The organism is Labrys sp. (in: a-proteobacteria), from assembly GCF_047605565.1.
Lineage (GTDB): Bacteria > Pseudomonadota > Alphaproteobacteria > Rhizobiales > Labraceae > Labrys > Labrys neptuniae.
On sequence record NZ_JASGFM010000005.1, the window covers coordinates 113,592 to 170,579 of the forward strand.

52 protein-coding genes (2 of these 52 running past the window's edge) are annotated in these 56,988 nt (G+C 63.5%); 30 read left to right on the forward strand and 22 right to left on the reverse strand.

What is annotated here, in order from left to right:
- The 4 genes from serB to QM672_RS07180 all read left to right on the forward strand — a co-directional run.
- Window positions 1-416, forward strand: partial view of a phosphoserine phosphatase SerB gene (gene serB / locus QM672_RS07165; protein ID WP_415081554.1) — the 3' end only. Its footprint begins 475 nt before the window's first position; 416 of the gene's 891 nt are visible here — the last part of the coding sequence; its start codon lies beyond the left edge, outside the window; its stop codon occupies window positions 414-416.
- 54 nt (window positions 417-470) lie between these two features.
- The gene (locus QM672_RS07170) at window positions 471-1,016 is read left to right on the forward strand and encodes a DUF4256 domain-containing protein (protein ID WP_367623205.1); all 546 of its coding nucleotides are present in this window, start codon (window positions 471-473) and stop codon (window positions 1,014-1,016) included.
- A gap of 139 nt (window positions 1,017-1,155) precedes the next feature.
- Window positions 1,156-2,109, forward strand: coding sequence for a thymidylate synthase (locus QM672_RS07175; RefSeq protein ID WP_367623204.1), 954 nt, complete (start codon window positions 1,156-1,158; stop codon window positions 2,107-2,109).
- A gap of 10 nt (window positions 2,110-2,119) precedes the next feature.
- Complete coding sequence (locus tag QM672_RS07180) at window positions 2,120-2,629, forward strand: dihydrofolate reductase (protein ID WP_415081556.1); 510 nt, start codon at window positions 2,120-2,122, stop codon at window positions 2,627-2,629.
- Window positions 2,630-2,753: 124 nt separating this feature from the next.
- Here the strand turns inward: QM672_RS07180 and QM672_RS07185 are convergent, their stop codons facing one another.
- On the reverse strand, window positions 2,754-3,824 hold the full coding sequence (locus QM672_RS07185) for a DUF1963 domain-containing protein (RefSeq protein WP_415081558.1): 1,071 nt from the start codon (window positions 3,822-3,824) through the stop codon (window positions 2,754-2,756).
- Between the two features lie 326 nt (window positions 3,825-4,150).
- On the opposite strand from QM672_RS07185, the gene QM672_RS07190 reads away from it, so the two are divergent.
- The 6 genes from QM672_RS07190 to QM672_RS07215 all read left to right on the forward strand — a co-directional run bounded on the left by QM672_RS07190 (window position 4,151) and on the right by QM672_RS07215 (window position 11,080).
- Complete coding sequence (locus QM672_RS07190) at window positions 4,151-5,914, forward strand: acetolactate synthase 3 large subunit (RefSeq protein ID WP_311941560.1); 1,764 nt, start codon at window positions 4,151-4,153, stop codon at window positions 5,912-5,914.
- A 129-nt stretch (window positions 5,915-6,043) separates the two neighbouring features.
- Entirely contained in the window at window positions 6,044-6,580 is a 537-nt protein-coding gene (ilvN, locus tag QM672_RS07195) for an acetolactate synthase small subunit (protein ID WP_202908416.1), read from the forward strand.
- Between the two features lie 149 nt (window positions 6,581-6,729).
- Window positions 6,730-7,749 (forward strand): ketol-acid reductoisomerase, encoded by a 1,020-nt coding sequence (ilvC, locus tag QM672_RS07200; RefSeq protein WP_311941555.1) that lies wholly within the window; start codon window positions 6,730-6,732, stop codon window positions 7,747-7,749.
- Between the two features lie 140 nt (window positions 7,750-7,889).
- Window positions 7,890-9,185 (forward strand): MFS transporter, encoded by a 1,296-nt coding sequence (locus QM672_RS07205; protein ID WP_415081560.1) that lies wholly within the window; start codon window positions 7,890-7,892, stop codon window positions 9,183-9,185.
- Between the two features lie 260 nt (window positions 9,186-9,445).
- A complete protein-coding gene (locus tag QM672_RS07210; protein WP_311942019.1) occupies window positions 9,446-9,715 on the forward strand; it encodes an usg protein in 270 nt (89 codons plus the stop codon).
- A gap of 57 nt (window positions 9,716-9,772) precedes the next feature.
- The gene (locus QM672_RS07215; protein WP_311941549.1) at window positions 9,773-11,080 is read left to right on the forward strand and encodes a cyclopropane-fatty-acyl-phospholipid synthase family protein; all 1,308 of its coding nucleotides are present in this window, start codon (window positions 9,773-9,775) and stop codon (window positions 11,078-11,080) included.
- A 172-nt stretch (window positions 11,081-11,252) separates the two neighbouring features.
- Here QM672_RS07215 and QM672_RS07220 read toward each other — a convergent pair whose 3' ends face one another.
- A complete protein-coding gene (locus QM672_RS07220) occupies window positions 11,253-12,479 on the reverse strand; it encodes an FAD-dependent oxidoreductase (protein WP_415081562.1) in 1,227 nt (408 codons plus the stop codon).
- Between the two features lie 321 nt (window positions 12,480-12,800).
- Here QM672_RS07220 and QM672_RS07225 point away from each other — a divergent pair, with 321 nt between their 5' ends.
- The 4 genes from QM672_RS07225 (at window position 12,801) to QM672_RS07240 (ending at window position 17,306) form a co-directional block, all read left to right on the forward strand.
- On the forward strand, window positions 12,801-13,838 hold the full coding sequence (locus QM672_RS07225; protein WP_149251383.1) for a sugar ABC transporter substrate-binding protein: 1,038 nt from the start codon (window positions 12,801-12,803) through the stop codon (window positions 13,836-13,838).
- Between the two features lie 225 nt (window positions 13,839-14,063).
- Window positions 14,064-15,590 carry a sugar ABC transporter ATP-binding protein gene (locus tag QM672_RS07230; protein ID WP_415081564.1) on the forward strand — a complete coding sequence of 509 codons (1,527 nt, stop codon included), beginning with the start codon at window positions 14,064-14,066 and terminating at the stop codon, window positions 15,588-15,590.
- Between the two features lie 81 nt (window positions 15,591-15,671).
- Entirely contained in the window at window positions 15,672-16,715 is a 1,044-nt protein-coding gene (locus tag QM672_RS07235) for an ABC transporter permease (protein WP_394308094.1), read from the forward strand.
- Window positions 16,716-16,988: 273 nt separating this feature from the next.
- Window positions 16,989-17,306 (forward strand): DUF333 domain-containing protein, encoded by a 318-nt coding sequence (locus QM672_RS07240; RefSeq protein ID WP_415081567.1) that lies wholly within the window; start codon window positions 16,989-16,991, stop codon window positions 17,304-17,306.
- 78 nt (window positions 17,307-17,384) lie between these two features.
- On the opposite strand, the gene leuA is transcribed toward QM672_RS07240, so the two are convergent.
- Window positions 17,385-19,091 carry a 2-isopropylmalate synthase gene (gene leuA / locus QM672_RS07245; RefSeq protein WP_415081569.1) on the reverse strand — a complete coding sequence of 569 codons (1,707 nt, stop codon included), beginning with the start codon at window positions 19,089-19,091 and terminating at the stop codon, window positions 17,385-17,387.
- 382 nt (window positions 19,092-19,473) lie between these two features.
- On the opposite strand from leuA, the gene QM672_RS07250 reads away from it, so the two are divergent.
- Window positions 19,474-19,731, forward strand: coding sequence for a hypothetical protein (locus tag QM672_RS07250; protein WP_415081571.1), 258 nt, complete (start codon window positions 19,474-19,476; stop codon window positions 19,729-19,731).
- Window positions 19,732-19,740: 9 nt separating this feature from the next.
- On the opposite strand, the gene QM672_RS07255 is transcribed toward QM672_RS07250, so the two are convergent.
- The 3 genes from QM672_RS07255 to pdxY form a co-directional block, all read right to left on the reverse strand.
- The gene (locus QM672_RS07255) at window positions 19,741-20,445 is read right to left on the reverse strand and encodes an NUDIX hydrolase (protein ID WP_415081573.1); all 705 of its coding nucleotides are present in this window, start codon (window positions 20,443-20,445) and stop codon (window positions 19,741-19,743) included.
- Window positions 20,438-21,340 carry a PhzF family phenazine biosynthesis protein gene (locus QM672_RS07260; RefSeq protein WP_415081575.1) on the reverse strand — a complete coding sequence of 301 codons (903 nt, stop codon included), beginning with the start codon at window positions 21,338-21,340 and terminating at the stop codon, window positions 20,438-20,440. The genes QM672_RS07255 and QM672_RS07260 overlap by 8 nt, the downstream gene beginning before the upstream one ends.
- A gap of 175 nt (window positions 21,341-21,515) precedes the next feature.
- Complete coding sequence (gene pdxY, locus QM672_RS07265) at window positions 21,516-22,364, reverse strand: pyridoxal kinase PdxY (RefSeq protein ID WP_311945013.1); 849 nt, start codon at window positions 22,362-22,364, stop codon at window positions 21,516-21,518.
- Window positions 22,365-22,609: 245 nt separating this feature from the next.
- On the opposite strand from pdxY, the gene QM672_RS07270 reads away from it, so the two are divergent.
- A complete protein-coding gene (locus QM672_RS07270; RefSeq protein WP_394309425.1) occupies window positions 22,610-23,620 on the forward strand; it encodes a S1C family serine protease in 1,011 nt (336 codons plus the stop codon).
- A gap of 29 nt (window positions 23,621-23,649) precedes the next feature.
- Here QM672_RS07270 and QM672_RS07275 read toward each other — a convergent pair whose 3' ends face one another.
- The 7 genes from QM672_RS07275 to QM672_RS07305 all read right to left on the reverse strand — a co-directional run bounded on the left by QM672_RS07275 (window position 23,650) and on the right by QM672_RS07305 (window position 33,111).
- A complete protein-coding gene (locus tag QM672_RS07275) occupies window positions 23,650-24,546 on the reverse strand; it encodes a hypothetical protein (RefSeq protein WP_415081580.1) in 897 nt (298 codons plus the stop codon).
- Between the two features lie 393 nt (window positions 24,547-24,939).
- Window positions 24,940-25,851 carry a methyltransferase, TIGR04325 family gene (locus QM672_RS07280; protein WP_415081582.1) on the reverse strand — a complete coding sequence of 304 codons (912 nt, stop codon included), beginning with the start codon at window positions 25,849-25,851 and terminating at the stop codon, window positions 24,940-24,942.
- A gap of 246 nt (window positions 25,852-26,097) precedes the next feature.
- A complete protein-coding gene (locus QM672_RS07285; protein ID WP_415081584.1) occupies window positions 26,098-26,841 on the reverse strand; it encodes an outer membrane protein in 744 nt (247 codons plus the stop codon).
- 435 nt (window positions 26,842-27,276) lie between these two features.
- Window positions 27,277-28,071: a 5-deoxy-glucuronate isomerase gene (iolB, locus tag QM672_RS07290; RefSeq protein WP_311945137.1), complete on the reverse strand. Its 795-nt coding sequence runs from the start codon at window positions 28,069-28,071 to the stop codon at window positions 27,277-27,279.
- A gap of 129 nt (window positions 28,072-28,200) precedes the next feature.
- Window positions 28,201-29,091 (reverse strand): myo-inosose-2 dehydratase, encoded by an 891-nt coding sequence (gene iolE / locus QM672_RS07295; RefSeq protein WP_415081587.1) that lies wholly within the window; start codon window positions 29,089-29,091, stop codon window positions 28,201-28,203.
- 108 nt (window positions 29,092-29,199) lie between these two features.
- Complete coding sequence (gene iolD, locus QM672_RS07300; protein ID WP_415081781.1) at window positions 29,200-31,026, reverse strand: 3D-(3,5/4)-trihydroxycyclohexane-1,2-dione acylhydrolase (decyclizing); 1,827 nt, start codon at window positions 31,024-31,026, stop codon at window positions 29,200-29,202.
- A 165-nt stretch (window positions 31,027-31,191) separates the two neighbouring features.
- On the reverse strand, window positions 31,192-33,111 hold the full coding sequence (locus QM672_RS07305; RefSeq protein WP_311935516.1) for a bifunctional 5-dehydro-2-deoxygluconokinase/5-dehydro-2-deoxyphosphogluconate aldolase: 1,920 nt from the start codon (window positions 33,109-33,111) through the stop codon (window positions 31,192-31,194).
- A 375-nt stretch (window positions 33,112-33,486) separates the two neighbouring features.
- Between QM672_RS07305 and iolG the strand changes: the two genes are divergently transcribed.
- Window positions 33,487-34,473, forward strand: coding sequence for an inositol 2-dehydrogenase (iolG, locus tag QM672_RS07310; RefSeq protein WP_415081589.1), 987 nt, complete (start codon window positions 33,487-33,489; stop codon window positions 34,471-34,473).
- Window positions 34,474-34,605: 132 nt separating this feature from the next.
- Here the strand turns inward: iolG and QM672_RS07315 are convergent, their stop codons facing one another.
- Together QM672_RS07315 and QM672_RS07320 are read right to left on the reverse strand one after the other, a co-directional pair.
- Window positions 34,606-35,439, reverse strand: a complete 834-nt coding sequence (locus QM672_RS07315) for a MurR/RpiR family transcriptional regulator (RefSeq protein WP_311935512.1) — start codon at window positions 35,437-35,439, stop codon at window positions 34,606-34,608.
- A 173-nt stretch (window positions 35,440-35,612) separates the two neighbouring features.
- Window positions 35,613-35,810, reverse strand: a complete 198-nt coding sequence (locus QM672_RS07320; RefSeq protein WP_311935511.1) for a hypothetical protein — start codon at window positions 35,808-35,810, stop codon at window positions 35,613-35,615.
- A 172-nt stretch (window positions 35,811-35,982) separates the two neighbouring features.
- Between QM672_RS07320 and QM672_RS07325 the strand changes: the two genes are divergently transcribed.
- The gene (locus QM672_RS07325) at window positions 35,983-37,125 is read left to right on the forward strand and encodes a Gfo/Idh/MocA family oxidoreductase (RefSeq protein ID WP_311935509.1); all 1,143 of its coding nucleotides are present in this window, start codon (window positions 35,983-35,985) and stop codon (window positions 37,123-37,125) included.
- A gap of 72 nt (window positions 37,126-37,197) precedes the next feature.
- On the opposite strand, the gene QM672_RS07330 is transcribed toward QM672_RS07325, so the two are convergent.
- Entirely contained in the window at window positions 37,198-37,671 is a 474-nt protein-coding gene (locus QM672_RS07330) for a hypothetical protein (RefSeq protein WP_311935507.1), read from the reverse strand.
- A 286-nt stretch (window positions 37,672-37,957) separates the two neighbouring features.
- Window positions 37,958-38,518, reverse strand: a complete 561-nt coding sequence (locus QM672_RS07335) for a GNAT family N-acetyltransferase (RefSeq protein WP_311935505.1) — start codon at window positions 38,516-38,518, stop codon at window positions 37,958-37,960.
- Between the two features lie 839 nt (window positions 38,519-39,357).
- On the opposite strand from QM672_RS07335, the gene QM672_RS07340 reads away from it, so the two are divergent.
- Window positions 39,358-40,284 (forward strand): PfkB family carbohydrate kinase, encoded by a 927-nt coding sequence (locus QM672_RS07340; RefSeq protein ID WP_415081593.1) that lies wholly within the window; start codon window positions 39,358-39,360, stop codon window positions 40,282-40,284.
- 270 nt (window positions 40,285-40,554) lie between these two features.
- Here the strand turns inward: QM672_RS07340 and QM672_RS07345 are convergent, their stop codons facing one another.
- From QM672_RS07345 to QM672_RS07355, 3 genes are all read right to left on the reverse strand, one after another.
- Entirely contained in the window at window positions 40,555-40,893 is a 339-nt protein-coding gene (locus tag QM672_RS07345; protein WP_311935501.1) for a hypothetical protein, read from the reverse strand.
- 181 nt (window positions 40,894-41,074) lie between these two features.
- Window positions 41,075-41,824 carry an arginyltransferase gene (locus QM672_RS07350; RefSeq protein ID WP_367623185.1) on the reverse strand — a complete coding sequence of 250 codons (750 nt, stop codon included), beginning with the start codon at window positions 41,822-41,824 and terminating at the stop codon, window positions 41,075-41,077.
- A gap of 114 nt (window positions 41,825-41,938) precedes the next feature.
- Window positions 41,939-43,276 (reverse strand): branched-chain amino acid ABC transporter permease, encoded by a 1,338-nt coding sequence (locus QM672_RS07355; protein ID WP_367623184.1) that lies wholly within the window; start codon window positions 43,274-43,276, stop codon window positions 41,939-41,941.
- Between the two features lie 195 nt (window positions 43,277-43,471).
- Between QM672_RS07355 and QM672_RS07360 the strand changes: the two genes are divergently transcribed.
- Window positions 43,472-43,753 carry a SelT/SelW/SelH family protein gene (locus QM672_RS07360; RefSeq protein WP_068298899.1) on the forward strand — a complete coding sequence of 94 codons (282 nt, stop codon included), beginning with the start codon at window positions 43,472-43,474 and terminating at the stop codon, window positions 43,751-43,753.
- Between the two features lie 9 nt (window positions 43,754-43,762).
- Here QM672_RS07360 and hemB read toward each other — a convergent pair whose 3' ends face one another.
- The gene (gene hemB / locus QM672_RS07365; protein WP_415081597.1) at window positions 43,763-44,800 is read right to left on the reverse strand and encodes a porphobilinogen synthase; all 1,038 of its coding nucleotides are present in this window, start codon (window positions 44,798-44,800) and stop codon (window positions 43,763-43,765) included.
- Between the two features lie 247 nt (window positions 44,801-45,047).
- Here hemB and QM672_RS07370 point away from each other — a divergent pair, with 247 nt between their 5' ends.
- The 9 genes from QM672_RS07370 to thiL all read left to right on the forward strand — a co-directional run bounded on the left by QM672_RS07370 (window position 45,048) and on the right by thiL (window position 53,121).
- Complete coding sequence (locus tag QM672_RS07370; protein ID WP_068298904.1) at window positions 45,048-45,455, forward strand: DUF6163 family protein; 408 nt, start codon at window positions 45,048-45,050, stop codon at window positions 45,453-45,455.
- A gap of 291 nt (window positions 45,456-45,746) precedes the next feature.
- Window positions 45,747-46,991, forward strand: a complete 1,245-nt coding sequence (locus tag QM672_RS07375; protein WP_068298907.1) for a L,D-transpeptidase family protein — start codon at window positions 45,747-45,749, stop codon at window positions 46,989-46,991.
- A gap of 179 nt (window positions 46,992-47,170) precedes the next feature.
- Window positions 47,171-48,466, forward strand: coding sequence for a serine hydroxymethyltransferase (gene glyA / locus QM672_RS07380; protein WP_311935489.1), 1,296 nt, complete (start codon window positions 47,171-47,173; stop codon window positions 48,464-48,466).
- A gap of 142 nt (window positions 48,467-48,608) precedes the next feature.
- On the forward strand, window positions 48,609-49,085 hold the full coding sequence (nrdR, locus tag QM672_RS07385; RefSeq protein WP_311935487.1) for a transcriptional regulator NrdR: 477 nt from the start codon (window positions 48,609-48,611) through the stop codon (window positions 49,083-49,085).
- 118 nt (window positions 49,086-49,203) lie between these two features.
- Window positions 49,204-50,343, forward strand: coding sequence for a bifunctional diaminohydroxyphosphoribosylaminopyrimidine deaminase/5-amino-6-(5-phosphoribosylamino)uracil reductase RibD (gene ribD / locus QM672_RS07390; RefSeq protein ID WP_415081600.1), 1,140 nt, complete (start codon window positions 49,204-49,206; stop codon window positions 50,341-50,343).
- A 3-nt stretch (window positions 50,344-50,346) separates the two neighbouring features.
- Window positions 50,347-50,982 carry a riboflavin synthase gene (locus tag QM672_RS07395; RefSeq protein ID WP_415081602.1) on the forward strand — a complete coding sequence of 212 codons (636 nt, stop codon included), beginning with the start codon at window positions 50,347-50,349 and terminating at the stop codon, window positions 50,980-50,982.
- 152 nt (window positions 50,983-51,134) lie between these two features.
- Entirely contained in the window at window positions 51,135-51,662 is a 528-nt protein-coding gene (locus tag QM672_RS07400) for a 6,7-dimethyl-8-ribityllumazine synthase (RefSeq protein ID WP_082980224.1), read from the forward strand.
- Window positions 51,659-52,120, forward strand: a complete 462-nt coding sequence (gene nusB / locus QM672_RS07405) for a transcription antitermination factor NusB (protein ID WP_367623179.1) — start codon at window positions 51,659-51,661, stop codon at window positions 52,118-52,120. Before QM672_RS07400 ends, nusB begins: the two co-directional genes overlap by 4 nt.
- A 14-nt stretch (window positions 52,121-52,134) precedes the next feature.
- Complete coding sequence (gene thiL, locus QM672_RS07410; RefSeq protein WP_415081605.1) at window positions 52,135-53,121, forward strand: thiamine-phosphate kinase; 987 nt, start codon at window positions 52,135-52,137, stop codon at window positions 53,119-53,121.
- Window positions 53,122-53,289: 168 nt separating this feature from the next.
- Here thiL and QM672_RS07415 read toward each other — a convergent pair whose 3' ends face one another.
- Complete coding sequence (locus tag QM672_RS07415) at window positions 53,290-54,837, reverse strand: esterase-like activity of phytase family protein (RefSeq protein ID WP_415081607.1); 1,548 nt, start codon at window positions 54,835-54,837, stop codon at window positions 53,290-53,292.
- A 409-nt stretch (window positions 54,838-55,246) separates the two neighbouring features.
- On the opposite strand from QM672_RS07415, the gene QM672_RS07420 reads away from it, so the two are divergent.
- Window positions 55,247-56,988 carry the 5' portion of a sodium-translocating pyrophosphatase gene (locus QM672_RS07420; RefSeq protein WP_311935473.1) on the forward strand. 409 nt of this gene lie beyond the right edge of the window, so the window shows 1,742 of its 2,151 coding nt (coding positions 1-1,742); the start codon lies at window positions 55,247-55,249; its stop codon lies off the right edge, out of view.

Below are 56,988 nucleotides of genomic sequence, written 5' to 3' on the forward strand. Positions count from 1 at the left end.
CGGAACTGGTGCGCACCATGCGGGCGAACGGGGCTCATACGGCGCTCGTCTCGGGCGGCTTCACCTTGTTTACCGCCAAGATCGGCGCGATGGTCGGCTTCGATGAGCATCACTCCAATCTCCTGGTGGTCAGGGATGGTTACCTCACTGGCGAGGTCGCCGAGCCGATTCTCGGCAAGGAGGCCAAGCGCGCCAATCTCGAGCGCCTGAGGCAGGCGAGGGGCCTGGCAGCCTCCGATACGATGGCAGTGGGCGATGGCGCCAACGATCTCGCCATGCTGGGCGAAGCCGGCCTCGGCGTGGCCTATCGCGCCAAGCCCGCGGTCGCCGCGGCAGCCCGCATGCGGGTGGAACATGGCGACCTGACGGCGCTGCTTTATGCGCAGGGATATCACGGCGAGGATTTCGCACACTAGATATCGGGCACCAAGGACGAGACCACACCTATCGACGGGAAGCGGGAGCGCCAGATGAGCAAGAACGGTAGCCAGTACTTGTTGGATGTGCTGAAGGCTCGCTTCGATGCCAATATGAAGCGCCACAAGGGCTTCGAATGGGCCAAGGTGCAGGCGCGCCTGGAGGCCAATCCCGAGAAATTGCGCTCCCTCGGCGAAATGGAGCGGACGGGTGGCGAACCGGATGTGATCGGCGAGGATCCGGCAACCGGTGACTATGTCTTCTGCGATTGTGCGGCGGAAACACCCAAGGGCCGCAGGAGCCTCTGCTATGACCGCCAGGCGCTCGACGAGCGTAAGGAGCACAAGCCGGAGGGCAGTGCAGTCGACCTGGCCGCCGCCATCGGCGTCGATCTCCTCACGGAAGAACAATATCGCGCCTTGCAGGAGCTTGGGGAGTTCGACTTGAAAACCTCGAGCTGGGTGAAGACGCCGACCGAAATCAGGAAGAGAGGCGGAGCGCTGTTTTGCGATCGCCGCTACGACCATGTCTTCACCTACCACAACGGCGCATCCTCCTATTATGCCGTAAGGGGATTTCGAGGGCGCTTGAAGGTTTAACCCTGCGAGTGGCCGGATATCGTGGCCGGAGCGACAGCTCGGTCATGGTTTGGCAGGAAATCCGCGCTAGTCTTTCAAAGACTGGTGCACAATCTTTTTTGGGAGTCGCGGAATCGCATGCCGCGGCTAAGATCAGGCCATGCTCGACCGCACCCATAAGCCGCATCCCGAACAGGGTTACCTCGACCTCCTCGACCGCGTCTGGCGCGAGGGCACGCCGCGGGTCGACCGCACCGGCGTCGGCACGCGCGCTCTGTTCGGGCAGAGCCTGCGTATCGACCTGTCCGACGGCACGCTTCCCCTGCTCACCACCAAGCGGGTGTCCTGGAAGACGATCGTGCGCGAGTTGCTGTGGTTCCTCGACGGCGGCACCAATATCCGGCCGCTGCTGCAGAACAAGGTGACGATCTGGACCGATTGGCCGCTCGCCAAATATCGCAATGCAACCGGCGAGGCGATCAGCCAGGAGGATTTCGAGGCGCGGATCGTGGCCGACGAGGCCTTCGCCGAGCGCTGGGGCGACCTTGGCCCGGTCTATGGTGCGCAGTGGCGCCATTGGCCGCTCTTCGTGCCGACCGATGTCGAAGGCGAGGAGGGGCTCTATCGCCGGGACCCGAAAGGGATCGACCAGATCGCGCGGCTGGTGCACGACATCAAGCACAATCCGACCTCGCGACGGCTGATCTTCACCGGCTGGAACGTGGCCGAGCTCGACGGGATGGCGCTGCCACCCTGCCACACCACCTATCAATATTTCGTCGCCGACGGGAAGCTCTCCGGTCTGTTGCACCAGCGTTCCTGCGATGTCGGCCTCGGTGTGCCCTATAACCTCGTCACCGCTTCGCTGCTGATCCGCATGCTGGCCCAGCAATGCGACCTCGAGCCCGGCGAGTTCGTCTGGTTCGGCGGCGACGTGCATGTCTACCAGAACCATGGCGATCTCGTGCGTGAGCAGTTGAGCCGCACGCCCAAGCCCTGGCCCACGCTGCGCTTTGCCCGCAAGCCTGCCTCGATCCTCGACTACAGATTCGAGGATTTCATCGTGGAAGGCTACGAAGCCCATCCGGCGATCTCCGCGCCGATCGCGGTGTGAACGGCAAGCCATGAGCGTTCCCGTCATCATGGTCGCCGCGATGGCCCGCAACCGTGTCATCGGCGTCGACAACGGGCTGCCGTGGCATATGCGCTCGGATCTCAAGCAGTTCCGGGCCGCCACCATGGGCAAGCCCCTGATCATGGGTCGCAACACCTATCAGTCGATCGGACGCCCCTTGCCGGGGCGGCGTACCATCGTGGTGACGCGCGACCCCTCGTTTCAGCCCGAGGGAGTGGACGTGGTTGATAGTCTGGAGGCGGCTCTCAGGCGCGGACAGCAGGTCGCGACCGAGATGAAGGCCGACGAAGTCGTCATCGCGGGCGGAGCCGCCATCTACGCCCAGGCCCTGCCACGGGCCAGCCGCCTGCTGCTCACCGAACTCGACCTGGAGGCGCAGGGTGACGCCGTCTTCCCCGCACTGCCGGCCGGAGAATGGCGCGAGGTATCGCGCACGCCCCACCCGCGCGGCGAGGGCGACGATGCCGGTTTCGAGGTGGTGGCGTGGGAGCGCATCTGAGTCTGCGACGTCACCGCCAACTTGAGTTGGGGTCTATGGCCGGAAATAACTGACGCTCTACCCCTGTCATGCCCGGCGATGACAAAGGTCGAGCTAGCTCGTTTCGTTCATGGACGGGTGAATCCTAGGTCTGCTGGTAGACGGCGACCACCTCATCGAAACGGCGCTGTTCGAGATCTTTTCGGCGCATCAGGAAGTAGACGGTGCCTTCGCCCCAGGCGCCGGCGCTCCAATCGGCGAGGTCGAGCTGGAACAGCAGTACCCAATCATGGGCTGCCGCCATGACGGCGGAGCGTTCCTTCTTCCATTCGTCCGACGACAAATGCTGCTTGCCGAATTGCGAGACAATGACGGCATCGTAGCGGGGATCGTCCTGTTCCGGCTGCGGGCTGCCCAGGAGTTGCTGCCGGTGCCAGCGTCCTGCCGGCTTGAGCTTGCCGCCGGCGGTGAGCGCCTCGCCATAGGCCTCCTCGAAGCTCTGTCCGTTCTTGCCGCTTTGCGTTCCTTCGGCCGCCGAATAGGCGGCATTGAGTTTGGCCGATGCCTCCATCTCGATGGCACTGGGATCGGGCAGGCTCAGACTGGCACGCAGGGTCATGCCGCGTTCGGGGGCTTCATAGTTGCTGCCTTCCGCCTGCGATGGTTCAGGCAGTTTGTACTTGGCCCGGTTTTCAGCGGCGTCGCGGCGCGCCTTCTCAGCCGCCCGCGCCAGGTCTTCGGGCATGGCCAGCGTGGCGAGCTTGTTCCGCGGTGCCCGATCCCAGATCACCTTGGCCGGCCGCTTGCCGGTCTCCCATGGTCCGACGGCAAGATCGTAGAAGAACAGCAGGCGCCCGTCCGGGGGAAGGGGAGAGGCGGCATTGCCGAGGCTGGCGGCCTCCGCGAGATCGATCTGGGCGATGAAGGTGTAGGGCAGGCCTTGCGCCAGATGCCGCCGCATTTCTGCGCCAGCTTCCGCATTGCCTTGGCTGGCGATCGCCTCCGGATCAGCGGGTGCCGGCGGACGAGGCCAGGCCGAGCCTGCGGGCAGGTCCGGCCGGCCACCGAATTTGGTGTCGCCGACCACGATCCGTTTGCCGGGCGCCACCTCAAAGACCAGGGTCGGCACCAGCGCCTCGACCAGCATCTCAATGTGCGGCGTGTCGAAATAGGCCTGCAAGGCCAGCCTTGCATCCTCGGGGCTGTCGAACATCATGTTTCTCTCTTGATCGGGGCTTGCCGCTGCGGGCGAGGCGGAGGACGGCAATGAAAGACTAGCTTTGCCAGATGTTGCGCAACAATTGCCAATTTCTGCAAATCAGCGCTTGACCGCCCGAATGCCAACCCTTACAACCCCGTAACTTTCGAAAATTGGGAGCGCGATCTTGCGCAACATCCTTATCGTAGGTTTGGCGTTGTCGGTGGAGCGGGGTTAGCCCGAATCTCCTACGATGACGCACATGGGCCCCTCGAGGGCCTTTTTTATTGCCCGAAACACAAGCGAACGATATTCGAAGCTCGAAAAAGCCAAGGAAAAAGGCGATGTCGACGAAGCAAATGACCGGCGCGGAAATGGTGGTGCAAGCCATGATCGACCAGGGTGTGGACACCTTGTTCGGCTATCCCGGCGGTGCGGTCCTGCCGATTTATGACGCAATCTTCCAGCAGGAACAGCTTCGTCACATTCTCGTCCGGCACGAGCAGGCCGCCGTCCATGCCGCCGAGGGTTATGCGCGTTCCACCGGCAAGGTGGGCTGCGTGCTGGTGACCTCCGGCCCCGGCGCCACCAATGCCGTGACCGGCCTGACCGACGCCCTGATGGATTCGATCCCGCTGGTGTGCATCACCGGCCAGGTGCCGACCCATCTGATCGGCTCGGATGCCTTCCAGGAGGCCGACACCATCGGCATCACGCGCCATTGCACCAAGCATAATTACCTGGTGAAGCGCATCGAGGACCTGCCGCGCATCCTGCACGAGGCTTTCCTGATCGCCGCAAGCGGCCGTCCCGGCCCGGTGCTGATCGACATCCCCAAGGACGTGCAGTTCAAGGTGGGCGAGTATTTCAAGCCGACCGACAACATCCACAAGACCTATCGCCCGCGCCTGGAAGGCGACCAGGACAAGATCAAGGCAGCGGTGGCCTTGATCGCCGGCGCCAAGAAGCCGGTGTTCTATACCGGCGGCGGCGTGGTCAATGCCGGCCCGCGGGCCACGGCGCTGCTGCGCGAATTCGCCAAGCTCACCGGCTACCCGGTGACCTCGACCCTGATGGGCCTGGGCGCCTTCCCGGCGGCGGATCCGCAATGGCTCGGCATGCTGGGGATGCACGGCACCTACGAAGCCAATCTGGCCATGCATGATTGCGACGTGTTGATCAATATCGGTGCCCGCTTCGATGACCGTATCACCGGGCGCATCGATGCGTTCTCACCGCACAGCCGCAAGATCCACGTGGATATCGATCCCTCCTCGATCAACAAGAACGTCAAGGTCGATATCGGCATTGTCGGCGACAGCGCCCATGTGCTGGAGCAGATGCTGGCGGCCTGGCGCGAATTGAAGCCGACGGTCGACAAGGCGGCCTTGGCAAGCTGGTGGGATGAGATCGCCGCCTGGCGCGGCCGCAAGTCGCTGGCCTATCGCGGTTCGGACGAGACGATCAAGCCGCAATATGCCATCGAGCGCCTCTACCAGCTCACCAAGGATCGCGACGTCTACATCACCACCGAGGTCGGCCAACATCAGATGTGGGCGGCCCAGCATTTCCATTTCCAGGATCCCAACCGCTGGATGACCTCGGGGGGCCTCGGCACCATGGGCTACGGCTTCCCGGCCGCGATCGGCGTGCAGCTCGCCCATCCGGATGCACTGGTGATCGACATAGCCGGCGAGGCCTCGATCCAGATGATGCTGCAGGAGATGTCGACGGCGGTGCAGTATCGCCTGCCGGTGAAGATCTTCATCCTCAACAACGAATATATGGGCATGGTGCGCCAGTGGCAGGAACTCCTGCATGGCGGACGCTATTCGGAAAGCTATTCGGCGGCCTTGCCCGATTTCGTCAAGCTGGCGGAAGCCTATGGCGGGGTCGGCATCCGCTGCACCAAGCCGGGCGATCTCGACGCTGCGATCAAGGAAATGATCGACACGCCGCATCCGGTCATCTTCGACTGCCATGTCGACAAGTCGGAGAACTGCTTCCCGATGATTCCGTCGGGCAAGGCACATAACGAGATGATCCTGGGCGACGCGGCCATCGACATCGGCAGCGTGATCGACGCCAAGGGCAAGCAACTGGTGTGATGATTTTCCTCGGACCGCCGGCATCTTGCCGGCTCTTGGAACCATCGGGTTCGAAGAAAAAGAAAGAGCCGGCAAGATGCCGGCGGTCCCAGGAGCGCTCCACCGCCCCACATCCATCTGGAACCCCCAATGACCGGATCCGCCTATTTCATGGCCTCGACGGCCGAGACGATCGTGACCCACACCCTCGTGGTGGAGGTCGACAACGAGCCGGGTGTCCTAGCCCGCGTCGTCGGCCTGTTCTCGGGCCGTGGCTACAACATCGAAAGCCTGACGGTGTCGGAGACCCAGCATGCCGAGCACGTCTCGCGCATCACCGTGGTCACCACCGGCACCGCCAGCGTGATCGAGCAGATCAAGGCGCAGCTCGACCGCCTCGTTCCCGTCCATAAGGTCGTCGACCTCACCTTGACCGGCAAGGCCCTTGAACGGGAGCTCATGCTGATCAAGGTGCGCGGCAAGGGCGAGGCGCGTAGCGAGGCCCTGCGCATCGCCGACGCCTTCCGGGCCCGGGTGATCGATGCCACCGTCGAGAGCTTCGTGTTCGAATTGACCGGCAAGGGCGAGAAGCTCGACCAGTTCATCGAGCTGATGCGCCCGATCGGCCTCGTCGAGGTCTCGCGTACCGGCATTGCCGCGATCGCCCGCGGCCCGGAGCCGCTCTAGGCCCTTCTTTCCATGCGCCAACAGGGCGATGGGCGCAAGAAATGAAGCCCATCGCGCTTTTTCTCATCACAAACATTGCTTCAAACCCGATGTCGGGCTATTCGCCCGCATCATTTCCCCATCATGAACTGTCTGAAGGACAAGGGACCATGCGCGTTTACTATGATCGCGACGCCGATCTGAACCTGATCAAGACCAAGAAGGTGGTGATCGTCGGCTACGGCTCGCAGGGCCGTGCCCATGCGATGAACCTCAAGGATTCGGGCGTCAAGGAGATCGCGATCGCGTTGCGCCCGGGCTCGACCACCGCCAAGAAGGTGGAAGCCGACGGCCTCAAGGTCATGACCGTGCCGGACGCTGCCAAGTGGGGCGACCTCCTGATGATGGCCACCCCCGACGAACTGCAGGCCGACATCTATCGCGACGAAATTGCTCCCCATATCAAGGACGGCGCCGCGATCGCCTTCGCCCACGGCCTCAACGTGCATTTCGGCCTGATCGAGCCGAAGAAGACCGTCGACGTCATCATGATCGCGCCCAAGGGCCCGGGCCACACCGTGCGCGGCGAATATGAGAAGGGCGGCGGCGTGCCCTGCCTGATCGCCATCCATCACGATGCCTCTGGCAACGCCCATGACATCGCGCTCTCCTATGCCTGCGGCGTGGGCGGCGGCCGTTCGGGTGTGATCGAGACCAACTTCAAGGAAGAATGCGAAACCGACCTGTTCGGCGAGCAGGCCGTGCTCTGCGGCGGCCTGGTCGAGCTGATCCGTGCCGGCTTCGAGACGCTGGTAGAAGCCGGCTACGCGCCCGAAATGGCTTATTTCGAGTGCCTGCACGAAGTGAAGCTGATCGTCGACCTCATCTATGAGGGCGGCATCGCCAACATGAACTACTCGATCTCCAACACGGCCGAGTGGGGCGAATATGTCACCGGTCCGCGCATCATCACCGACGAGACCAAGGCCGAGATGAAGCGCGTCCTCAAGGACATCCAGACCGGCAAGTTCACCTCCGACTGGATGCAGGAATATCGCTCCGGCGCCTCGCGCTTCAAGGGTATCCGCCGCCTGAACGACGCTCACCAGATCGAAGTGGTCGGCGAGAAGCTGCGCGGCATGATGCCCTGGATCAGCAAGGGCAAGCTGGTCGACAAGGCCCGCAACTAAGCTTTCGAAAGTATTGTTTTCCGAATACTGAAGTGTAGCAATCCTGTCTCCCGGTTCATTTGAATCGGGAGACGGTCTGGACAGTGTCGTCATCACACTGTCAAATGTCATACCAAACCGCTTAAACGGAGATATTGGGTATGACGATCGAATCATCGGCCGGGATTCTCGTTTCTGATCGCAAGCGACTGCACGCCATTGTTGCGGCGACCATCGGCAACGGCCTGGAATGGTTCGACTTCACCGTCTACGGTTTCTTTGCAGCCCTGATCTCGCGGCAGTTCTTTCCCAAGGAAGATCCGCTGACCGCCATCCTTCTGACCGTCACGGTCTATGGCGTCGGTTTCTGCATGCGACCGGTCGGCGCCATCGTCCTCGGTGTCTATGCCGATCGTCATGGCCGCAAGGCCGCCCTCACCATCACCATCCTGACCATGGCGCTCGGCACGGCCTTGCTCGGCTTTGCGCCGACCTATGCGCAGGCCGGCGTGTTCGGAGCGGTGGTGCTGATGCTGGCCCGCCTGATCCAGGGTTTTTCGGCCGGCGGCGAAGTCGGCAGCGCCACTTCCTATCTGGTCGAATATGCCAGGCCTGCCGAGCGAGGCCTGGCGGCGAGCTGGCAGCAGACCAGCCAGGCGCTCGCGGTGGTGCTGGGCGGGTTGTGCGGCGTCGCCATCACCCAGTTCCTGCCGCAGGAAGCGGTGGAGAGCTGGGGCTGGCGCGTGCCGTTCTGGTTCGGCCTGCTGATCGGGCCGGTGGGGCTCTATATCCGGGCCCGCCTCGACGAGACGCCGGTCTTCTCGGCCGAGACCACGCGCAAGAGCGCGAGCCCCTTGTTCGAGACGCTGAGTGCCCATGGCCGCGGCGTCGCCTCCGGTTTCGGCGTCACCATCCTGTGGACTGTCTGCACCTATGTGCTGCTGTTCTACATGCCGCTCTATGTCGAGAAGTTCCTGAAGATCCCGGCCAAGGACGCTTTCATCTCCACCACGCTCGGCGGCATCGTGCTGATGCTGGGTTGCCCTATCGCCGGCCGGCTGTCGGACCGCATCGGCCGCAAGACCCTCCTGCTCATGGCGGCCATCGCCATCGGCATTCTGGTGATACCGTTGTTTGCCTGGCTCAACGCCAATCCGACGCTGCCGGTTCTCATCGCCGTGCAGGTCGTGCTCGGCCTCCTGCTCGCCGCCTTCACCGGCCCCGCACCGGCGCTGCTGGCCGAACAATTCCCGGCCGCCTTGCGCTCGACCGGCCTGTCGCTTGCCTATAATTTCGCCGTGGCGCTGTTCGGCGGCTTCGCCGCCTTGATCGTGACGCTGCTGATCGAGAGGACCGGGCTCACTATCGCGCCCTCCTTCTATGTGGCGGCGGCGGCGCTCGTCAGCGTCCTGACCCTGGCCACCATGCGCGATCGCACGGGGCAGGCGATCGACTGAGGCGAAAAGATCTCTTGCCCGTAGCCGCAGGAAGGGCTCCGATTTGTCCTTGCCGGGTCAAGCCCGGCGAGGACAAAGGTCGTGCAAACTCGAAGGCGCTTAGGCGAGCCGCATTGCCCCGGCTTTAATGCTTTAGCAGCACTCCCGTTCATTGAGTGATAAGATATTGATTCTTATGGATTAATTCCAAATTGATGTTGCCATTTCCTTAAGGTTGCGGTGCAATCATGCTGTCTCCAATCACCATGGAGGTGACGGAAATGGTGTCTGTTGCGTTTCGGCGTCAGTTGGAAGGGTACGGTCTCACCACGGCCAATATTCTCTATCGTCTGCCGGATCATCCGGCGTTGCTGCAGGCCTATGTCTGGCAGGAATATGATCTGGCTCCGGCCTTTCCGGAATTGCACAGGTTCCTGGCCTTCTGGCGCGACAAGCTCGAAGGTGCCCTGCATTCGGTGACCGTGTCGCACAGCGGACTGATAAAGCCTGCCGAGCTGCGTGCGGTCGGACAGGAGTTCCGCATCCACTGAGACGCTGGCGCCGCCTGCAAATCACGGTATAACGCCTCCCAATCGTGCGGAGGCCCCGTGGACAAATATCTCAATGCCGCCAAGCGGCTGATTTCGCATCTGGCCGATCAGCTGCAGGCCGACCTTGCTGTCGAATTGTGGAACGGCGAGGTCGTGCCGCTCGGCCCGAAGGCCCGCACGGATCTGCGCCTCAAGATCGCGGACGCCGATGCGATCACCCGGCTGGTGCGGCGGCCGCACGCGCTGTTCGACCAGCTCATCCAGCTCTTGGCGGATGGCAGCCTCACCATTGAGGGCGGCACGCTTCTGGATGTCGCTGAACGGCGCGGAAGCATGAACACCAAGGGCCTGTTCAAGCGCCTGAGCAAGTTGCAGCTCGCCCGTGGCCTGTGGCCCTTCGTCACCCGTTCCCTGCCCAAGCAGGGTGCCGGTGAAAAACATGATTTCGCCGGCAAGATCGAGGACAAGGTCGAGAAGGGCCGGGACGACAAGCCGCTCGTCCAGTTCCATTACGACCTGTCGAACGAGTTCTACGGCCTCTTTCTGGGACCGACCATGGCCTATACCTGCGCCTATTGGCCGAGGCCCGAAACCACGCTCGACGAAGCGCAGACGGCGAAGTTCGACATGATCTGCCGCAAGCTGCGGCTGCAGCCGGGCGACCGCTTCCTCGACATCGGCTCGGGTTGGGCTGGACTGATCTGCCATGCCGCCCAGCACTATGGCGTCACGGCGCACGGCGTGACCCTGGCCCAGGAGCAGTTCGATTTCGCCCAGGAGCGCATCGCCCGCCTCGGCCTCCAGGACCGCGTCACCGTCGAGCTCAAGGATTATCGCGACCTGACCGGCAGCTACGACAAGGTCGCCTCCATCGGCATGTTCGAACATGTCGGGCTCGACAATCACGAAGCCTATTTCCGGAAGATCCATAGCCTGCTGCGGCCGCGTGGGCTCTATTTGCACCATGCCATTGCCCGGCCGGCCAAGCGCGACATGAAGAAATTCCGCAAGAAGCGGCCGGAATTTGCGGCGCTGACCCGCTACATCTTCCCGGGTGGCGAGCTCGACACCGTCGGCATGTCGTCCAACGGCCTGGAGGGCAATGGCTTCGAGGTGCACGACGTCGAGGCCTGGCGTGAGCACTATGCACGCACCACCAAGGCCTGGGCCGAAAATCTCTATGCAAGGCGCGACCAGGCTGCGGCTGAGGTGGGCGAGGCCAAGACCCGGATCTGGCTGCTCTACCTCGCCGGCTGCTCGCTGGCCTTCGAGCGGTCCGCGGTCGGCATCTTCCAGACATTGGCCTCCCGCAAGGCGAAGGGCCCCTCCGGCCTGCCGCCGACGCGCGAGGATCTTTACCGCTGAGGGATCGTCCACAATAGACGAAGCGGATTGGCTCTACCTTTGTCATTGCCGGGCTTGACCCGGCGATCCAGCCTTCCTTGCGGGCATTGAAGTCGGGGCTGCTGGATGCCCGGGTCAAGCCCGGGCATGACAAAGACGGCGCTTCACGTGCTTGTCGACACCTCCGAGCCGGTCAGGACGGAGAAACCAAGCCGGCCAGCTCCGCCGGCGCGCGCCAGGAGAAGGGGCCGGTCTTCAGGCCCGCGAGGGTCTTGACCATTTCGGAGCGCAGCCAGGGTAGTCGGCCCATCGGGCCGAAGGCGAGGTTCCGCACCGGTCCTGTCAGCCGCGAATGCGACTGGAAGAACTGGGTCAGCACGGTGCTGGCCATCTGGTAGAAGCGGATGTGGCCCCGACGCTGCGCCACGAAAGCGGGCAGGGCGTCATCGATATCCCGGTGCAGGCTGAGAGCGTCCGCAAGGGCAGCCGCATCCAGCAGCGCCATGTTGGCGCCCTGGCCGAGCTGCGGGCTGGTCTGGTGCCAGGCATCGCCGATCAGGACGAGGCGCCCTTTAACCGGATCGGCAACGGTCAATTGGGCATAGCGCGCCGGCGTCAGCTGCTCGTGCCGGGTGAATTGCCGCGTCAGCGTCGCTGTTTCCGGCCAGATCGCGGTGACCTCGGCCCGCCAGGCGGCGAGATCGGTCTCGCTCCAGCGATCGAGATCCTCGACCGGCATGCTCCAGAAGAAGGCATTGAGCGGGGTGGGATCATGGGGCAGGCGTCCCACCGGCAGCACGCCGATCATGAAGCGCGCCGTTCGGTAACGCTGCTGCAGGGCGTCGCGGCCGAAGCCGGTATCCCCGGCCACGCCCCAGACCGCGCCATGCCGATAAGGCCGCCGCTGCGGTGCGCCGAGCCTGTCGCGCAGGCTTGAGCGGGCGCCGCCGGCATCGACCACCAGATCGAAGGGGCCATGTCGCCGTCCGGCCGAGTCCTCGAGCACGGGCCGGTTCTCGATGCTCTCGATGCCGGTGATGTCGGCTGATTGCTCCAGGGCAATGTCGCGCGCTTCGGCCGCCGCCATCAGCAAATGGAACAGGCTGGCCCTGTGAATGCCGATCCCGTGGAGCCCGGGGAGCAGCTCGTCATAACGCCGATCGAAGATCAGGGGCCCCGTCGGGCCGCAGCGTCCGTACAGGCGCTCGATTCGGCTGCCCAGGGCGGAGGCACCCTCGCGCAGGTCGAGGCGATCGAGCACGGCCAAGCCCGTCGGCTGCAGCAAAAGCCCGGCGCCCACCGGTTTGGCCTGCTCGAAGCGCTCGAACACCACCACGCGGTGGCCTGCATCGGCGAGACAGGAGGCTGACGCCAGACCGGCGACGCCCGCGCCGACGATGGCAATGGAAAGCTTGACCATGCCCATGACCGTACTGTGGCCGAATGGGTCTTGCCACCGGGCTGCGGTACCGGTCCACAGCGCTCGCCAGCTTGAAGAAACTATCCGGTCAAAAGAATAGCGGTTGTCAATTGTCGGAACAAACATAAGATGGTGTCAGCGCAGCGGATTCAACCGCCTGCGCCAGGCTCGCAAAGAGCCGCATCGGTGCTGTGCGCCGAAAGCAATATGCCGGAGCGCTTTGCGATTTGGTGGAATCGCCGGGAATCGCAAGGACGCGTCGAAACAAAGGGTGAGAGCAAACAAGCGTTCTGAACACGCTTTGCTCGAGGGAGGAAATGGATGCCTAAGGACAGGACGCCGCATACGCGGCGCGATTTTATTCGTTCTGCTTCGTTCTCCGCCGGCGCTGCCGCGGCCCTATTCGGGGGATTCGGCCTCGATCCGGCCTTTGCCGCCGAGGCCGCGAAGGTGGCCGGCCGCTCCGAAAAGCCGCTCAAGGCGGCCTTCTCCAACGCGGGCCTGCAGGCGACCTGGTGCGCCCAGGGCAAGGAAGCCGCCGAATATTGGGGCAAACTCTTCAATGTCGAGGTCACCTGGTTTGACGGCCAACTCGATGCGGTCAAGCAGCGCGCCGCCATCGACAACATGGCCTCCCAGAAATGGGACTTCGTCGCCATCCAGGCCTTCGGCATCGGCACGCTAACCCAGCCGGTGCAGAAGATGATCGATGCCGGCATTCCCGTGATCGACATGGACACGCTGATCGCACCGCTCGACAAGATCAACGTGCACAGCTTCCTCGCCCCGAACAACGAGTTCATGGGCGCGTCGGTCACGCAGGCCCTGTGCAACGCCATTGGCGGCAAGGGCAAGATCATCATGACCCAGGGCGCCCTCGGCCACACCGGTGCCCAGGGCCGCGCCAGGGGCTTCGAAAGCGTGGTGAAGCAGTTCCCCAACATCGAGGTGTTGGATACGCAGCCCGCCGACTGGGACGTCACCAAGGCAGCCCGCCTATGGGAGACCTACCTGACCAAATATCCGCAGATCGATGCGGCCTTCTTCCACAATGACGACATGGCGCTCGCCGCCTACAACATCATGAAGGCGCGCAACCGTACCGACATCAAGATCGGCGGCGTCGATGCCATGCCGCCAGCCATTTCGGCCGTTGCGGACGGACGCATGTTCGCCACCGTGCGCAACCCGTCCTGCCGCATCCATGGCGGGGCGATCGTCGCCGGCGTCGCGGCCGTGGTCGGTGGCGAGAAGACCGGCGAAGGCGGCATTCCCAAGAATGTCGTCACCGACGGTCCCGTCGTCACCAAGGACAACGCCGCCGGCATGCTCTGGATGGAAAAGCACTATCTGATCTGAGGTCGGCGTGCCGGTTTGAACGAACAAGCCGGAAGAATAGTAGGAACCTCCACTTTTTGTCATCACCGGGCTCGTCCCGGTGATCCAGGGCCACGGACCCATCGGGTTGCGGTATCTGGATGCCCGGGACGAGCCCGGGCATGACAAAAGTGGCGTTTCTCCCGAATTGGCCGCGACTTTTCGATTCCAGTCCGAAACCAAGCACACCACGGCTTTCCGAGAGGCATGATGGCGCCAGACGACAAGCAATCGACGGCCGATGCGCCTCCGCGCCTGAAGATGACCGACATCTCCAAGTCCTTTGGTGGCGTGGCGGCCCTCAAGGGCGTGGATTTCACGCTGCGGGCCGGTGAGATCCACGGCCTGGTCGGCGAGAACGGGGCGGGCAAGTCGACGATGATGAAGATCATCGCCGGGGTGCACACCGAATATCAGGGCAGCCTGGAGATCGATGGCAGGCAGGTGCATTTCCGCTCCGCCCATGACTCCCTTGCCGCCGGCATCTCCATGGTCCATCAGGAACTCTCGATCGTTCCCGATCTTACCGTCGCCGAGAATGTCTATCTCGGCAAGCAACCGCTCAATGCTTTCGGCCTGGTCGACTGGCCGGCCATGGTGAAGGGCGCGCGCGAGCAGTTGCGCAATCTCGGCATCGACGTCGATCCGCGCATGCGCATCGGGGCGTTGCCGATCGGCCTGCAGCAATTGATCGAACTCGCCCGCGTGCTGTTCTCAGGCGCGCGCATCATCATCCTCGACGAGCCGACATCGGCGCTTTCGCCGCCGGAGGTGCAGCGGCTGTTCGAGGTGCTGCGCAAGGTGCGGGCCGACGGCCGCAGCATTGTCTTCATCTCGCATTTCCTCGACGACATCCTGAGCATTTCCGATGCGGTGACGATCTTCCGCAACGGCCGCCACGTCATCTCCCATTCGACCGAGGGCATCGACAAGAACTGGCTGATCGAACACATGATCGGCCGAGGCCATGAGGGGCTGGAGGAAAGCTATTCGGGGTCGATCGCCTTGCCGGCAAGACCGGAAGGCGCGCCCGTGCTGGCGACGCAGGGCCTCAGCTATGGGCGGGCCTTTGCCGACGTGACGCTCGACGTTCGTGCGGGCGAAGTGCTCGGTGTCTATGGCTTCATGGGCTGCGGCCAGCTCGAATTCGCCCGCGCGCTGTTCGGCAAGCTCAAGCCGGCCCAGGGGCATATCGAGCTGGAGGGCAAGGCCAGGACCCTGCGCAATACGGCGCAGGCGCGCGAGGCGGGTATCGCCTTCGTGCCGGAGAGCCGACGCTCGATGCTGTTCCATCACCAGCCGCTCTATCGCAACATCTCGATCAGCATTCTCGAGAAGATCTCGCGGCTCTGGCTGAAGCCGGGCGTGGAGCGCAAGACCGCACAGAGACATATCGAGGCCCTGCATATCCGCCCGCCCATGGTGAACGCCCTGCTTGGCTCGCTCTCGGGCGGCAACCAGCAGAAGGTTGCCCTCGCCAAATGGCTGACCCACATGCCCAAGGTCCTGATTCTGTCGGAGCCGACCCGCGGCATGGATGTCGGCGCCAAGGACGATGTGGTGAAGATCGTGCGCGACCTGCGCGACAAGGGGCTCGCGGTGATCGTGGTTTCGGCGGAGCCTGAGACCGTGCTCTCGCTGGCCGATCGGGTCGTGGTGATGAAGAAGGGACGGATCGTGCGCGAGTTCGCAGCCGAGACGATCTCGAAGGACAAATTGCTGGAAGCGGCCTGACGGAGTGTCAGCCTCCGGCTGACATTTCTTTGGCTTGTCGGCCGGAGGCTGGCACTCCAGATCGGTTAGGAGTTTTGAGGAATGAGCACACCGGTTCAGGATGGCAGCCAGGCGCAGTTTGCACGCCAAGGCCTTGGCGCGATCTTGCGCAACCAGATGCGCAACATCGCGCCTTTCGCCACCTTGCTGGCGTTGGTGATTTTCTTTGCAGTGGCGAGCCCTTCCTTCCTCTCGCTCGACAATCTGGCCAATATCCTGGTGCAGATCTCGGTGACGGGCATCATCGCCGTCGGGCTGACTTTCGTGATCCTGTGCGGGGAGATCGATCTGTCGGTCGCCTCGGTCGCCAACGTCACAGGCGTGGCGGTGGCGTTCTTCACGGCGCAGGAATCCTATGTGAACATCGCCAACGCCAATTTCATCATGCCCGGCGGTGTGGCGATCGTGCTGGCCTTGGTGGCCTGCGCGGCGCTGGGGCTGGTGAACGCCTTCGGCTTGACGCGGATCGGCATTCCCTCCTTCATCATGACGCTGGCGATGATGCAGATCGCCGACGGTATCTGTGCGCTGCTGCTGCGGGGCCAGATCGCCTATGCGGTGCCGGACCTGGTCTCGACACTGGGCTCGGGCAGCGTCGGCGGTCTGCCCTGGATCGTCATCGTGCTGGCGGTCTTCCTCGGCGTTGGCCATATCGTGCTGACCTATACGCGCTTTGGCCGCTACATCTACATGGTGGGCGGCAACCGCGAGGCAGCGGAATTCTCGGGCATCAACGTCAAGATGATCCTGGCCAGCGTGATGGTAATCGCGGCTCTATGCTCGGGTGTGGCGGGCATGGTGGGCGTCGCCCATTTCGGCAGCGCACAGCAGAACGAGTTCACCGGCTATCTGCTCGATGCCATCGCGGCCGTCGTGGTCGGAGGTACCAGCCTGTTCGGCGGACGCGGCGGCATCGGCAACACCATCGTCGGTCTGTGCGTGCTCGGTGTGCTCAACAATGGCCTCGATCATGTCGAGATCGACAGCTTCCTCAAGATCCTGATCCGCGGCGTCATTCTGTTGATCGCACTGATCATCAATGTGTACGCACAGCGCCTGCGCGATGAGAGCGCCACGGCAGGATAGAGGATTTCCGAATAGCGCAGTAATTCCATCATGGCCCGCTATTTGCGGGCCATGTCCTATTATATTGTCTCTAGGGTAGATCTGTGGGCAATTCGGATATTCGGGGTTCAAGATCGAGAGAAATAGGATATAGGTAACGGTGGGGGCGCTTCAGAGACTGTCCCCTGACCGGAGCGTCCCAGGATGATGCGGACGCTGTTCGCATCGTGCGCTGCTCCTCATGCGGCACGGACACGCTCCTCAATCCATCCATCGAAAAGCACTGGAGGTACCATGCAGAAGATGTTCTATCCGCTGGTATTCGCCTGCCTCATCGTGACGGGGTGTGTCTCTAACCAACAAGATCCGATGGCGGATCCGCAGGCGGCCGGCATGGCAGCACCGCCGACGCCCGGCATGGCGACGCCACAGGCGCCCGGCATGGCGAATCCGGCCTCGACCTATTGTGCGCAGCAGGGCGGCAGGTCCATCCCCGTGCAGTCGGCGAGAGGCCAACGGGCCGATTGCCAGCTGCCGGATGGCCGGCGCGTCGACGAATGGAAGCTCTATCGCAGCGCCAACCGGCAGCCGCAGGCGACCCTACCTCAGTAAGGGCGGTTTTTCCTGACTTCAGCAAGAAAGAAGCCGGCCTCAGGGCCGGCTTCCTTTTTGTGGCAAGCAGGTTGCCGATCAGCGCTTGAGGATGCGGTTCACACCGGAAGTCACAGCCTTGAGGGCCGATTTGGTGGTGTCCTTGTCGATGCCGACGCCGAACAAGGTGGAGCCGTCGGCAATGCGTAATTCGACATAGGACACGGCCGCCGCATTCGCACCAGAGCCCATGGCGTGCTCGCGATAATTGGCGACATCGAAGTCGAGACCGCTCTCGGCCCGCATCGCAGCTACGAAGGCATCGATCGGGCCGTTGCCGACGCCGGTGATGGTCTTTTCGACACCTTCATCGCGAATGCGCGCGGTGATGGTTCGCTCCTCGCTCTCCGTGTCGCCGACGATCTGGTGAGAGAGGAAAGCGTAGCGCCCGTTGTCGATATATTCGCGGGTGAAGGCATTCCACAGCCGGTCGGCGCCGAGCTCGACGCCTTCGCCGTCTGCGATGCCCTGCACCACCTTCGAGAACTCGACCTGCAGCAGGCGCGGCAATTCGATGCCGTGTTCCTTTTCCAGGATATAGGCGATGCCGCCCTTGCCGGATTGCGAATTGATGCGGATCACCGCCTCATAGGAACGGCCGAGATCCTTCGGGTCGATCGGCAGATAGGGCACTTCCCACACCGGCGAGGTCGCCGTCTCGATTGCCTTGAAGCCCTTGTTGATCGCGTCCTGGTGCGAGCCGGAGAAGGCTGTGAACACCAACTCGCCGGCATAGGGATGGCGCGGGTGGATCGGCAGCTGGTTGCAATGCTCGGCCACGCGCACCAGGCCGTTGACGTCGGAGATGTCGACCTGGGGATCGACGCCCGACATGATCAGGTTGCCCGCCAGGATGACGAGGTCGACATTGCCGGTGCGCTCGCCATTGCCGAACAGCGTGCCCTCCACACGGTCCGCCCCGGCCATCAGGCCGAGCTCGGTCGCCGCCACGCCGGTGCCGCGGTCATTGTGCGGATGCAGCGAGATGATGACGCTGTCGCGATTCTTGATGTTGCGCGACATCCATTCGATCTGGTCGGCATAGACGTTGGGCGTCGACATTTCGACCGTGAGCGGCAGATTCAGGATCAGCTTGTTGTCGGGGGTGGGCTGGTAGACGTCCATCACCGCCTCGCAGATCTCCTTGGAGAAGTCGAGTTCGGTGCCCATGAAGCTCTCGGGCGAATATTGGTGGCGGATATTCGCCTCCATGCCCAGTTCCTTGGTGAGCTGCATGATCAGCTTGGCGCCGTTGACGGCGATGTCGCGGATGCCGGCGCGGTCCTGGCGGAAGACGATGCGGCGTTGCAGCTCGGAGGTCGAGTTGTAGAGATGCACGATGGCGCATTTGACGCCTTTCAGGCTCTCGAAGGTGCGGCGGATCAATTCCTCGCGCGCCTGCGTCAGCACCTGGATGGCAACACCGTCGGGAATGCGGCCCGTCTCGATCAGGAAGCGAACGAAATCGAAATCGGTCTGCGAGGCCGAGGGAAAGCCGACCTCGATCTCCTTGAAGCCCATGCCGACGAGCGTGTCCCACATGCGCAATTTGCGCTCGTGGCCCATCGGCTCGATCAGCGCCTGGTTGCCGTCGCGCAAATCGACGGCGCACCAGGTCGGCGCCTGCGTAATGGCACGGGAGGGCCATTGGCGGTCCGGCAGGTCGATCGGCGGCCACGGCTTGTATTTGGCGGCGACGTCAACCTTGGGAGCGGAAAACTGAGAAACCTTGCCTGCATATGTCATGTCGAAAACTCTTAGCCAAAGAAAGGGGCGGCGAGGCTAGTCGACCGCGATCGTATTCCCCTGAGCGCCCAGGCTGAAGCCCGGCCGGCCCTCAGGGGCGGCTAAGGAGGAGGCCGGAAAGGAGGGCGAGCGCGAGCGCCGGCGCCGGATGCGCAAGCGTCTCGAATTTGGCGGGCGATATCGCCACGGCTCGATCCCTTTCCTGTGATGGCCCGGAGCCATCAGGTGCAAGGGCTTGTACAGTGCTGTGATGGAGGGGGCAAGGGGAAATGCCGCGACGGGCACGACGCCAAAATGCCTTTGCGGTGGAGAGGTGGATGCAAGGACTTGAGAGCGACGCGCTTGCCTGCGATCACAGGACATCAACCAATGGACCTACCCGATGCGTTTCCTGATCTGTCTCGCCCTGCTGGCGATCTCGTCATCGTCGGCCTTGGCCGCTTCCTGCTCCGAGCGCATTGCCTTCGTGCAGCGCGTCATCGACGGCGACGTGAAGACCGGTTTTGCCGACAAGAAGGTACATGATGCGATGAGCAAGGATCTGGCCGACGCGGGCCAGGCCTGCCGCGCCGGCGATGACGCCAAGGCCCAGGCGCTGATTTCCTCGACGCAGCGCCGCCACGGCTATCCCGTTCGCTAAGGCGTGCCGTCAGGTATCGAGCCGATGCGCCAGATAGGCGCATTGGAAGGCCGGCATGCGATCGGCGCGGATGTCGGCCGATGACGCAACGACATGCATGCGCTCGAGTTCCGGCCTCTCGTCTTCGGCCAGGAAGCGCTCGATCCCGTCCTTGAGCTCGACCGAAGACAGGGGTGATCGCACCGATTTCATCAGGGCGATGCGCGGGCCGTGGAAAACAGCGGTCCAGCCGGAAGCGATTTCGACGTCGGCCGTGGTGACCCCGGTCTCCTCCTCCAGTTCGCGGGTCACGCTGCCGGCGAGATTGACGATATCGCCATCGAGGTCGGAGGGGTCCGGGGTGCCGGCCGCGAAATAGATCGCTCCGGCATTGGAGGTATGCTCGGCCATCTCGCCGAGCAGGAAGGCGCCGTCGGCGGCCTCGAGCGCGGCCATGGCGAAACAGTTCCACCGGGCCTCGCCCGGCATGCCGAAATCCCGCCAGGCCAGGAAGCTGGCATAATCGGTCATCAGATAGGCGCCGCTGAACCGGCGTCCCATGATCTGCCAGCGATGCAGCAGCAGGATCTTGCCATTGAAGCTCGCCGGCTTGGCCTCGATCACCTTCTGCCAATGCGCTCTTATCGCTTCGGCATTCTCCTCGGCGAACCGCCAGGGCCGTTGCTCCAGGCGGCAATCGATGGCGTCGAGCTCGACGATCTCCGGCTCAGACATGCAGGCTTCCCTCGCTGACGATCACGGCTGCGCCGCCGATCGAGGCTCCGGCCAGACGCGTGCCCTTGATGGTCATGGTGAGGTCGATCAGGGAAGGACGGCCCATTTCGAAGCCCTGCTCGATGCGGAAATGCCGAGTGCCGTCGGCGAGATCATCGAAACGGGCAATCACGCCGGTGAGCCCGGCCACGGCCGACCCGGTGGCGGGGTCCTCGGGGATGCCATCGCCGGGCGAGAACATGCGGGCGTGGAAGCTCGATCCGGCCTGGGCGGTCTGGCGCGTATAGGCATAGGCCGCGCCAAGGCCCTCCTGGCCGAAAGCCTCCGTCCACAGGCTGGTATTGATGCGGATGTGTCCCATGGCTTCCAGCGACCGGACAGGCACGAACGTATAGGGGAAACCCGTGCCGAACACGGTGGGATGGTGGTTCTCGAAACCGATCTGATGTTCGCTCAGGCCGAGCGCTTCGGCGATCAGGTTCGTGGCTGCCGGTGCGCCACGCTCGGTCGGCAGGGCCGGAATGTCGAACCGGGCATAGGCGCTGCCATCCTTGAGCGAGACCGCACAGGGCACGATTCCGATCTGCTCCTCCAGCCCGAACAGATAGTCACCCGGCTTGCGGTCATGGTCGAGCAGTGCCAGGAGCACGGCCGTGCCAACGGTAGGGTGCCCGGCGAAGGGCATTTCGAGGCCCGGCGTGAAGATGCGGATGCGGGCTCGATGACGGCCGTCGTCCGGTGGCAGGACGAAGACAGTCTCCGACAGGTTGAATTCGCGTGCGATCTGCTGCATCGCGGGGGCATCAAGTCCCTCGCTATCGAGCACCACCGCGAGTGGGTTGCCGGCCAGGGCACGGTCGGCGAAGACATCGAGCGTATAGAAACGACGGGGCATCAGAAGGTTCCTCGCAAGGCAAAGGGATGAAGGACCGTACCTGTAGGGCAGGGCTCTGCGCGCGGACGATCCGGCGGAAACGAAAACGTCTTCCAGAAAAGCTGATAGCCTTTTCGATCAAGAAAACGCGTCAAAACAGAGAGTTAGAGCAACGTGCGAGAAGTCGCATTTTGCCCTATACCGCGACGACCTCGAAGCGACGGCTCGGCGTCACGAATTCATCCTGGGCCGCCACGGTGAGGATTTCCCGCGAGCCGGCCTCGGCGGTGCGCTTGAGCAGGCCGTAGATCGAGGCGCTGGCAAGGTCCAGCGCTTCGGCTGCCGAGCCCGAGCGTTTCCAGTGCAGGTTGAACAGTGCGGCGATCGCGTCGCCCGCTCCATTGATGTCGAGCCCCAGCCGGGGCGTGCGCACCCTGTAGAAGCCGTTGCCGTCCGAGGCCAGCAGGTCGATGGCGTCGTCCGGCGTGTCGTCGGTGTCGAGGGAGGTCACCAGCACCACCTTGGGGCCGACGGCATGCAGGGCGGTCACCGCGGCCTTGGCATCGGCGAGCCTGCGTACCTCCCGCCCGGCCAGATATTCGAGCTCGAAGCGGTTGGGGGTGATGACATCAGCGGCCGGCACGGCCTGGTCGCGCATGAATTCAGGAATGCCCGGCCTTACGAAGACACCGCGGCCGATGTCGCCGATCACCGGATCGCAGCAATAGGTGGCGGCCGGATTGGCGCTGCGCACCTTGTCGACGGCGGCGAGAATGGCGTTGCCGATATCGGAAGAACCCATATAGCCGGAGATCACGCCATCGCAGAGGGGCAGGACACCGCGCTCGGCCAGGCCCTCGACCAGTTCATCCACCATGGTGCCGTCATAGACCCGGCCCTTCCAGGCACCGTAGCCGGTGTGATTGGAAAATTGCACGGTATGGATGGCCCAGACCTCGCAGCCCAGGCGCTGCATCGGGAAAACCGCCGAGGCATTGCCGACATGGCCATAGGTGACCCAGGACTGAATGGACAGGATGTTCATGGTGACTCGGACAAGCACACTGAGGGACCAGCACAACAGACGAAATTCGAGCCGAGCGCAACGGTCCGTCGATGCCGCCGGTCATGATCATTTTTGATCGTTTCGATCAAGCGCAGCTATGCAAAGCCAAGGGAACCCGCTTTTCCGCCATGCCGGGGGCGGGGGGAAGGGGACTTTCCGCAAGGCGGCGGCATTCCCATATCGGTGCTCAGTATTCAATTTCTTTGTCTTGGGTCGATACCATGTTGCTCGACGATACACCCTCCGTGATTTTGGACGAGGATACGCATCCTCAACAGACATCATCCCTTTCCACGCCCGAAGACGGGCTGTTGCTTGACGCCTATTCGAACACCGTCATCGACGTCGCCGAACGCGTGGGTCCCGCCGTCGTGAAGCTCGACATCCGCAAGGGCGGCAAGCCGGCAGGGTCCGGCTCCGGCGTCATCCTTTCACCGGACGGCCTGGTACTCACCAACAGCCACGTCGCGCAGGGGACCGCCCGCGTTTCGGTGCAAACCCAGGATGGCCGTCATTTCGATGCGCGCCTGATCGGTGATGATCCCGATACGGACCTGGCCCTCGTCCACATCGAGCAGCCGGTCAGTCTGCCCTCGGCGCGGCTCGGCAATTCCAGCCTGTTGCGGCGCGGGCAGGTGGCGATCGCCATCGGCAACCCTCTCGGCTTCGAGGCCACGGTGACGACCGGGGTGATCTCCGCACTCGGACGCTCGCTGCGCGCCAAGAGCGGGCGGTTGATCGACGACGTGATCCAGACCGATGCGGCGCTCAACCCGGGCAATTCAGGCGGCCCCCTCGTCTCCACGCTCGGCGAGGTCATCGGCATCAACACGGCCGTGATCATGGGCGCGCAGGGGATCTGCTTTGCGGTGGCGTCGAACACGGCGAGCTTCGTGATGGGGCAGCTCATCCGGCATGGCCGCGTGCGGCGCGCCTCCATCGGCATTGCCGCCCAGCAGGCGGTGATCGCCCGCCGCGTGCAGATGGCGGCCGGCATCGATCAGGGCGTCGGCGTGATGATCGCCACGGCCGAAGCCGGTGGCCCGGCGGACAGTGCCGGACTGCTGATGGGCGATATCATCGTCGCCCTGGACGGACGCCGCGTCGCTGCGGTGGACGATCTCATCCGGCTGCTCGGCGAGGAGCGGATAGGCAGGTCGACGCGCTTCGACGTGTTGCGCAACGGCAAACCCCGCTCCCTCGACGTGATGCCGCGGGAGCGGCAGGGATCATGAGGGCGGCAGGCCGCCTGCGCTGATCCGCCTCAGCGTCCCGACACCTGCCTGACGACCTTGCGTACGCTTCGCAATGTCGGCGTGACAACCTGCATGACGGCGGCCTTGGCCCGATCGGCGCTCGGGCTGGGACCCGGGCGCTGCGGATGCATGCCGATGGCGCGCAGATAGCGATTGGCAGCGCGGACGCGCCCGCGCCCACGGCTGGCATTGGTCTCGAAGGAGAAGGCGTAGGAGATGCTGCGCACGCCGCCGGTCCGCACCCAATGGGGGGCATCCTGCGGCTGATGGAAGCCGCGGCCCGGCTCGAGGTCGAAGACATGCTCCTGCTGGGGGTCGCAGCCTTCGAGATCGAGCTGGCCGATATTCACCGTGCCCCTGACATAGAAGCGTTCGAGATCGCTCTCCTCCACCACGTTGGGCGGGAAGACGTGATAATGCTTCGGCCCCTCGATCTGGAAGAAATGCGTGATTTCCGGATCGAAATGGAAGGGTGTGGTGGATGCGGCCGAGGAAATGAAGAGGGCGGATTCGAGCCGTGCGATCCTCTCGTCGCCCAGGCCGCCGCGGAGTGCGGTGACCTTGCGGAAGAGCGTGTCCAGCAGGTCGCGAAAACCGGAATCGTGGTTCTCCAGGCGTTTCAGCAGGACGCGGGCGGGTGCATTGCCCAACTGCGCCAGGACCTCGTGCGGCCTGGCCCGGTTCTGCTCGACGTCATAGAACTTCGTGCCCGGTGTCGGCGCCGATCCCGCGATGAAATAATCCTGCGGGCTGTCGGCATAACGCTCGGCCAGAGCCGCCAGCGCGTCGGGCTGGAACATCGGCAGGCGATGAAGGCCGTGCTCGAAGGCAAGGGGTACGCGATCGTAGGCGGCGCGATAACCATCGGCATCGAGGGTGATGAGTTCGTCGGCGGAAAGGCTCATGGCCGGGACCATTCGTGAAAAGAAGACATGCACTAATTTTGAAAGTATCTTGCTTATTGCGATCGACGGTTACAAGCTGGGAAAAATGTGAAGTGTAGCGGTCTTAGTGGATAGGTTTGGATATACTGAGGGTACTCCGAATTGTACGGAGGGGGTTATCCGAACGTAAGACAGCCCTTATTTGGTCGGTTGCAAGACCCCTGCGATGGGGCGCCGTCTACTTCTTTTGGCGATTGGAGGCGGGAATCGCCTCACAAAGGCGGAGCTTCGCCGCCGCAGGCACGAGGGGGCTGCCATTCCGCGAAGGGGACGATTTTGCAGTTTGGCCAAGCCTGTTCCTTCCGGTCGAGCCACGGCACCGATCAGGAGGAACAGGCGGGGCTCGAACGCTGCTCAGGCCTGCCGGCGCAAATAAAACCCCTCGAAATAGGTCAGTGTGCGCTCGGGATGGAAGGGGATTTCGGCCTGGAGCTCAGGCACCAGCCAGCGATCCTGCAGGCGATAGCCACGCGCCTCGAAATAGGCCAGGAACTTCGCGCGATTGAACAGCCGGCACGGGATGACGGAGGATACGTGGTTCTGGGCCGTCCAGGCATCGGGGGCGTCTGAGATCGGAATCTTGTTGATCAGAATATGTTCGGGCAAGGCCGGCACCGTGTCCAGAATGCCGGGCCCCTGCTCGCCGAAGGGATCCGGCAGATATTGGATCATGCCCAGCATGAGCATGATGTCGGGGGCTGGCGCCTCTGCCAGTTCCGACCCGAAGCTGATCATGGTGGAGCCGAGCCTCGCATGGCGCTGCCGCCCGCGCTCGACCATGTCGGGCATGTCGACCACATGCCAGCTCAGGGGCGGCTTCAGGAGGCCATAACGCTCGCATAATTCATAGAAGATGCCGCCGGCGCCACCGAAGTCGACCACCGTGCTGCCCGGCTGGAGGAGCTTCGACAGCCACAGCATGACGGCGAATTGCGAGGTCTGGAACAGGGTTGGGGCTTCGACTTCCGCATCGCGGACCAGCAGTTCGGCGAGTGTGTCGTCATGCCAGCCGACCTTGCCGATATTGGCAGAAAAGCGCTCGGCTTCGGCGTAGCTGCCGAAGAGCCCGTAGAAAAGATCCATCCGGCCGGCCCAGACATGCCGGAGGTAGAGTCCCTTCAGGAAGGGCAGTTTCCCCAGCCAGGCGCCAATGGCGCTGTGCATCATGAGGGCCTTGAAGAGCTGTTTCATGGAAGTCCTGGCGGTAGGGGTATCATGCTGGCGATCCCGGGTGTCGAGTTTCGACGTCACCACGGACGAAGCCATGCCTTCATACTGTAGTCGGGCCCGATTTGCTTCATCTCGATCGGAGCATGAAGATTAATTGCGTGCAATGAAAGTGGATCGTCGTCGATCATCATGTCGGCTTGAATAGTGTGAAAGCCGATAGGGGCAATGGATTGGAGCCTACCCCAATTACCAACGCGCAAAAAGAAACGCGCCGACGTCGTCGGCGCGCATCAATTCCTCCTGGCTTTCGCTATCAATGGATAGCGAGGAGGGCAGGGCCGATCAGAACTTGTAGGCGAGGCCCACGCGGATCGTGTGGGTCTTCAGATTGATCCGGTCGTTGAACCTACCCTCCGCGGAGGCGGCGTAGTCCAGATAATCCTTTTTGCCATAGTCGGTGTAACGATACTCGACACGCGCGATCAGATTGTCGGTGACGGCATATTCGAGACCGGCGCCGATAGTCCAGCCAATATGGGTGCTTGAATAACGCAGTGAGCTGTCGACTCTCCACGTGGGATTATAGTCGTACTTCCCGAAGGCAACACCGCCGGTGATGTAGGGCAGGAAACGGTCGATGGCGTAGCCAACCCGCAGACGGGCCGAGCCATCCCATTTCAACTTTGCTTCCTGCGTTGTGGCAGTGATGGGTACGACGCCGGGTTCGTCAAAGTTCAGATTTCCCCTGGCGTGTGCTTTGCCCTTTGCGGAATCATAGTTGATGTCGCCTTCGAGGCCGACAACCAGATTGTTCTCGAACTGATAATTGTAGCCGGCATAGACGCCGGCGGTGAAGCCCTTGGCGTCGATCTTACCCTTGTAATCCCACAAACCATCTGAAATGCGGTAGTTGGAATAGTCGGACTTGCCCCAATTATAGCCGGCCTGAACGCCGCCGTAGAAGCCGGTCCAGGAATAGGGGGCTGCCACTGGCGCGATCGGTTCGACGGGCTGCGGAGCGAGATCAGCGGCGTAGGCAGCCGTTGAGGAAAGCAGGATTGCCAGAGCTGCGGCAGAAATTTTCATGGCTACATGTCCTAACAACATTTTCCGAATAGTGACGTTTCTCGGACGTTGAGTCTGTAACAAGAAAGCCACACTGGGTTCATTTTTATAGATGCCGTGGAGATGGCGGTATATAATTGCCATTCTACGATGCTTGCAATTGAAAATTCGGGGAGTATGTCCTAGCTTTAGGTGAAATAAAGCTCATTATTTAGAAATATTAACCTTCAATTGGTTCCAAACGACTTATGGAGACGTAGACCTTGCTATCGATGGGGGAGGGGTTTTGAGCCCAAGCGGACAGAGGCTCTACCTCGAAGGTATTATGTCAGTATCTTTTTGTCGGTGAGTATTCGAACCTACCGTCATCGTGAAATAGCAAAAGGCCCGCGAGCTTGGAGCTGGCGGGCCTGGGAAGAATGGATCGTCGGCTGGGAAGTATCGGTCGAGTGAACCTCAGGCCTGGACGAGCCAGGCGTGGTCCGGATCGTTGTGGAATTTCCAGATGCGCTTGGGACCAGCCATGACATTGAGATAATAAAGGTCATAGCCGTGAGCGGCACCGACGGGGTGATAACCCTTCGGCACGAGCACGACGTCACGATCTGAAAAAGCGATCACTTCGTCCAGCGAGCGGTCGTCCGTATAGACGCGCTGGACACCATAGCCCTGCGCCGGGTTGAAGCGGTGATAATAGGTTTCTTCCAGCTGGCTCTCTGCGGGCAGATTGTCCTGATCGTGCTTATGGGGCGGATAGCTCGACCAATTGCCGGAGGGGGTGATCACCTCCACCACAAGCAGGCTCTCGGCCGGTTCCCATTCGGGCAGGATGTTGCGGACATGGCGCGTGTTCGAGCCCTTGCCGCGGGTTTCCTGCCCGACCTGGTCGGGACCGATCACGCGAGCCGGCAGCGCACCGGTGCCCGGTGCCGCGCAGACGGCCAGTTCGACGGGGGTTTCAGCCCTGACCTCATAGTTCGAGCCGGCGGGAATGTAGACCGACCAGGGCGCTCCTTCGAAGGGATTGCTGCGCTCGCCCAGCACGCCGAAATCCTGGCTGCCGGCCTTGATCGAGGCCTTGCCGGCCACCAATACCAGGCAGATCTCGGTAGCGCCCGTCTCGGCGCTCAGGCTTTCGCCGGCCGCAAGCTCGTGGACTTCGAAACCGACATAGGTCCAGCCGGCCGATTGCGGCGTGACCTGGTGGATACGCGAGCCGGACTTGCCAGGCTTGAGGAGAAGTTTCGACATGATGGCCTCCTCGGGCTCATTGCTGCCGGGGCGTTTTCCTGAAAAGCCGATCGACTTTTCGATCGGAAGAACGCATCGAACCACAGGGTTGGAATAAAAGCGCGTCTTTTGCCAAAACGCGCGCTCTCGTCAGGCTGCCTTCAATCCCGTCTCGCCGAGCACCTTTCGCAGATGCGCATAGCCGGCCTTGGCATAGGTCAGCGGATTGGCCTTCTTGGGATCCTGTTCGGCCTCGACGATGACCCAGCCGGAATAGCCCTGGAGTTCGCGGAATACGCTGGCAAAGTCGATCATGCCGTCGCCGGGAACCGTATAGACACCGGCGAGCACACTATCGAGGAAACTCCAATCCTGCGTATCCGAACGCGCCCTGACCTCGGCTCGCACATCCTTGGTGTGGACATGGCTGATGCGGCTGCGATAGCGGCGGGCGAGATCGGCAGGATCCGAGCCGCCCCAGGTGGCATGGCCGGTGTCGAGCAGGAGGTGCACGGCGGGGCCGGTCGCCGCCATGAAGGCATCGATGTCGGCCTGCGACTGCACGATCGTGCCCATGTGATGGTGATAGTCGAGCTGCAACCCCTCGGCCTTCAGCAGCTCGGCATAGGCGGTGATGCGGCGGCCGTATTCGGCCCAGTCCGCGGACGCCATGACAGGGCGTTGCGACAGCGGTTTGGCCTTGTCGCCGTGGATGGCGTTGGAGGTCTCGGCCACGATGAAGACGCTGGTGCCCATCGCCTTGAGCAGGTCGATATGGGCACGCGTTGCCGCGAACTCGGCGTGCTCGTCCCGGGTCAGCAATTCGATCGAGTGCCAGCCGCCGACACAGGCGAGGCCGAAGGGGGCAAGGGCTGCCTTGAGCGCGTTCGCCTCGCGCGGAAACTTGTTGCCGAGCTCCATGCCCTCGAAGCCGACTTCCCTGGCCTCGGCCAGGCAGGTTTCAAGCGGGGTGTCGCCGCCGATTTCGGGCATGTCGTCGTTCGACCAGCCGATGGGGTTGGCGCCAATACGGATAGGCATGGATAGGCTCCAGGAATATTGGGTTCGGGGGCGGGTCTTCAGACCCGGCATTCTTATGGGTGGGAGTCGGGGAGAAGGCGGGTCTGAAGACCTGCCCCCCGGTGATGCTCAGTCGCCCACGCGCTGTAGGGCTTTTTTCTGGACATAGGCCGCATGGGCCGCCTCGACCTCGCGGCGCTGGGAAACCTCGGGGACGGCAACGTCCCACCAGGCCCCGCCCGCATCGGTTGATTCCAAGGGATCGGTATCGATCACCACCACAGACGTGCGGCTGTGCCCGCGCGCGGCAGTGACGGCAGCCTCCAGCTCGGCCAGGCTCTTCACCTTGACGGCGTGCGCGCCGAGGCTGGCGGCGTGGGCGGTGAAGTCGATGTCCGGCAGCACGTCGTGGCGGGTGTCGCGCAGCAGGTTATTGAAGCTCTCGCCGCCCGTTGCGCGCTGCAGGCGGTTGATGCAGCCATAGCCCCGGTTGTCGAGCACCACGATGGTCAGCTTGGCGCCGGCCATGATCGAGGTGGCGATTTCGGAATTGGCCATCAGATAGGAGCCGTCACCGACCATGACGATGACCTCGCGGTCAGGCTCGGCCATCTTCACGCCGAGCCCCCCGGCAATCTCGTAGCCCATGCAGGAATAGCCATATTCCATATGATAGCCGCCGGGCGCGCCTGCCTGCCAGAGCTTGTGGAGCTCACCGGGCAGGCCGCCGGCGGCGCAGACCACGATGTCGGTGGGCTTGCCGACCCGCTGCACGGCACCGATGACCTGGGCGTCTGAGGGCAGTTCGGCATTGCTGGCGTCGGTGTAGCGGCTGGCCGTCTTCAGCCATGCTTCGCGGCCTGCGATCGCCTTGTCCGTCCATGACGTCGGCGCTTTCCAGTCGCCGAGGGCATGCGAGAGCAGTTCCAGCCCGACCTTGGCATCGCAGACCAACGGCAAGGCGCGGTGCTTGCTCGCATCGAAAGGCTGGGTGTTGAGGCCGACGATGCGATGCGTGTCGGCCTTGAACAGAGCCCAGGAGCCGGTGGTGAAATCCTGCAAGCGGGTCCCCACGGCCAGCACCAGGTCGGCTTCCTCGGCCACCACATTGGCAGCACCGGTGCCGGTGACGCCGATGGCGCCCATGCCGAGCGGGTCGTCCAGCGCGATGGCGCTCTTGCCGGCCTGGGTTTCACCGATCGGAATACCATGTTTGGCGGCAAAGGTGGCGAGAGTGCCTTCAGCCTGCGAATAGAGCGTGCCACCGCCGGTGACGATCACAGGCTTGCGGGCGGCCTTCAGGGCGGTGACCGCGGCGGCCAACTCGTCTTCGTCGGGGCGGGTACGCCGGCTCGTCCAGACTCGTTCTTCGAAGAAGGAAGCGGGATAGTCATAGGCCTCGGCCTGCACGTCCTGGCATAGCGCGAGGGTCACCGGCCCGCAATCGGCCGGATCGGTGAGCACCGTCATCGCCCGTGCCAGGGCCGGAATGATCTGCTCGGGGCGGGTGATGCGGTCGAAATAGCGCGAGACGGGCCGGAAGGCATCGTTCGGGGTGACGGTGCCGTCGCCGAAATCCTCCAACTGCTGCAGCACTGGATCCGGCCGGCGATTGGCGAAGACGTCGCCGGGCAGCAGGAGGAGGGGCAGGCGGTTGACATGGGCAACCGCCGCGGCCGTGACCAGATTGGTGGCGCCCGGCCCGATCGAGGTGGTGCAGGCCATCATGCGGCGCCGTCGCATCGCCTTGGCATAGGCGGTGGCGGCATGGGCCATCGACTGCTCGTTGTGGGCACGATAGGTCGGCAGGGTCTCGCGCGCCTGGTAGAGGGCCTCGCCGATACCGGCGACGTTGCCATGGCCGAAAATGGCGAAGACACCAGCGAAAATCGGCACCGTCTGCCCGTCGACGACTGTCTTCTGAGCGGTGAGGAAGCGGACCAGGGCCTGGGCCATTGTGAGACGGATGGTTGCCACGAAATCTCTCCCTGAGCATATTGGACTCAACTGTCAATATGGTTGAGTGGCCTGCTCCAAATGTCTTTGTCGAGAAGTGGAGGCCCCTTGCGGACCTCGCTTGGAATGCCGGACCATAGCCAGCGCGAAGCTGCTTCGCGAGTGCTATTGGGCCGCCGCAGCCTGTCCCGAGGCACTCTCCCAGGCCTGAACCAGCCTGGCGAAACGCGTTGCCATCGCGTCGACCGCATCATCGTCGCTGAGAGCCCCGCGCAGCCAGGCACGGGCCGGTTCATTGAAGATGGTGCGTCCGACGGCGAAGCCCTTCACCATCGGTTCACTCGCAGCCACGGCGAAGGCAGCCTCGAGGTCCTCCTCCGGTGCTTCCAGGCCAAGCAGTACGATGCCACGGCAGAGCGGATCGTTACGCTCGATCACCGCGGCGACGGCGCGCCAGGCCGCGGCGGTCTTCAGTGGCTCCAGTTTCCACCAGTCGGGTTTGATGCCGAGGTCGTAGAGGCGCTGCACCACGCTCGATACCGTGTCGTCTTCGAGTGGACCATGCTTGCCCGCGATGATCTCGATCAGCAATTCGCGGCCCACCGTGCGTGCAGCCGCGTGAAGACGCAGCAATTGGCGCTCCTGCTGCTCCTTGAGAGCAGGGGGGTCGCTGGGATGATAGAAGCAGAGGCACTTGATCGTGTGTCCGACCGGCCATTCGATCAGGCTGGTACCGACATCGGGGCCACCCTCGAATTCCAGGGGGCGGGAGCCGGGAAGCTCGACCGGCCTGCCGATCCAGAAGGGGTGATCGGCCGCGCGGAACAAGGCTTCGCGGCCATAGATGCCGTCGATCAGCATGCCGAAGCCGGGCCGCCCACCTGCGATCCTGGCGGCAGCTTTGACCGCCAGGGCCTTGAAGGCGGAGATACGCTCTCGAGATACGCCGATTTCGTCCGCCATCGCTTCCATCTGAGCGCGGTGGTCGACGGCGAGCGCCATCAGCCCCTCAGCGGCCGGGCGGCGGGTGGTGGCCCAATGGATATGGTTGATGGCAGCATCCTTGCGCAAGGCCCGTTCCTTGCTGCCATGTTCGAGGAAATAGCTGAGTTCGGTGAAGGTCGGGATCTCGGGCGAGCAGAGCAGGCGGGAGACCGCGAAGGCACCGCTGGCATTGGCATAGGCGCAGGCGGTTTCGAGCGGCTCGCCGCGCAGCCACCCGCGCAGGAAGCCCGACAGGAAGGCGTCGCCAGCACCAAGGACGTTGTAGACCTCAACCGGAAATCCCGGCCCGCGAATGCCGTCATCCAGGCTGGCCGGGATGGCACCGGGAAAGACGACGCAGCCCATCGGGCCGCGCTTGCAGACGATGGTGCCGTCGGAGATGGAACGGATGCGCCGCAGCGTCTCGAGCGTGTCCTCCGAACCGCCGGCAATGGCGAGTTCTTCTTCCGTGCCGACGATCAGGTCGCAATCGGGCAGTATAGTCTGCAGATGCTGGGTGACGTGATCGGCCTTGATATAGCGCTCCTCGCCCGCCCCATGTCCGGCGAGGCCCCAGAGGTTGGGCCGGTAGTCGACGTCGAACACCACCTTGCGGCCGTGCTTCTTGGCAAGGCGGATGGCCTTGCGCTGGGCCGCATCGGTGTTGGGCTGGGAAAAATGCGTGCCGGTGACCACGATGGCGGCGGCAGAGGCGATCAGGGCCTCGTCGACGTCGCTTTCGTCGAGCGCCATGTCGGCGCAATTGTCGCGGTAGAAGATGAGAGGGAATTGCTTTTCGTCGCGCACGCCGAGGATGACCAGCGCGGTAAGGCGAGCGGGATCGGTGTGGATGCCTTCGGTCGCCACGCCCTCGCGCTGCATCTGCTCGCGGATGAAGCGTCCCATCGCCTCGTCGCCGACCCGGGTGATCAGGGCCGATTTCAGGCCGAGGCGCGCCGTGCCGATGGCGATGTTGGCGGGGCAGCCGCCCACGGCCTTGGTGAAGGAGGACATGTCCTCCAGCCTGCCGCCGACCTGCTGGCCGTAAAGATCCACCGAAGCGCGGCCGATCGTGATGACATCGAGTGCGGGCGTGCTCATGCTTGACCTCCAGACAGACGGACCGGCCCGCCATGGAACAGCGGATGCACAAGGCAACCGCAACGGGCGGAAACGGCCGGCTCTAAACGTTTCCTCTTGGCGACTGCGTGCCGGCCTGTCGCCTTGTTGTTGTCTCGCGCGTCGGCGGGCCTTGCGGCGGTTGCTTCATCCCTTCGATCGGCGCTTCAAAAATGAAACATATATTCTATTATGTTGTCAATATAGAATAAAAATGCCATATTTTGACGTGAAGCCTGTGCCGCCGCCCGCTTTTGCGTGCATGGCCGCGATTCGGTGGCATGGCGCGATGGTTGACGATTATCCTACAGCAAACAGGCCCGGTCCTCGGGTCAAATCAAACGATTGGGGAGAGAAATGGTTCGTCTCGCAGTTCTCGGCGCTGGCCGCATCGGCAAGATCCATGGTCGCAATGCGGCACTGCATCCGCAGGCCAGACTGATTTCGGTTTCCGATCCGCACGGGCCCTCCGCCGAGGCCCTGGCGGCCGAGACGGGCGCCCGCGTCAGCACGATCGACGAGGCCATCGCCGCCGCCGACGTCGACGCCGTGCTCATCTGCACGCCGACCAACACCCATGCCGATCTGATCGAACGGGCCGTGCAGGCCGGCAAGGCCGTGTTCTGCGAGAAGCCGGTCGATCTGTCGTCCGACCGGATCCGCCACTGCCTCGCCGAGGTCACCAAGGCCGGCAAGCCCCTGATGATCGGCTTCAATCGCCGCTTCGATCCCAATTTCGCCACCCTCAAGCACCGAATCGCCGAGGACGCGATCGGGGAGGTGGAACTGGTCACCATCATCTCGCGTGACCCGTCGCCGCCGCCGGTCTCCTATATCGAAGGCTCCGGCGGGCTCTTCCGCGACATGATGATTCACGATCTCGACCTTGCCCGTTTCCTGCTGGCCGAGGAGCCGGTGGAGGTGCACGCGGTCGCTTCGGCCCTGGTCGATCCAGCCATCGGCAAGGCTGGCGACGTCGATACGGCCGCCGTGCTCCTGAAGACGGCGTCGGGCAAGATCGCGCAGATCTCCAATTCGCGCCGCGCCACCTACGGCTATGACCAGCGCATCGAGGTGCATGGCTCCAAGGGCCTGATCCGCGCCCACAACGTGCCGAAGACCACTGTCGAGGTGGCGACCGGCTCCGGTTTCCTGGCCGATCCCGTGCAGGATTTCTTCCTGCAACGTTATGCCGAGGCCTATCGTCTCGAGATGACGGCCTTTCTTGACGCCATCCTGGCGGGCAAGTCGCCCAATCCCTCGGGCGAGGACGGTCTGAAGGCCCAGATTCTGGCTGATGCCGCCACGCAGGCGGCCCAGACGGGGATGACGGTGAAAATATAGGCCGGTTGGATTTGCCTTGGAGCGCGGACGTCCCTGGGCACTCAAGAAGTGCCGGACGACCCGCCTTTCATGGCAAGCCGAGCGTTGGCAAGCGCGGACGAGGACCTCCGCGCTCCCAGGGGACACCCCTTGTCAGTCGCGCCCCTTATGTTCGGCCGTGCCCACGGCCAGCGTCATGGCCAAAGCGAAGGTCGCCGCCAGCGAACGGAAGGCACCATGATCGGCTTCTTCCACATCCAGGCGAATGCGGGCGAGGCGGGCCAGGGGGCTTGCCGGGCTGTCGGTAATGGCCAGGATGGCATTGCCGCGCTGATGCGCGATCCCAGCCAGTTCGACGGTGTCGGGCGAGTAGGGGTTGTAGGAAATCGCCAGCACCACGTCCCTGGGCCCCGCCAGCGAAATCTGCTCCTTGCCGAGCTGTCCGACATGGTCGACCAGCGCGCAGCGCTGGCCCAGATTGCCGAAGGCATAGGCGAGATAGGCCGCCACCGGGAAAAGCCGGCGGGCTGCGACCAGATGGATGATGTCGGCACCGGCAAGCAATTCGATCGCCGCATCGATCATTTCGGGATCGGCCGACGCCCGCAACCGCTCGATCGACAGCGTGGCTGCGTCGGCAAAGCCGTTGAGCAGCGGCGCCGACAGGGAGCCCTCATTCGCTTCGGTCCGCAGCAGCGCCACGCGCTGGCGATAATCGGGAAAGCGCTGTTTCAGCCGGGCGAGGAAGACCTGCTGCAGATCGGAAAAGCCGGAATAGCCGAGCGTCTTGGCGAAGCGCACCAGGGTCGAGGCCTGCACGCCGGCATTCTCTGCCACCGAGGCGGCGGTGCCGAGGGCGACCTCATCGGGATGGTCGTTGGCGAAATGAGCCACTTGCCGCAGGCGTTTGGGCAATTGATCGATGCGATCGGCGAGGCGCGCGGAAAAATCGGTAAAGTCGCGCGTCTCGTCCTCAGCCATGGCCATGTCCCGTTCCAGAAGCGGGGCAGTGTGCTCGCTGCCCTCCCTATCATTGACACCCTACCGGTGGTGCCACGCGGCAGCGATGCCGGATCGTGCCGCAAAGGCACGCCCAACGGAAGGGTAGTGCAACTGGAAAGACCGCGAAACCCGTTTCGCAATCGCGGATGTGGATCGGCTCAACACCGGCGCGTGTGCGGATCGATACCGTCGGTTGTCGGCTTCTCCTCATCCCGATCGCGTGGCGCGTCGGTGGAGGGCGGCGGCGTGCGCCGGGCCGGATTGTCGATGATGCGGGCAATCAAGGCCGCGATGATGCCAGTAAACAGCATGGCAGTTGTCCCCTTGGCTGCGACGGCGAACCGCGGAGCCAGCATGGATATCCTTTCTTTCCCCGAGAGACGGCAGCCCGCCCGCGGTGAGTCGAATCGATCTGTGCCGATTTTGATGCACTGCAGCATACAACAAATCTGTGCTGCGTCGCACAATGAAATGGAATGACGGCCATACCAAGGCGGTATGGCGAATGGACATAAAGGGAGAGCAGTGATGAACGCGTTGGCCAAATCGGATGGCAAGGGGCTCGGTGTTGGCCTGATCGGCACGGGATATATGGGCAAATGTCACGCCTTGGCGTGGAATGCGGTCGCCTCGACCTTCGGTGACGTCATCAGGCCTCGTTTGGTCGCGCTTGCCGAGGCGTCCGCCGATCTCGCCCGCACCAAGGCAATGGAACTCGGCTTCGCGACCTCGACCGGAGACTGGCGTGAACTCCTGGCCGACCCGCAGATCGACGTGATCTCGATCACCACGCCCAACCGTTTTCATGCCGAGATGGCGATCGCGGCGCTGGAGGCGGGCAAGCATGTCTGGTGCGAAAAGCCGATGGCGACCGTCTTTGCCGACGCGCAGGCGATGCACGCCGCCTGGCGCGGCAGCGGCAAGGTGGCGGTGCTCGGCTACAACTATATTCAAAATCCCGCCATGCGCCTGATCCGCAAGCTGATCGGCGAGGGGGCGATCGGCGTCATCAATCATGTCCGCCTGGAGATGGACGAGGATTTCATGGCGGACCGGCAAACCCCCTTTGCTACCCGCAACGAGGCCAGCGCCGGGTACGGGGCCCTCGACGATTTTGCCGTGCATCCCCTCAGCCTGCTGCGTTTTGTTCTCGGCGGGGTCGCCGAAGTGTTCGGCGAGATGGCAAGGCCCTATGCGGACCGTCCCCACCCCGATGGCGGCAGGCGAGCCATCGAGAACTATGACATCGCCACCGCCTTGCTGCGCCTGGAGAGCGGCGCTTCGGGGGTGCTCACCGTCAATCGCGCCGCCTGGGGGCGCAAGGGGCGCATCCAACTGCAGATCTTTGGCGATGCCGGCGCCATCGTGTTCGATCAGGAACGCTTCAACGAGGTGCAGCTTTTCCGCCGCGAGGGCAACGAGGAAACCCAGGGGTTCCGGACCATTCTCAGTGCGCCGGTGCACAAGCCCTATGATCGCTTCATTCCGGCGCCTGGCCACGGGCTTGGTTTCAACGATCTGAAAGTGATCGAATGCCGCGAACTGATCGCCCGCATCGAGGGCGAAAAGGCCTCGGTGTTCGACTTCGACGATGGCCTTGCCATCGAGCGTACCATCCACGCCATCGCGGACAGCTTTGCCAAAGGCCGCTGGGTGGAAGTGAAGGCTTGAACGCCTTGCATCAGCGGTAAAAGAAAACGGCCGCGGAGGGTATCCGTGGCCGCATGATGAAGAAGAAGAGAATTAACCTTTCAGCTTCTTGTTGCATTCGCTGTAGTAGCCGCCGCCCTTCTGAATCCATTTCAGGCCGCCATTGCCGTTGTTGGCCTTGTTGGCATTATACTGGTCGAGGCAGGTATGCATGCGCTGCTTGCCGGCCGATTCCTTGGCATATTTCGGATCGATGGCCGACGGGAACACGGCGCTGCCCGAGGTGGCGGCGGTCGGAGCCGGCTTGGCGGCCGGAGCCGGTTTGGCAGCCGTCGTCGCGGCGGGAGCTGCAGGTGCTGCCGGCGCGGTGGCAGCCGGCGTTGCTTCCGTGCCGCATTGTGCCTTGCGGAAGTCGTTCCAGGTCGCGCCGTTCAGCGTGTTCGCGGTCTTTGCGGCCTGATATTTGTCGCTGCACTCCTTCATGGTGAGCGCCTGCGCTGGCGCAGCAAGCGCGACCGCGCTGGCGATCAGTAGTCCGGTACCAATGATGGCGGAACGAAGCATCATTCTAACTCCCTCATTTTCGGCGGATATTGCCCGCCGCCGACTCTGGATAAGCCTCAGCCGGAATGCCTATTTGTGTGATCAGGAATACGGCGAAGGTACGGCACACCCTGGTGATAGACCGAGTCTGCCAAAGAAAAAAGAGGAACCTTCATCAGCTCGGATCAGTTTCCATTTCGGCAAAAGCTTGCCGGCGCTTCACGCCGGCAAGCTTTTCTGATCGAATTTCAGTCAAGGTTTTGCTGTCCTTAACGTCATCAAGGAGAACAAGCCGTGGTTTCACATCGCATCATGGCGTCGGTGCGATGACTCTGCGCCTGCGAAAGATCGCAACGGGGGAACCCAGATGAATGGACTGGCGCAGATATTCATAGCCGCATTTGAGGGCGACACGCTGGGAGTGGATGTTGTCGGGGCTCGTCATGCAGTTGGTATGCGGCAGATCGATATGGCCGTCGAACCAGTTCAGCACCGCCTTGGCTGCCTCGGTGGCATAGCCCTTGCCATGGGCCGCGCCGATCAGGGAGTAGCCGAGTTCGGGTGTGCCTGAGAATTCAGGCTCCATGTCGCGCTCGAAATTATGGATGCCGACTTCGCCCAGGAATCGCCCGTCCGTCTTGTCGGTCACGATCCAGAAGCCGAACCCCATCCAGAGCCAGTGGCCGGCATAACGCAGCATGCGGGTCCAGACTTCCTCGCGCGGATAGGGGGATTTGCGCACATAACGAAGCACCGCGGGCTCTGCCCACATGGCCGTGACGCTCTCCAGATCGCCGGGTCTGTGCGCACGCAAAATCAAGCGCGACGTCTCGATGGTGGGAGCGACGGTGAATGCCGACAGAAGGGGCATAGGTGAACTTTCCTCGATCTCATCCGTGCGATCGGTCGTATTGATAGGTGCAAAATGCGTGTTGGGTCCCTTCGACAACTCGGAGGGCGGTTGGTTAGTCAGGTAGGCGATAGTCCTAGCTCCTGGGTTGGGGCTGTTGCGAAAGGCCCGCATGCCAGCTACGCACTCGCGTCGCTGGAGGCCGGTTGGCGCGCTATATTGCACCGCAACAAACGGTGAATTTCCTTAGGTAGCGATGATCCTTGTCAGTCTCATTGCCAGATTGCACATCTGCTGTCGGGCGTTTCCTGCCTGTCAAAAGCGCCGGGAGACCCATCGGATACCGACCCAAAAGGGTCTTGCCGAAATCGGTTTCAGCCACAGCGCCATTGCGAGCCCGGTCCGTCGTGATTGACCAGACACGGTGGTCGGATGCCCGATTCGAGCCACCCGGTTGCCCGACATGCGAAAGCCCGGCCGCGTTTGCGTGGACCGGGCTTTTCATTGCCTCACGAAGAGCGCAAGCGACCAAGTCCGCCGGTAAGTTGTTACAGCAGTGCGAGGCGAGCGCTTTTGTCCATAGCTGCAACATGCGCTCTTCCTCGATCCTCCCGAACGTTGGTCCGACAACACCAGCACGAGCGTGACGCGGGTGTTATATCGGTACGGAAGCTGACGTTTGGTCAGGCTTGCCAAGCCGCCCTGATCATGGTTCGCGCCGCTTCGGTGCCCGCCAGATGAGCCGATGGCCATATTGTTTTGTCTGACAAACTGGCTTTATATCATCGCGAGGAAACAACCCATAAGGTCCGCCTGCAGAACGCTTCGGGCGGCGAAGACAAGCGATCATGCAAGAGCCGATGAGAACGAGGGGAGCCGTCATCTGCGTCGGCACCACGACGGTGGACCAGGTGCTGGAAATCGATGAAATGCCGCGGCAGGCCATCAAGGTCACGGCCCGGCACCATTTCAAGCGGGGAGGCGGTCCGGCCGCGACGGCCGCGGTCGCCTGCGCCCGCTTGCAGCAGCCGGTCGAATTGTGGAGCCGTTTGGGTGACGATGCCGAAGCGGCTTTCCTATGCGAGCGCCTGCGCCATCACGGCGTCGGGATCGACGGCGTGAAATGCAGCGGGGAGATGGATACCATCTCCGCCGTGGTGATCGTCGATCGGCAGGGCGAACGGCTCATCGTCGGTCACGATCACACCGACCTGCCGGCCTCGCCGGCCCATCTGCCTTTGCAGGACATTGCCAAGGCGGGCGCGGTGCTTGCCGATATCAATTGGCACGAAGCCTCTTTTACGGTGCTGGATGCGGCTGCTGCCGCGGGCGTCCCGTCGGTGCTCGATGCGGAAGTGACCGATCCGGCGCGGCTGTTGGAGCTGGCACGACGCGCGAGCCTGCCGGTGTTCTCGGAGGATGGATTTGCGCTTGCCAGCGCCGGGGCGCAACCGGATGCGAAAGGCTGCGAAGCGTTGTCTCGGCGCCTTGGCGGCACCTTTGGCGTCACGTTGGGCGCACGGGGCTCGCTATGGTGGGTCGACAGCAGGCTGACCCTGGTGCCGGCTTTGCCGGTGAGTGTGCTCGACACCACCGGTGCGGGTGATGTGTTTCATGGTGCCCTGGCCGCCGGGTTGGCGGAGGGGCGGTCCGTGATCGATGCTGCTCGATTTGCCAGCGCGGCCGCGAGCCTCAAATGCGGCCTCGGCAATGGCTGGGACGGCATGCCCGAAAGGCGAGCCGTGGTGGAAGCGGCAGCCAGGCTGGATGCGCGCCTGGTCTCTTGAGGCAGGGTGCGGGGGCAGCAACGGCGCTCTCAGTCAAAACGGTGCCGTCAGGCGCGGATACCAGGTTCGGCGCGGCATTGCAGCCTGACAAGCCGCGCCTGGCCGGAGCGTCCGTAAAGCCTCCATAGGCGTCTTGCCTACGCGATATGGGGGCTTGCCTGGGGCACCGTTTCCGAATGTGAGCCAATTACGCAGGACACCGGTGGCTCGGCCGGATAGGGGAAGAGGGGCGGTTATACGCTACCGCCCCCTGGAACTCGTTTGGTGGGCTCAATAATTGTCCCAGCGGCGTTCGCGATAATAGGGGCGATCCCAGCCGCCATGGCGGGGACGGTAGCCATCGCCCCAGCCCCAGCGGGGACGAGGACCCCAGCCACCGCCATAGCCATACCCGCCGCCATAGCCATAGTAGGGACGGCGGACTGGGACGCAGCGGCCCCAGCGATTGGGCTGCCAGCCAGGGCCACAGCCCCAGCGGACATCCTGGACCAGCGGCGAAGCGCCTGGCGTCGCCGGAGCGACGTTCATGGCCGAGGACGTGCCGACACTGGCCATCAGGCCCGTCAGCGCGAAGGAGGCCGCAATCATGGTCTTGCCGAGAAGGTTCATCGGTTACCTCATTGAGGGGGCTCGAGCTCGTAGGAACTCAAGGAGCAATGAGGACACGATGCCAGTTCCTGCCTGAACGAGGCGCGAACGCCCTGGTCATCTGACGTTCAGAAACATGATGGCGGGGTGACGGATCGTGGAGATTCTTGGCGTGACGCCCCGTCACCAAACGCCACGGCCGCTATTTCTCGACGCGATCCCAGCCATTGGGGCCGAGCCGTTCCTGCGGCAGGAAGCGCCCCTTATAGGCCATCTTGCGCGATCCCTCGACCCAATAGCCCAGATAGAGATAGGGCAGTCCCATCGCCTGCGTACGGGCGATATGGTCCAGGATCATGAATGTGCCGACGCTGCGTGCCGCCATGCCCGGCTCATAGAACGAGTAGACCATCGACAGGCCGTCGGCCAGCACATCGGTGAGCGAAACGCCGACCAGCGGACCCTCGCCTTGCCGGTTCAACGGCAGGCCGGCACCGGATAGCCGGTACTCGACCAATTGCGTGTTCACATGGGTATCCTCGACCATCATCGCATAGTCGAGCACCGTCATGTCGGCCATGCCGCCATCGGCATGGCGCTGGTCGAGATAGGCCCTGAAGGTGGAATATTGTTCCGAGGTCGGCGTGGCACTGCGCATTTGCGAAACGACGTCGCGATTGTCGGCCTGCACGCGGCGGAAAGATTTCGTCCTGATGAAATCGGCAACCGGCACGCGCACCGAAACGCAAGCCTTGCAGTTTTCGCAGGCCGGCCGGTAGGCAATGGTCTGCGAGCGGCGGAAGCCGCCATGGCTGAGCACATCGTTGAGGCGCGCGGCCCGCTCACCGATCAGGTGGGTGAACACTTTGCGTTCCTGCTTGCCCTTCAAATAGGGACAGGGCGATGGCGCGGTCAGATAGAATTGCGGTGAGTCGCGTATTTCAATGCTCAACGCCATTCTCCATGCATGAAGGCGAAAGCTACCACCGGGCGCCGCGTCTCGCCAGAGTCCTGCTGGCGGGCGAGATCAAATTATCGCGCCCGGCGCCGTTTTTGAAGCCGGTCGTCAGACCTGCCGGGGGGTGGCATCGGCAAAGCCGAACAGCCCGCCCGGACGGAAGATCAGCATGAGGACAAGAAAGGTCATCACGGCCACGTCCCGGTGCTCGATCGGAAAATAGGCCTGCCAGACAACCTCGAACAGGCCGAGCACGAGGCCGCCGAGCAGCGCCCCTTCGATCGAACCGATGCCGCCGATGACGGCTGCGACCAGGCCCTTCAAGCCGATCATGGCTCCGCCATAAGCATCGGCTCCGCCGTAATAGACGGTCATGATGAAACCGGCGAAACCGGCCAGCGCGGAGGCGAGGCCGAAGGTCAAGGCCAGCATGCCCCGGCTCGAGATCCCGACAAGGTTGGCCATCAGGGCATCGTCCGATATCGCGCGCCAGCGCCGGCCGAGCTCGCTGCGGTGCATCAGCACGACGACGGCGATGGCGACGATGGCCGCGGCCGCACCGATCGACATCTGCATGACGGTGAAATGGACGACGAAATCGCCCGATCGCACCACCGGCAGATAGGGACTGGTGACCGGCGGTGCCCAGCGATCATTGGGACCCTGGGCGACGCGCATCGCCTCGCGCATGACCGATGCCACGGCCACCGTTGCGATCAGGATGGTCTGGCCGCGCCGGAAGGCGAGGGGGGCGAAGACCAGTTTTTCCACGATATGACCGGCGAGAACCACGAGGCCGACCGCAGCCGCGAACACGACGACGAGGTCCAGGGCCGGAGAGCGGGAGCCGAGCGCCAGCATGATCAGCATGATCGAGACGCTCATCACGCCGCCGAGCGTGGCGAAATCCCCGAAGGCCAGGTTGATGCGCTGGACCAGGCCGAAGACGAGGGCATAGGCCACTGCGATCAGCATGGTCATGGCCGTGGTCGGCACCCCGTTGCCGAGACTCTGCACCAGAAAGGCAATGCTGCTGGGGACCTCGGGGATATCGGCTATGGTTTCACCGGGGCCCGGATCGGCAAGGGCGGCCTCGGGGCGTTCGAGCCAATAGCGCTTGAGGAGGTGGAGCTTCCAGGCAGCAAAGGCTCTGCCGTCCGCGGCCAGGGCACTCAGCTCGATGAACCGGTTATCCGGCGGGCTCGGTCCGAAGGCGCAGAACACGCTGTGATTGCTGCTGCGTCCCTGATGTAGCGTCCGATAGTCGATGCGGATCTTGAACGGTGGCGAGGCGGGGGTAACGGCAGTGACCGTAAGTCCGTCTGCGTCGAGCGCCACGGCGGGCAATGTCTGCCGGCAGATGCGGATTTCCTGCGGGTCGAGGCTGTCGCGACAGGAAGCCAGGCACAAAGTGACGAGAAGCAAGGCGATGACACGATGGATCAAGGGTGCCGCCTGAATCTTCGCGCCACACCGGTTGACCCGATTTTTATGTCGGCGCTGCCTGCAAGCAGATTACAGGCTTGCCGCGATTCGGACAGCAAACCCGGCCGTCCCGGGTGAGGGGCCACTCAATCGCGAGCTTTTCCTGAGGCGGCGGCGGGGATATCGTCGAATCCCTTTCCTGTTTCGAGACTCGTGATGCGTGACGGCAAGCCCAGTGTGACCATCGTTTATTGTCGGCAATGCCAATGGCTGCTCCGGGCAGCCTGGATGGCCCAGGAACTGCTCTCGACCTTTTCGGAAGATCTGGGCGAGGTTACGCTGGTACCGGCCACCGGCGGTGCCTTCCGCATCGAATATGAGGGCCAGGAGATCTGGGAGCGCAAGCGCGACGGCGGCTTTCCCGACGTCAAAGCTCTCAAGCAGCTGGTGCGCGACCGGCTCGATCCCGATCGCGATCTCGGCCATATCGATAGATAGGCCGGCCTGCTATCTGCCGCGCAGATATTCGGCGGCGCGCGGTGCGAAATAGGTGAGGATGCCGTCGGCGCCGGCACGCTTGAAGGCGGTGAGGCTCTCGATCATCGCCTTTTCGCCGTCGATCCAGCCGTTCTGGGCGGCGGCCATGATCATCGCATACTCACCCGAGACCTGATAGGCGAAGGTCGGGCGGCCGAAGCTCTGCTTGAGGCGGGCGACGATGTCGAGATAGGGCAGGCCGGGCTTGACCATGATCATGTCGGCGCCTTCGGCGATGTCGAGCTCGGCCTCGCGTACAGCCTCGTCCGAATTGGCATAGTCCATCTGATAGGTGCGCTTGTCCCCCTTGAGCGCGCGGGAGGAGCCGACCGCCTCGCGGAACGGGCCGTAGAAGGCCGAGGCATATTTGGCCGAATAGGCCATGATCTGCACGTCGAGGAAACCGGCGGCATCGAGTGCGGCGCGGATGGCGCCGACGCGGCCGTCCATCATGTCGGACGGTGCAATGATATCGGAACCGGATTCGGCCTGGACCAAGGCCTGGCGCACCAGCAGGGCGACGGTCTCGTCATTGAGGATGCGTCCTGCTTCCAGCAGCCCGTCATGGCCGTGCGAAGTGTAGGGATCGAGCGCCACGTCGGTCAGCAGGCCGATTTCGGGCACCTTGGCCTTGATGGCGCGGCAGGCCCGGCAGGTCAGGTTCTGCGCGTTCAGGGCCTCGCTCCCGGTGGGGTCGCGCAGCGAAGGATCGGTGTAGGGGAAGATCGCCACCACGGGGATGTCGAGGGCGGCGGCCCGCTGCGCTTCCTCGACGGCGATGTCGATGCTGACTCGGTCGACGCCAGGCATCGCCGCTACGGGGCTCCTCAGATTCTCGCCTTCCTGCACGAAGATCGGCCAGATCAGATCATTGGTGGTGAGCACATTCTCCTTCACCAGCCGGCGGGCCCATTCGCTCTTGCGGTTGCGGCGCGGGCGCTCGACGAGGTCGAGACGGTCCGAGGCGGAGGCGAGGGCGGGCTTGAGCGGGGTGACGGAGGAAGGCATGGCAGTCTCTTCGAAATGAACTTTGGAAAGGTTCTATCACATCCGGTGCAGCGGAGGCATGCCGTCATGTCACACCCCGGCAGCGGCAAATGCAGGGGCTCGATGGTCAAAAACCGGGGAGCACCCGCGAGATGGCGGGCATTCCTCGTCCCCTTCATCGGCCAGGCTTCGATCGCCTCCATGCGGCCGGGTGATTTGCCCTCGGCTCCTTGCACGGTTAGAAGGACCGACAGCAACGAGGCACGACATGAGCGATATCGAGTTTGACCGCGACGGCCCGCCCTATGGCGCCTACCTGTTGTGGTTCATGCGTGCCGTCGCCGTGCTGTGGATGGCCAAGGGCATCATCCATTGGTGCCTGATCCTTGGGATCGGGCAGGCCGATCCGGATCGCTTCCTCGGCATGCCGGTCCTCACCCAGAGTGCGGTGATCGTGTTCGCGGTCTTCGATCTGGTCGCGGCCGTCGGCTTGTGGATGGCGGCGACATGGGGTGGGGTCATCTGGCTGATCGCTTCCGGCAGCTATTTCATCATCTCGCTGTTCCGTCCGGAGATCTTCGGCCGGCAATATGCGATGATGACGACGATCGGTGTTCTGATCCTGCTCTATGTCGGGCTGGCCTTTCTCGCCTCGCGCGAGCGGCGCCATCCGTGAGAGGCGACGACCGGATTGTTGCAACTTTGTCACGCAGGCGCGATTCGCGCTCACATGGCGGTGATCGTGACGGGCCTTGCCACATTTGTCCCGGTTTTGCCGCTTTCTGGCGATAGGGCATTGCGCAAGTTTCGTATACCGGGATCGCAAATGGCCGGTGACGAGGTCTGATTTTGGTCTCGGTTCGTTTACCTCTCCCGTGTAAAGAGCTCGGCTAATTCACGGCCGCAGGAAATTACCGGTACGGTAGGTGCGTGGCGCAAGCGGGCTTTGCTGCAGGATTAGAACAAGATGTCTGACTATTCTCGTCGTGGTTTTCTCTCCACTTTGGCCCTCGGGGCCGCTGCGACCGCCTTGGCGCGTCCGGCCGCCGCGCAGGATTATGGCCTCGGCCAGATGGAGATGAAGGAGCGCTACGATTCCGTGGCCAGCCCCATCGGGCAGGCCAGCAGTTCCTCGCCCACTTTCTCGGCCTACACCTTGCAGGCCACGCAGAATGCGTTGCAGAAATATAGCGAAATCGCGGCCCAGGGCGGTTGGCCCCAGGTGACCGGCAAGGGCCGGCTCCAGCTTGGCTCGCGCAGCCCCGACGTCGTCTCGCTGCGCCAGCGCCTGATCGCCTCGGGCGATCTGGCGCCGTCGCTCGGCGGTTCGCCCGTCTTCGATTCCTATCTCGACGGTGCGGTGAAGCGCTTCCAGTCGCGCCATGGCATCCTGTCCAGCGGCGTCGTCGGCGATACCTCGCGCGCCGCCCTCGCCATTCCGATCGATGTCCGCATCAAGCAGCTGCAGATGAACATCGTGCGCCTGCGCTCGATGGGCAATCTGGGCAACCGCTACATCATGATGAACATTCCGGCGACCGAGCTGGAAGCGGTGAACAACGGCGCGGTCGAGCAGCGCCACTCCACGGTGATCGGCAAGCCGGACCGACCCTCGCCGATCCTGTCGACCGTGGTGCAGAACATCAATTTCAACCCCTATTGGACCGTGCCGCTCTCCATCATCAAGAAGGACCTGATCCCTCTGATGCAGAAGGAGCCGAGCTACCTGGCCGATCACCATATCCGCATCTTCAATCCGCAGGGCCAGGAGCTCACGCCCGAGCAGATCAACTGGAACACCGACGAAGCCACCAAGATGCGCTTCCGGCAGGAGCCGGGCTTCGGCAATTCGCTCGGCCAGGTGCGCATCAACATCGCCAACCAGTATGGCGTCTATATGCACGATACGCCCTACAAGTCGGTGTTCGGCTCGGACTACCGCTTCGACTCCTCGGGCTGTGCCCGCGTGCAGGACGTCCGCGAACTGGTCGCCTGGATCCTGCAGGGCACCGAATATACCCGCGACCGCATCGACGAGGTGATCCGTTCGGGCGCCCAGACGACCGTCAACCCGACCGCCAAGGTGCCGGTGTTCTGGGCCTATATCACGGCCTGGGCGACGCCCGAGGGCCTGGTCGAGTTCCGCGACGACATCTACAACAAGGATGGCTTCGCCTCGCTTTCCGTGGTCACCAAGGAAGAGCAGGGCTGATCGGGGCGTCGTCCCCTCCGACCTGAAAGAGATTGACAGCGCCGCAGCCTCGTCTGTGGCGCTGTTGCGTTTCAAGCCTGCCTTTCCAGTCATGGCGCAACTTTGGTCGCTTGCAGACATGACTTTGCGGTGCAACTCCGTTATGTCGTCTGCCTCTTCTCCAACGAGGCCCTGCCACGATGAATGACGCTCGCTCCGCCGCCCTGTCGAACAGCTTCTTCGCCGCCGATCTGCATTCCGCCGATCCGGAGCTGGCGCGTACCATCGATCTCGAATTGGGCCGCCTGCGCGACCATATCGAGCTGATCGCGTCCGAGAACATCGTTTCGAAGGCGGTCCTGGAGGCCCAGGGCTCGATCATGACCAACAAATATGCGGAGGGCTATCCGGGCCGCCGCTATTATGGCGGTTGCGAATTCGTCGACATGGCCGAGAACCTGGCGATCGAGCGCGTCAAGAAGCTGTTCGGCTGCGCCTATGCCAATGTCCAGCCCAATTCCGGCAGCCAGGCCAATCAGGGCGTGTTCCTGGCGTTGATGAAGCCGGGCGACACCTTCATGGGCCTGAACCTCAATGCCGGCGGCCACCTCACCCATGGCTCGGCGGTCAACATGTCCGGCCGCTGGTTCAACGTGGTGCCCTACAATGTGCGTCCCGACGACCAGCGCGTCGACATGGACGAGGTCGAGCGCCTCGCCCATGAGCACAAGCCCAAGCTGATCATTGCCGGCGGCTCGGGCTATGCCCGCCACTGGGACTTCGCCCGCTTCCGTGAGATCGCCGATGCGGTCGGCGCCTATTTCTTCGTCGACATGGCCCATTTCGCCGGCCTGGTCGCCGGCGACGCGCATCCCTCGCCGTTCCCGCATGCGCATGTGGCGACCTCGACCACCCACAAGACCCTGCGCGGCCCGCGCGGCGGCATCATCCTCACCAATGACGAGGAGATTGCCAAGAAGGTGAATTCGGCCGTGTTCCCGGGCCTGCAGGGCGGACCGCTGATGCATGTCATCGCCGCCAAGGCCGTGGCTTTCGGCGAGGCGCTGCGCCCCGAGTTCAAGGCCTATGCAAGCCAAGTCGTCGAGAATGCCGCCGCCCTGGCCGCCAATCTCAAGAGCAACGGCTTCGACATCGTCACCGACGGCACCGACAACCATCTGATGCTGGTCGATCTGCGCCCCAAGAACCTCACCGGCAATTTCGCCGAGAAGGCGCTGGAGCGCGCCCACATCACCTGCAACAAGAACGGCATTCCCTATGATCCGCAGAAGCCGATGGTGACCTCGGGCATCCGCCTTGGGACGCCCGCCGCCACCTCGCGCGGCTTCGGCGTCGAGGAGTTCCAGGAAGTCGGCGATCTCATCACCGAGGCACTGGAAGGCCTGGCCAAGAACGGCGCCGACAACAATGGCGCAGTCGAAGAAGCGGTGCGCGTCAAGGTCAACAAGCTGACCGGCCGCTTCCCGATCTACTGATCGCTGCCGGGAGAGCGGATATCTCAGCCACATGTCTGCATGTTGCGACGTCCGCTTCTTGGAAACGCATCGCGTGCAGTATAGGAAGTGCGGACATCCGACATGCGAGCATGTCGGATGTCCGCACTCCCAGGAATAATCCATGAAATGCCCCTATTGCGGTGCGCCCGACACGCAGGTGAAGGACAGCCGCCCCACCGATGACGGAACCTCGATCCGCCGCCGCCGCGTCTGTACGGACTGTGGGGGACGGTTCACGACCTTCGAACGCGTGCAATTGCGTGAACTGACGGTCGTCAAGCGTTCGGGCCGCAAGGTTGCGTTTGACCGCGACAAGCTCTCGCGCTCCATCACCACGGCACTGCGCAAGCGCCCGGTCGATGAGGAGCGCATTGAGCGGCTGGTCAACGGCCTGGTTCGGCAGATCGAGAGCCTGGGGGAAAGCGAGATCACCTCCGAGCAGATCGGCCGGATCGTCATGAAGGGGCTCAAGGCCCTCGACGATGTCGCCTATGTGCGCTTCGCCTCGGTCTATCGCAATTTCAGCGAGGCCAAGGACTTTACGGCTGTTCTCGATGAATTGAGCATCGAGGACGAGACGCGGGTGGACGAGGAGTGAGCTCTGCCGGTCCATGTGGGCGCGGCATTCCCGTGTCGCGCTTGCATGACGCATGCGGCAAGCCTATCTGCTGCTTCGAGCCCCCTTGCCGGTTTGATGCTTTCCCGTGACTTTCGCCATGCCTGTCTCCGCCATCGATGCCCTGCGGCGTGACGAACGCTTCATGCGGGCGGCTCTGGCGCTGGGCCGGCGGGGACTTGGCAATACCTGGCCAAACCCGGCTGTCGGCTGCGTGATCGTCCGCCGGGTCGGCGACGCCGATATCATCGTCGGCCGGGGCTGGACGCAGCCGGGTGGGCGGCCCCATGCGGAGACGCAGGCGCTGGCCGAGGCTGGAGCACTGGCCAAGGGGGCCACCGCCTATGTCACCCTCGAACCCTGCTCGCATTACGGGCGCACCGGCCCCTGCGCCGATGCCCTGGCGCGCGGCGGCGTTGCGCGTGTCGTCGGAGCGCTGCGCGATCCGGACCCGCGCGTGGGCGGGCGCGGCTTCGACATGCTGCGGCGCTATGGCCTCGAGGTTCGCGAGGGTGTGCTGGCGGACGAGGCCTTCCAGGCCCATGTCGGGCATATCACGCGCGTGACCTTCGGCCGGCCCGGAGTCACCGTGAAGATCGCGGTCTCCGCGGACGGCAAGCTCGCCGGTCCCGGCGGGCGCCCGGTTCGCATCACCGGCGAAGAGGCGAGTGCCCATGTGCACCTGATGCGGGCCCAGAGCGATGCGATCGCGGTCGGGATCGGCACAGTGCTCAAGGACGATCCGATGCTCACCGTGAGGTTGCCCGGCATAGCTGCCCAGTCGCCGGTGAGAATCATCTTCGATTCAAGGCTGCGGCTCCCGCTCTCCTCGCGGCTGGTCGAGACGGCACGCGAGGTGCCGGTATGGGTCATGGCTCGCGCCGACGCCCCCGTCGAACCGGAACGGGACCTGGTCGAGGCGGGGGTGGAGGTGATGCGGATCGGCTGCTCGGCCCTTTCGCCCAGCGGGGGAGCATCCCTCGATCTCGGCGAGGCCTTGCGCCTGCTCGGCACACGGGGCGTCACCCGCCTGCTGGTCGAAGCCGGCCCCCAGCTGGCTGCCGGCCTGGTCGAGGCCGATCTCGTCGAGGAGTTCGTGCAGTTCACCTCGCCCGAACCGATCGGGGAGGGGGTGACGGCCCTGACATCGCAGCTTCAGGCGAAAATTGACGGGCAATTGCCCAATCTGGCCGCTCGTATGGTCGGCCGTGATACCATGACCATTCAACGCAGGAACTGAGCCATGTTCACCGGCATCATCACCGACATTGGCGAGATCGTCGCGCTGGAGGACCACGGCTCCGCCAAGCGCATCACCATCGCCTGCTCCTATCCCGCCGACACCATGACGGTGGGCGCCTCCATGGCGGTGGCCGGTATCTGCTTTACCATGACCAGTCTGGCCCTGCGGCCGGGGGGCGACACGCTCTTCACCGTCGATGCCTCTTCCGAGACGATCGGGCGCACGACGCTCGGCGCCTGGCGCGTGGGGCATAAGCTCAATCTCGAGCGGGCGCTCCGGATCGGGGATGAACTCGGCGGACATATCGTCTCCGGCCATGTCGATGGGGTGGCGACGGTACTGGATCGCAAGGACCAGGACGGCACCTCGCAGTTCACCTTCCGCGTGCCTGCCGCCCTGTCGCGCTTCATCGCCCAGAAGGGATCCCTGGCGCTCGACGGCACTTCGCTGACCGTCAACAAAGTGGAGGGGCAGGATTTCGGCGTGATGATGATCCCTCATACCCTCTGCGTCACCACCTGGGGCAATGCCGAGGTGGGCGATACTGTTAACATCGAGATCGACACCATGGCGCGCTATGCCGCGCGGCTGGCGGATGTCGGGACCGAACGTTGGAGTGATCGCGCCGGAGGCTGAGACAGGCCGCGCCCCGCCATGCTTCGCGGTCACATCCCTCCTGCTCAAAACCGGCTTTCCCTTTTCGACACGATGCTCTAGGAACGCCGTCAATCCAACAGCATTCAGGCGGCGCGTGTAGAGCCTGCCTTTCCTCTGAGACGAGAATTCCCATGGCCGGTCCCAGGCGTGTTTCCAGTTCCTCCGCCCCTTCCTTCGAAAATACCGAGTCCGGCTTCGGCGGTCCGCTACCGCCGCATATCCTGATCGTCGAAGCCCGGTATTACGAAGAGATCGCCGACGGGCTGCTCACCGGCGCGACCGGCGCCATCAAGGCGGCTGGCGGCAGCTTCGACGTGCTCACCGTGCCGGGTGCTCTTGAAATCCCCTCGGCCATCGTGATGGCTCTCGACGCCGCGGTACAGCGCGGCCGTGCCTATGATGCGGCAATCGCCCTGGGCTGTGTGATCCGCGGCGAGACCACCCATTACGACATCGTCGCCGGCGAGAGTTCGCGCGCCCTGATGGACATCTCGGTGCAGCGCGCCTTGCCGCTCGGCAACGGCATCCTCACCGTCGAGAATGACGAGCAGGCCCGGGTTCGCGCCAGCATTTCGGAAATGAACAAGGGTGGCGGCGCGGCCGATGCCGCCCTGCACATGGTTGCCCTGAAACGCCGCCTGCATGGGGTCGAGGCATGAGCCGCGCCCAGAAACGTTCTGCTGCGCGCCTTGCCAGCGTCCAGGCGCTCTACCAGATGGACATCCGCGGCACCAATGTCGTCGAGGTGCTGGCCGAATTCGAGAACCACTGGATCGGCCAGGAGATCGATGGCGTGGAATATTCGCCGGCCGAAGAGAGCTTCTTCCGCGACATCGTCGGCGGGGTCGTGCGCGAGCAGCGCAGCATCGATCCCAAGGTCGACCAGGCGCTGGCCGATGGCTGGCCGCTCAAGAGGGTGGATGCCATCCTGCGCGCCATCCTGCGTGCCGGCGTCTATGAATTGCTGCATCGCAAGGACATCCCGCCGAAGGTGACGATCTCCGAATATGTCAGCGTCGCGCATGCCTTCCTCGATCGCGAGGAGGCCGGCATGGTCAACGCCGTGCTCGACAAGATCGCCAAGGCCGAACGCAACGACCATCTCCAGGCTTCCTGAGCATCAGTCCTCGCATGGCGCGGCTCACCGAAGACCAGTTGATCAGCCGCTTCTTCGCCCCGCTCGCGGCCCATCCCGGTGCGCGCGGGCTGACGGACGACGCTGCGACGCTGAGTGTGCCGCCTGGCGAGCATCTGGTGGTCACCACCGATGCGCTTGTCGCCGACATTCATTTCCTCGCCGACGATGATCCCGATCTCATCGCGCGCAAGGCCTTGCGCGTGAACCTGTCCGACCTTGCCGCCAAGGGCGCGCGGCCGCATGCCTATACGCTCTGCCTTGCCCTGCCGCCGGGTTGGCGTGAGGACTGGCTGCAGCGCTTCGCCGAGGGCCTGGCGGTCGACGGCAAGGAATTCGCCTTTGCTCTGCTGGGCGGCGATACGGTCAAGACCACGGGGCCGTTGACGATCGCCGTCAACGCCTTCGGCCTGGTGCCCTCCGATCGCATTCCGCGCCGCGACGGCGCGCAGCCTCGCGACATCCTCTATGTCAGTGGATCCATCGGCGACGGAGCTCTGGGTCTGCTGGCACGTCGCGGCGCGGCTGCCTTGGTCGGGCTTGCAGAGGTGGAGCGCGATCACCTGGCCAGGCGCTACCTCCTGCCACAGCCGCGCACGGCGCTGGCGCCGGCGGTGCTCGCCCACGCCTCGGCCTCGATGGATATTTCCGATGGCCTCGTCGGCGATCTCGCCAAGCTGCTGAGGGCTTCCGGTGCGTCGGCCGATGTCGAACGCGATGCCGTGCCGCTTTCGCCAGCCGCGCAGGCAGCCTGCAAGCTTGACGCGACGTTGCTGGAAACGGCCCTAACGGGAGGGGACGACTACGAGATCCTCTGCGCCGTGCCTTCCGGGCAACGCGCCGCTTTCGAAGCGGCAGCGCGGAAGTCCGGGGTACCAGTCAGCCCGATCGGCGTGGTGACATCGGGTCATCATGTTCCGAGATGGTTCGACAGTGAGGGCAACGACGTCCGGTTCGCCCGAGGCAGTTTCAGTCATTTTTGAGGGGCTGTCCCTCTCCCGATTCGGGAGAGGGAGCCGCAGGCGTTGTGTTCCGCCTTGTTGTCGTGCGCTTCGCCCGACCGTTATCAACCGCGACGCCGATGCTCCCCTCTCCCAGGTTGGGAGAGGGGGCGGGGGTGAGGGCAACTACCCCCACTCTCATCGATGCCCTTATTTCCCTGCCAAAGCCTTGGCAAGGTCTTCCGGCAGGGTCAGGCGATAGGCCAGCACCAGCGTGTCGTTGGTGAGGCCGGCGTCGTAGCTCTGACCCTTCATCACGCCCTTCCTGGTGAGGAAGTCGTTGTCGTTGCCGACGAACAGGAAGGCATCGTTCGGGGCAGCCGAGTCGAGGGCGGGCACCAGCGTCATGGCTTCCCATTTTTCCGACAGGGTGAGATCGTTGGACTTGGCATTGTCGATGTTGAGGCCGAACTTGCCGAGCTGGGTGGCGTTCAACAGGTTGACCAGCACCAGGGAGCGGGCAGGGGTAATGGTGGGGTCGAGGACATTGCGGTCGTCCTTGGCGGGCGCGATCGGCTTGGTGCCGGTTTCATAGTCCGTGCCGGCCAGATTGGTGGCGCCGCTGGTGTCGACCACCAGGATGGCCTTGAACATCTCCGGATTCTTGCAGTCGCAGCCATGGCCGGCGCCGTCGCGGGCGAGCAGAAGGAAGCGGTGGTCGTCGAGCGCCACCATCTCGCTTTGTGCGGCCGTGCTGTCGATCTTGCCGTCGCCTTTCTTGGAATAGACCGGCAGTTCGATCGCGTAGACGGCCTTGGGGGTCTTGGGCAGCGGGTCCGAGGCGACGTCATAGACGTAGATCCGCGTGGTGGCGCGGTTCGCCTGGTTCTTGCCGGCCGAGCTGTCCTGCAGCGCGCCGCTTTGCAGCACGGCGTAGAGGGTCTTGCCATCCGGCGTCAGCGAGATCGCTTCCAGGCCCTGATTGTTGCGCCGGCCGGTGTCGGGCGCTTCCATCGAGGTGAAGTTGATCTTGCCCTTCTTGGTGGGAACCAGGGCCGGGCCGGGCGGGATGAGGCCCTTCAGCTTGCCGTCCGGTCCGAACAGATAGACGGCGGCGGCATATTCATCGCCGACATAGAAGCTGCCATCGGAACGATAGGCGATCGACTCGGCGTCGAAGGAGAGGGAGCCGGCGCCAAGCGCTCCGGCCGGCGGTACAGGCAGGGTATAGCCGTTCATTTCGACGGTGTTGTCGGCGGGATCGGCCCCCGTCGTCGGCTTGCCGTCGAGGCCGGTGAGGAAGACGCCCTTGCCGTCGAGCGGCTTCAGTTCGATCTGCGACTGCGAGGTGACGGCGGCGGGCAGGGCAGGGCCGGAATAGGGCGTGAAGGCGAAGTCGAAGGCGAGGACGCGGCCCTGGTAGTCAAAGAACAGGCCCTTGTCGGGATTGTTGTAGCCGCGGTCCGGCAGGGAGCGGAGCTGGCCCTTATAGCCGGTGGCGGTCTTGCTCCAGCTCTTGGGATCGATCGCCATGGAGGAGAAGGAGCCGAGCGTGTCGCCCTTTTCGTCCTTGAGGTCGGCACTCAGCCGGCCGACGCCGACCAGGCCATGATTGACGAAGCTGCCGCCGGCGAAATCGATCTTCTCTTCGCCCGGGGCGGAAGAAACGAAGGGCTCGTTGATGGCAAGGGGCTCGGCCATTGCCAGCGTCGGCAGAACCGGGAGGGTGGTGAGAAGGATGGTGCGAAGAAGGCGCATGGAAATCTCGCTCGGTGGCCAGAACACAGACGCGCCTCAGCGAAAACGCGTCTTTGCTCCCGGTCATTGTTGTTTCGACGTGTCTTCGCAATTTTCAGCAATATGGCCGAATTGCGAAACGCTTCAGCGTGGACTTCCTTGGCAAGAGCCGATGACAGAGGCGTGACAGTTTTCCGGCGGGTGACGCACCAAGAGGATCTTCGAAAGAACTTGCCGCGAACGCACGGCGTCGGTTGCGCTGCCCGTATGATTTTGGCAGCATCGCGGCAATCCGGACAATCAGACGGCTCCGGTGGGAGGATTCGCCGCACCTGCAATATCCTGACCTTCGATACGAAGGGCAGGGGTCGTTCGTTCGTGCGATTTGTTCAGTGGCTTGTGCGAGTAAAGAACAAGGAACATTTAGTCCATGCTTTCTCTGTGGGTCATTATTGCGTGCGGGGCGCTTTCCCTCGTTTACGGAATCTGGGCATTCCAGTCGGTGATGGCGCAGCCCGCCGGCAACGCCCGGATGCAGGAAATCGCCGGTTTCGTGCGTGAAGGCGCACAGGCTTACCTCAGGCGCCAATACGTCACCATTTCCGGCGTCGGCATCATCATCTTCGCGCTGGTCGCTTATTTCCTCTCGATCCCGAGCGCCATCGGCTTTCTGATCGGCGCAGTGCTTTCGGGTCTTGCCGGCTTCATCGGCATGAACATGTCGGTGAGAGCCAATGTCCGCACGGCACAGGCTGCGATGAACTCGCTGGGGCAGGGGCTCGAAGTCGCCTTCAAGGCCGGTGCTGTCACCGGCATGCTGGTGGCCGGTCTCGCTTTGCTTGGCGTCGCCGTCTACTACTATGTGCTGACCGGCCCGATGCAGCTCTCCTTCGCCGATCCCAAGCAGGCGCGCGAGATCATCGATTCGCTGGTGGCTCTGGGCTTCGGCGCCTCGCTGATCTCGATCTTCGCCCGTCTGGGCGGCGGCATCTTCACCAAGGGCGCCGACGTCGGCGGTGATCTCGTCGGCAAGGTCGAGGCCGGCATTCCCGAGGACGACCCACGCAACCCTGCCACCATCGCCGACAATGTCGGCGACAATGTCGGTGACTGCGCCGGCATGGCCGCCGACCTGTTCGAGACCTATGCGGTCACCGTGGTCGCCACCATGGTGCTCGCGGCGATCCTGTTCGCCGGAACGCCGGTGCTCTCCAACGTGCTGCTCTATCCGCTCGGTATCGGCGCGGCGTGCATCGTCACCTCGATCGTCGGCACCTTCTTCGTCAAGCTCGGCGCCAACCAGTCGATCATGGGCGCGCTCTACAAGGGCTTCATCGCTTCGGCCGTGCTTTCGGTGGCGGGCCTGGCGGTCGCCACGCATTTTCTGATCGGCTGGGGCTCGATCGGCACCATTGGCGGCCATGACGTCACCGGCACCTCCCTGTTCGCCTGCGGCATCGTCGGCCTGGTGGTGACCGGCCTGATCGTCTGGATCACCGAGTACTATACGGGCATCGGCTACCGGCCGGTGCGCGAGATCTCGCAGGCTTCCGTCACCGGTCACGGCACCAACGTCATCCAGGGCCTCGCGGTCTCGCTGGAAGCGACGGCACTGCCCACCATCGTGATCGTCGCCGGTATCGTCGCCACCTACACGCTTGCCGGCCTGTTCGGCACGGCGATCGCCGTGACGACCATGCTGGGCCTCGCCGGCATGGTGGTGGCGCTCGACGCCTTCGGCCCGGTCACCGACAATGCCGGTGGCATTGCCGAAATGGCCGGCCTGCCCAAGGAAGTCCGCAAGTCGACGGATGCGCTCGACGCCGTCGGCAACACCACCAAGGCCGTCACCAAGGGTTATGCCATCGGCTCGGCCGGCCTCGGGGCGCTGGTGCTGTTCGCGGCCTATACCTCGGACCTTGCCTATTTCTCCTCGAATTCGGCCCAGTATCCCTACTTCGCCGGGGTGCAGCCGAACTTCTCGCTGGCCAATCCCTTCGTGGTCGTCGGTCTGCTGCTCGGCGGCCTCATTCCCTATCTCTTCGGCGGCATCGCCATGACCGCCGTGGGCAAGGCCGCTTCGGCCATCGTCGAGGAGGTCCGGCGCCAGTTCCGCGAGAAGCCCGGCATCATGCAGGGCACCGACAAGCCGGATTACGGCAAGGCGGTGGA

Coding starts and splice junctions, on each gene's coding strand:
- pdxY (WP_311945013.1), bottom strand. CDS start 22,364: ATGAACATCCTGTCCATTCAGTCCTGGGTCACCTATGGCCATGTCGGC.
- QM672_RS07335 (WP_311935505.1), bottom strand. CDS start 38,518: ATGCCCCTTCTGTCGGCATTCACCGTCGCTCCCACCATCGAGACGTCG.
- nrdR (WP_311935487.1), top strand. CDS start 48,609: ATGAAATGCCCCTATTGCGGTGCGCCCGACACGCAGGTGAAGGACAGC.
- iolE (WP_415081587.1), bottom strand. CDS start 29,091: ATGCCTATCCGTATTGGCGCCAACCCCATCGGCTGGTCGAACGACGAC.
- QM672_RS07190 (WP_311941560.1), top strand. CDS start 4,151: ATGTCGACGAAGCAAATGACCGGCGCGGAAATGGTGGTGCAAGCCATG.
- ilvN (WP_202908416.1), top strand. CDS start 6,044: ATGACCGGATCCGCCTATTTCATGGCCTCGACGGCCGAGACGATCGTG.
- QM672_RS07220 (WP_415081562.1), bottom strand. CDS start 12,479: ATGGTCAAGCTTTCCATTGCCATCGTCGGCGCGGGCGTCGCCGGTCTG.
- QM672_RS07305 (WP_311935516.1), bottom strand. CDS start 33,111: ATGAGCACGCCCGCACTCGATGTCATCACGATCGGCCGCGCTTCGGTG.
- QM672_RS07275 (WP_415081580.1), bottom strand. CDS start 24,546: ATGAGCCTTTCCGCCGACGAACTCATCACCCTCGATGCCGATGGTTAT.
- QM672_RS07340 (WP_415081593.1), top strand. CDS start 39,358: ATGAGAACGAGGGGAGCCGTCATCTGCGTCGGCACCACGACGGTGGAC.
- glyA (WP_311935489.1), top strand. CDS start 47,171: ATGAATGACGCTCGCTCCGCCGCCCTGTCGAACAGCTTCTTCGCCGCC.
- QM672_RS07320 (WP_311935511.1), bottom strand. CDS start 35,810: ATGCTGGCTCCGCGGTTCGCCGTCGCAGCCAAGGGGACAACTGCCATG.
- leuA (WP_415081569.1), bottom strand. CDS start 19,091: ATGACATATGCAGGCAAGGTTTCTCAGTTTTCCGCTCCCAAGGTTGAC.
- QM672_RS07400 (WP_082980224.1), top strand. CDS start 51,135: ATGGCCGGTCCCAGGCGTGTTTCCAGTTCCTCCGCCCCTTCCTTCGAA.
- QM672_RS07170 (WP_367623205.1), top strand. CDS start 471: ATGAGCAAGAACGGTAGCCAGTACTTGTTGGATGTGCTGAAGGCTCGC.
- iolB (WP_311945137.1), bottom strand. CDS start 28,071: ATGTCGAAACTTCTCCTCAAGCCTGGCAAGTCCGGCTCGCGTATCCAC.
- QM672_RS07345 (WP_311935501.1), bottom strand. CDS start 40,893: ATGAACCTTCTCGGCAAGACCATGATTGCGGCCTCCTTCGCGCTGACG.
- QM672_RS07325 (WP_311935509.1), top strand. CDS start 35,983: ATGAACGCGTTGGCCAAATCGGATGGCAAGGGGCTCGGTGTTGGCCTG.
- QM672_RS07370 (WP_068298904.1), top strand. CDS start 45,048: ATGAGCGATATCGAGTTTGACCGCGACGGCCCGCCCTATGGCGCCTAC.
- QM672_RS07185 (WP_415081558.1), bottom strand. CDS start 3,824: ATGATGTTCGACAGCCCCGAGGATGCAAGGCTGGCCTTGCAGGCCTAT.
- iolD (WP_415081781.1), bottom strand. CDS start 31,026: ATGGCCCAGGCCCTGGTCCGCTTCCTCACCGCTCAGAAGACAGTCGTC.
- nusB (WP_367623179.1), top strand. CDS start 51,659: ATGAGCCGCGCCCAGAAACGTTCTGCTGCGCGCCTTGCCAGCGTCCAG.
- QM672_RS07375 (WP_068298907.1), top strand. CDS start 45,747: ATGTCTGACTATTCTCGTCGTGGTTTTCTCTCCACTTTGGCCCTCGGG.
- QM672_RS07255 (WP_415081573.1), bottom strand. CDS start 20,445: ATGTCTGAGCCGGAGATCGTCGAGCTCGACGCCATCGATTGCCGCCTG.
- ilvC (WP_311941555.1), top strand. CDS start 6,730: ATGCGCGTTTACTATGATCGCGACGCCGATCTGAACCTGATCAAGACC.
- QM672_RS07180 (WP_415081556.1), top strand. CDS start 2,120: ATGAGCGTTCCCGTCATCATGGTCGCCGCGATGGCCCGCAACCGTGTC.
- iolG (WP_415081589.1), top strand. CDS start 33,487: ATGGTTCGTCTCGCAGTTCTCGGCGCTGGCCGCATCGGCAAGATCCAT.
- QM672_RS07330 (WP_311935507.1), bottom strand. CDS start 37,671: ATGATGCTTCGTTCCGCCATCATTGGTACCGGACTACTGATCGCCAGC.
- QM672_RS07260 (WP_415081575.1), bottom strand. CDS start 21,340: ATGCCCCGTCGTTTCTATACGCTCGATGTCTTCGCCGACCGTGCCCTG.
- thiL (WP_415081605.1), top strand. CDS start 52,135: ATGGCGCGGCTCACCGAAGACCAGTTGATCAGCCGCTTCTTCGCCCCG.
- QM672_RS07250 (WP_415081571.1), top strand. CDS start 19,474: ATGCGTTTCCTGATCTGTCTCGCCCTGCTGGCGATCTCGTCATCGTCG.
- QM672_RS07315 (WP_311935512.1), bottom strand. CDS start 35,439: ATGGCCATGGCTGAGGACGAGACGCGCGACTTTACCGATTTTTCCGCG.
- QM672_RS07210 (WP_311942019.1), top strand. CDS start 9,446: ATGGTGTCTGTTGCGTTTCGGCGTCAGTTGGAAGGGTACGGTCTCACC.
- QM672_RS07235 (WP_394308094.1), top strand. CDS start 15,672: ATGAGCACACCGGTTCAGGATGGCAGCCAGGCGCAGTTTGCACGCCAA.
- QM672_RS07395 (WP_415081602.1), top strand. CDS start 50,347: ATGTTCACCGGCATCATCACCGACATTGGCGAGATCGTCGCGCTGGAG.
- ribD (WP_415081600.1), top strand. CDS start 49,204: ATGCCTGTCTCCGCCATCGATGCCCTGCGGCGTGACGAACGCTTCATG.
- QM672_RS07280 (WP_415081582.1), bottom strand. CDS start 25,851: ATGGCTTCGTCCGTGGTGACGTCGAAACTCGACACCCGGGATCGCCAG.
- QM672_RS07285 (WP_415081584.1), bottom strand. CDS start 26,841: ATGAAAATTTCTGCCGCAGCTCTGGCAATCCTGCTTTCCTCAACGGCT.
- QM672_RS07360 (WP_068298899.1), top strand. CDS start 43,472: ATGCGTGACGGCAAGCCCAGTGTGACCATCGTTTATTGTCGGCAATGC.
- QM672_RS07230 (WP_415081564.1), top strand. CDS start 14,064: ATGATGGCGCCAGACGACAAGCAATCGACGGCCGATGCGCCTCCGCGC.
- QM672_RS07205 (WP_415081560.1), top strand. CDS start 7,890: ATGACGATCGAATCATCGGCCGGGATTCTCGTTTCTGATCGCAAGCGA.
- QM672_RS07240 (WP_415081567.1), top strand. CDS start 16,989: ATGCAGAAGATGTTCTATCCGCTGGTATTCGCCTGCCTCATCGTGACG.
- QM672_RS07415 (WP_415081607.1), bottom strand. CDS start 54,837: ATGCGCCTTCTTCGCACCATCCTTCTCACCACCCTCCCGGTTCTGCCG.
- QM672_RS07175 (WP_367623204.1), top strand. CDS start 1,156: ATGCTCGACCGCACCCATAAGCCGCATCCCGAACAGGGTTACCTCGAC.
- hemB (WP_415081597.1), bottom strand. CDS start 44,800: ATGCCTTCCTCCGTCACCCCGCTCAAGCCCGCCCTCGCCTCCGCCTCG.
- QM672_RS07225 (WP_149251383.1), top strand. CDS start 12,801: ATGCCTAAGGACAGGACGCCGCATACGCGGCGCGATTTTATTCGTTCT.